This window comes from Pseudokineococcus marinus, assembly GCF_013004605.1.
Lineage (GTDB): Bacteria > Actinomycetota > Actinomycetes > Actinomycetales > Quadrisphaeraceae > Pseudokineococcus > Pseudokineococcus marinus.
Genome location: NZ_JABEMA010000003.1, coordinates 1 through 45,896 on the forward strand (window position 1 = coordinate 1; position 45,896 = coordinate 45,896).

The 45,896-nt window shown below is 75.5% G+C and carries 38 protein-coding genes, 1 rRNA gene and 1 pseudogene; 21 read left to right on the forward strand and 19 right to left on the reverse strand.

Translation table 11 applies throughout. The features are described 5' to 3' along the window. Together HLB09_RS00455 and HLB09_RS00460 are read left to right on the forward strand one after the other, a co-directional pair. A pseudogene (locus HLB09_RS00455) lies at positions 1-504 on the forward strand (hypothetical protein); the annotation flags it as partial. Positions 505-513: 9 nt separating this feature from the next. Further along, positions 514-3,480 carry a sugar-binding domain-containing protein gene (locus tag HLB09_RS00460; protein ID WP_212755648.1) on the forward strand — a complete coding sequence of 989 codons (2,967 nt, stop codon included), beginning with the start codon at positions 514-516 and terminating at the stop codon, positions 3,478-3,480. A gap of 50 nt (positions 3,481-3,530) precedes the next feature. Here HLB09_RS00460 and HLB09_RS00465 read toward each other — a convergent pair whose 3' ends face one another. The 3 genes from HLB09_RS00465 to HLB09_RS00475 form a co-directional block, all read right to left on the reverse strand. Then, positions 3,531-4,703, reverse strand: a complete 1,173-nt coding sequence (locus tag HLB09_RS00465) for an alcohol dehydrogenase catalytic domain-containing protein (RefSeq protein ID WP_171201448.1) — start codon at positions 4,701-4,703, stop codon at positions 3,531-3,533. Between the two features lie 260 nt (positions 4,704-4,963). Then, a complete protein-coding gene (locus tag HLB09_RS00470; RefSeq protein WP_171201449.1) occupies positions 4,964-5,479 on the reverse strand; it encodes a hypothetical protein in 516 nt (171 codons plus the stop codon). Positions 5,480-5,621: 142 nt separating this feature from the next. Further along, positions 5,622-6,491 (reverse strand): MurR/RpiR family transcriptional regulator, encoded by an 870-nt coding sequence (locus HLB09_RS00475; RefSeq protein WP_171201450.1) that lies wholly within the window; start codon positions 6,489-6,491, stop codon positions 5,622-5,624. A 232-nt stretch (positions 6,492-6,723) separates the two neighbouring features. Here HLB09_RS00475 and HLB09_RS00480 point away from each other — a divergent pair, with 232 nt between their 5' ends. From HLB09_RS00480 to HLB09_RS00505, 6 genes are all read left to right on the forward strand, one after another. After that, positions 6,724-7,707: an NAD(P)-dependent oxidoreductase gene (locus HLB09_RS00480; RefSeq protein WP_212755650.1), complete on the forward strand. Its 984-nt coding sequence runs from the start codon at positions 6,724-6,726 to the stop codon at positions 7,705-7,707. Then, positions 7,704-9,299 carry an aldehyde dehydrogenase family protein gene (locus HLB09_RS00485; protein ID WP_171201452.1) on the forward strand — a complete coding sequence of 532 codons (1,596 nt, stop codon included), beginning with the start codon at positions 7,704-7,706 and terminating at the stop codon, positions 9,297-9,299. Before HLB09_RS00480 ends, HLB09_RS00485 begins: the two co-directional genes overlap by 4 nt. Before the next feature lie 44 nt (positions 9,300-9,343). Beyond that, complete coding sequence (locus HLB09_RS00490) at positions 9,344-10,195, forward strand: DUF3100 domain-containing protein (protein ID WP_171201453.1); 852 nt, start codon at positions 9,344-9,346, stop codon at positions 10,193-10,195. Continuing rightward, positions 10,192-10,686 carry a hypothetical protein gene (locus tag HLB09_RS00495; RefSeq protein ID WP_171201454.1) on the forward strand — a complete coding sequence of 165 codons (495 nt, stop codon included), beginning with the start codon at positions 10,192-10,194 and terminating at the stop codon, positions 10,684-10,686. Before HLB09_RS00490 ends, HLB09_RS00495 begins: the two co-directional genes overlap by 4 nt. A gap of 136 nt (positions 10,687-10,822) precedes the next feature. Beyond that, positions 10,823-11,443: a DUF7002 family protein gene (locus HLB09_RS00500; RefSeq protein ID WP_171201455.1), complete on the forward strand. Its 621-nt coding sequence runs from the start codon at positions 10,823-10,825 to the stop codon at positions 11,441-11,443. Positions 11,444-11,503: 60 nt separating this feature from the next. Beyond that, positions 11,504-12,181 (forward strand): 8-oxoguanine DNA glycosylase OGG fold protein, encoded by a 678-nt coding sequence (locus HLB09_RS00505; RefSeq protein ID WP_171201456.1) that lies wholly within the window; start codon positions 11,504-11,506, stop codon positions 12,179-12,181. On the opposite strand, the gene HLB09_RS00510 is transcribed toward HLB09_RS00505, so the two are convergent. The 3 genes from HLB09_RS00510 to HLB09_RS00520 all read right to left on the reverse strand — a co-directional run bounded on the left by HLB09_RS00510 (position 12,170) and on the right by HLB09_RS00520 (position 15,862). Then, positions 12,170-13,993 (reverse strand): DNA/RNA helicase domain-containing protein, encoded by a 1,824-nt coding sequence (locus tag HLB09_RS00510; protein ID WP_171201457.1) that lies wholly within the window; start codon positions 13,991-13,993, stop codon positions 12,170-12,172. The genes HLB09_RS00505 and HLB09_RS00510 overlap by 12 nt on opposite strands. Before the next feature lie 165 nt (positions 13,994-14,158). Further along, on the reverse strand, positions 14,159-15,001 hold the full coding sequence (locus HLB09_RS19625) for an HNH endonuclease (RefSeq protein WP_171201458.1): 843 nt from the start codon (positions 14,999-15,001) through the stop codon (positions 14,159-14,161). Positions 15,002-15,328: 327 nt separating this feature from the next. Beyond that, positions 15,329-15,862 (reverse strand): hypothetical protein, encoded by a 534-nt coding sequence (locus HLB09_RS00520; protein ID WP_171201459.1) that lies wholly within the window; start codon positions 15,860-15,862, stop codon positions 15,329-15,331. Between the two features lie 99 nt (positions 15,863-15,961). Here HLB09_RS00520 and HLB09_RS00525 point away from each other — a divergent pair, with 99 nt between their 5' ends. From HLB09_RS00525 to HLB09_RS00550, 6 genes are all read left to right on the forward strand, one after another. Then, positions 15,962-16,786 carry a hypothetical protein gene (locus tag HLB09_RS00525; RefSeq protein ID WP_171201460.1) on the forward strand — a complete coding sequence of 275 codons (825 nt, stop codon included), beginning with the start codon at positions 15,962-15,964 and terminating at the stop codon, positions 16,784-16,786. Between the two features lie 167 nt (positions 16,787-16,953). After that, positions 16,954-18,696: an ABC transporter substrate-binding protein gene (locus tag HLB09_RS00530; protein WP_322789965.1), complete on the forward strand. Its 1,743-nt coding sequence runs from the start codon at positions 16,954-16,956 to the stop codon at positions 18,694-18,696. A 4-nt stretch (positions 18,697-18,700) separates the two neighbouring features. After that, positions 18,701-19,648, forward strand: a complete 948-nt coding sequence (locus tag HLB09_RS00535; protein WP_171201479.1) for an ABC transporter permease subunit — start codon at positions 18,701-18,703, stop codon at positions 19,646-19,648. Further along, positions 19,648-20,604 carry an ABC transporter permease gene (locus HLB09_RS00540; RefSeq protein WP_171201462.1) on the forward strand — a complete coding sequence of 319 codons (957 nt, stop codon included), beginning with the start codon at positions 19,648-19,650 and terminating at the stop codon, positions 20,602-20,604. The genes HLB09_RS00535 and HLB09_RS00540 overlap by 1 nt, the downstream gene beginning before the upstream one ends. Beyond that, positions 20,601-22,472: a gamma-glutamyltransferase family protein gene (locus tag HLB09_RS00545; RefSeq protein WP_212755657.1), complete on the forward strand. Its 1,872-nt coding sequence runs from the start codon at positions 20,601-20,603 to the stop codon at positions 22,470-22,472. The genes HLB09_RS00540 and HLB09_RS00545 overlap by 4 nt, the downstream gene beginning before the upstream one ends. A 161-nt stretch (positions 22,473-22,633) precedes the next feature. After that, entirely contained in the window at positions 22,634-24,301 is a 1,668-nt protein-coding gene (locus HLB09_RS00550) for a dipeptide ABC transporter ATP-binding protein (protein ID WP_171201481.1), read from the forward strand. Positions 24,302-24,314: 13 nt separating this feature from the next. Here the strand turns inward: HLB09_RS00550 and HLB09_RS00555 are convergent, their stop codons facing one another. Beyond that, entirely contained in the window at positions 24,315-25,277 is a 963-nt protein-coding gene (locus tag HLB09_RS00555; RefSeq protein ID WP_212755659.1) for an NAD-dependent epimerase/dehydratase family protein, read from the reverse strand. Between the two features lie 79 nt (positions 25,278-25,356). Between HLB09_RS00555 and HLB09_RS00560 the strand changes: the two genes are divergently transcribed. Both HLB09_RS00560 and HLB09_RS00565 read left to right on the forward strand, forming a co-directional pair. Then, a complete protein-coding gene (locus tag HLB09_RS00560) occupies positions 25,357-26,046 on the forward strand; it encodes a TetR/AcrR family transcriptional regulator (protein WP_171201463.1) in 690 nt (229 codons plus the stop codon). 23 nt (positions 26,047-26,069) lie between these two features. Further along, a complete protein-coding gene (locus HLB09_RS00565; protein ID WP_171201464.1) occupies positions 26,070-26,261 on the forward strand; it encodes a HepT-like ribonuclease domain-containing protein in 192 nt (63 codons plus the stop codon). A 113-nt stretch (positions 26,262-26,374) separates the two neighbouring features. Here HLB09_RS00565 and HLB09_RS00570 read toward each other — a convergent pair whose 3' ends face one another. The 5 genes from HLB09_RS00570 to HLB09_RS00590 all read right to left on the reverse strand — a co-directional run bounded on the left by HLB09_RS00570 (position 26,375) and on the right by HLB09_RS00590 (position 30,916). Then, positions 26,375-27,082: a nucleoside/nucleotide kinase family protein gene (locus HLB09_RS00570; protein WP_322789967.1), complete on the reverse strand. Its 708-nt coding sequence runs from the start codon at positions 27,080-27,082 to the stop codon at positions 26,375-26,377. After that, the gene (locus tag HLB09_RS00575) at positions 27,079-27,888 is read right to left on the reverse strand and encodes a sugar phosphate isomerase/epimerase family protein (protein WP_171201484.1); all 810 of its coding nucleotides are present in this window, start codon (positions 27,886-27,888) and stop codon (positions 27,079-27,081) included. The genes HLB09_RS00570 and HLB09_RS00575 overlap by 4 nt, the downstream gene beginning before the upstream one ends. A 127-nt stretch (positions 27,889-28,015) precedes the next feature. Further along, positions 28,016-28,813, reverse strand: coding sequence for an ATP-binding cassette domain-containing protein (locus HLB09_RS00580; RefSeq protein WP_171201465.1), 798 nt, complete (start codon positions 28,811-28,813; stop codon positions 28,016-28,018). After that, on the reverse strand, positions 28,810-29,841 hold the full coding sequence (locus HLB09_RS00585; RefSeq protein WP_171201466.1) for an ABC transporter permease: 1,032 nt from the start codon (positions 29,839-29,841) through the stop codon (positions 28,810-28,812). Before HLB09_RS00585 ends, HLB09_RS00580 begins: the two co-directional genes overlap by 4 nt. Positions 29,842-29,884: 43 nt before the next feature. Continuing rightward, positions 29,885-30,916: a sugar ABC transporter substrate-binding protein gene (locus HLB09_RS00590; protein WP_171201467.1), complete on the reverse strand. Its 1,032-nt coding sequence runs from the start codon at positions 30,914-30,916 to the stop codon at positions 29,885-29,887. A gap of 125 nt (positions 30,917-31,041) precedes the next feature. Between HLB09_RS00590 and HLB09_RS00595 the strand changes: the two genes are divergently transcribed. After that, complete coding sequence (locus HLB09_RS00595; RefSeq protein ID WP_171201468.1) at positions 31,042-32,247, forward strand: ROK family transcriptional regulator; 1,206 nt, start codon at positions 31,042-31,044, stop codon at positions 32,245-32,247. Between the two features lie 75 nt (positions 32,248-32,322). Here the strand turns inward: HLB09_RS00595 and HLB09_RS00600 are convergent, their stop codons facing one another. After that, a complete protein-coding gene (locus HLB09_RS00600) occupies positions 32,323-35,154 on the reverse strand; it encodes an alpha-amylase family glycosyl hydrolase (RefSeq protein ID WP_212755663.1) in 2,832 nt (943 codons plus the stop codon). Between the two features lie 259 nt (positions 35,155-35,413). On the opposite strand from HLB09_RS00600, the gene HLB09_RS19630 reads away from it, so the two are divergent. Beyond that, positions 35,414-38,668: an Ig-like domain repeat protein gene (locus HLB09_RS19630; RefSeq protein WP_212755665.1), complete on the forward strand. Its 3,255-nt coding sequence runs from the start codon at positions 35,414-35,416 to the stop codon at positions 38,666-38,668. 83 nt (positions 38,669-38,751) lie between these two features. Here HLB09_RS19630 and HLB09_RS00610 read toward each other — a convergent pair whose 3' ends face one another. From HLB09_RS00610 to HLB09_RS00630, 5 genes are all read right to left on the reverse strand, one after another. Then, positions 38,752-39,669, reverse strand: coding sequence for an NAD-dependent epimerase/dehydratase family protein (locus HLB09_RS00610; protein ID WP_171201470.1), 918 nt, complete (start codon positions 39,667-39,669; stop codon positions 38,752-38,754). A 204-nt stretch (positions 39,670-39,873) separates the two neighbouring features. Next, on the reverse strand, positions 39,874-40,749 hold the full coding sequence (locus HLB09_RS19635; RefSeq protein WP_171201471.1) for a DUF559 domain-containing protein: 876 nt from the start codon (positions 40,747-40,749) through the stop codon (positions 39,874-39,876). 202 nt (positions 40,750-40,951) lie between these two features. Further along, positions 40,952-41,254, reverse strand: coding sequence for an AzlD domain-containing protein (locus HLB09_RS00620; RefSeq protein WP_171201472.1), 303 nt, complete (start codon positions 41,252-41,254; stop codon positions 40,952-40,954). Beyond that, a complete protein-coding gene (locus tag HLB09_RS00625) occupies positions 41,251-42,036 on the reverse strand; it encodes an AzlC family ABC transporter permease (protein WP_171201473.1) in 786 nt (261 codons plus the stop codon). The genes HLB09_RS00620 and HLB09_RS00625 overlap by 4 nt, the downstream gene beginning before the upstream one ends. Positions 42,037-42,148: 112 nt before the next feature. Beyond that, positions 42,149-42,901 carry a hypothetical protein gene (locus HLB09_RS00630; RefSeq protein ID WP_171201474.1) on the reverse strand — a complete coding sequence of 251 codons (753 nt, stop codon included), beginning with the start codon at positions 42,899-42,901 and terminating at the stop codon, positions 42,149-42,151. Between the two features lie 224 nt (positions 42,902-43,125). Between HLB09_RS00630 and HLB09_RS00635 the strand changes: the two genes are divergently transcribed. From HLB09_RS00635 to HLB09_RS00645, 3 genes are read left to right on the forward strand one after another with little or no spacing between them, the layout of a single operon-like run. Continuing rightward, entirely contained in the window at positions 43,126-43,917 is a 792-nt protein-coding gene (locus HLB09_RS00635; RefSeq protein WP_171201475.1) for a hypothetical protein, read from the forward strand. 25 nt (positions 43,918-43,942) lie between these two features. Then, complete coding sequence (locus HLB09_RS00640) at positions 43,943-44,683, forward strand: response regulator transcription factor (protein WP_171201476.1); 741 nt, start codon at positions 43,943-43,945, stop codon at positions 44,681-44,683. After that, positions 44,680-45,645 (forward strand): sensor histidine kinase, encoded by a 966-nt coding sequence (locus tag HLB09_RS00645; RefSeq protein ID WP_171201477.1) that lies wholly within the window; start codon positions 44,680-44,682, stop codon positions 45,643-45,645. Before HLB09_RS00640 ends, HLB09_RS00645 begins: the two co-directional genes overlap by 4 nt. A gap of 149 nt (positions 45,646-45,794) precedes the next feature. On the opposite strand, the gene rrf is transcribed toward HLB09_RS00645, so the two are convergent. Continuing rightward, positions 45,795-45,896, reverse strand: a 5S ribosomal RNA gene (rrf, locus tag HLB09_RS00650); the annotation flags it as partial.

The window sequence follows — 45,896 nt, forward strand, 5'->3', positions numbered from 1 at the left end:
GTGCCGTGCGCCGTCCGCGAGGAGCGCCCCGGGGCACCCGGCCGGCCGCGGCGCTGGTCGGCGCCCTGGCCGCCCCGGGTCGGGGAGCACGACGCCGACCGCCTCGGCCCGGACGACGGCACGGCCGCCGCCGTCCTCGTGCCCGGCTGCGACCGCGCGCTCGTCGTCGACGGAGACGACGCCCTGGAGCTGCGGTGGGGCGCCGACCACGACCAACCGGTCTCGCTCCTGCTGTGGCGCAACCTGCGCGGCTGGCCGGCCGGCGCGCCGTACCGCAGCACCGGCCTGGAGCCGCTCCTCGGCGCCACGTCCGACCTCGCCGCGGCGCAGCAGGTCTCGGCCCGTGGGGGCGCCAGTGGCGACAGGGGCGGCGCCGCCCGGCTCGACGCCTCGGGGCAGGCGTCCTGGTGGCTCGAGGTGCGGACCCGGCGGCGCCCCGGACCGCAGGATCGTCCAGGCCAGGCCGTGGGTGCGTCCTCCCCCGGCGGGCCGTCCGGCCCCTAGCGTCGGGGGGTGCTCACCGCCGAGTCCCCCACCGCCGCAGCCGCGACCGCCGAGGAGGTGGACCTCTCGGGCCCGTGGGCGATGGCCCTCGACCGGGACGACGCCGGCGAGGACCAGCGCTGGTACGCCCGAGACCTGACCTGTGACGGCGGAGCCGACGATGGGGCCGGCGGCGGGACCGTCCACCTGCCGGGGTCGCTGCAGGAGCAGGGCTACGGCGACGAGGTCACCGCGGAGACCGCCTGGAACGGCCAGGTGGTCGACCGCTCGTACTACCTCGACGACCGCTACGCGCCCTACCGCGAGCCCGGGAAGGTCGCCGTCCCCTTCTGGCTGCAGCCGCGCCGCTACTACCGCGGGGCGGCCTGGTACCAGCGCACCGTCCAGGTGCCGGCCGCCTGGGCGGGCCGCCGGGTCGTCCTGGAGCTCGAGCGCGTGCACTGGGAGTCGACGCTGTGGGTCGACGAGCGCCGCGTCGGCTCGGAGCGGAGCCTGTGCGCCCCGCACCGCTACGACCTCGGCGTCCTCGCGCCCGGCGAGCACCGGGTCACGCTGCGCGTCGACAACCGCACGGTCGTCGACGTCGGGCCCAACGCCCACAGCACGACCGACCACACGCAGGGCAGCTGGAACGGCGTCGTCGGCCGGGTCGCGCTGCGCGCCCGGCCGGACGTCGTCGTGCGCCGCGTCCGCGTCGTGCCGCGCGTGGCCGACCGCGCCCTCACCGTGCGGCTCGACCTCGCCGGCGGGCCGTCGGGCGTCGGCGCGGGACGCGTGGTCCTCACCGCCCGGCGCTGCGACGACCTCCCCGGCCCTCGCGGGCCCGAGCCGGAGCCCCTCGTCGTCGACTACGCCTTCGACGCCGGCATGAGCCCGCGGGGCCTGTCCGCCACGACGGCCCACCTCGACGTCGACCTGCCGCTCGGCGACGGCGCCGCCCTCTGGGACGAGCACTCCCCGGCGCTGTACGCCCTCGAGGTGGCCCTCGAGCCCGAGGGGCGCCCGGAGGACCGCACGGTGCGGCGCACCGTCGTCGGGCTGCGCGAGGTCTCGGTCGTCGGCACGCAGATCGCCGTGAACGGCCGCCCCACCTTCGTGCGCGGCACCCTCGAGTGCTGCGTCTTCCCCCTCACCGGGTACCCGCCCACCGACGTGGCGTCGTGGGCGCGGATCGTCGCCGTCTGCCGCGCGCACGGGCTCAACCTCCTGCGCTTCCACTCCTGGTGCCCGCCGGAGGCGGCCTTCCGGGCGGCCGACGAGGCGGGGATGCTCCTGCAGGTCGAGGGCCCGGTGTGGGCCAACCAGGGCGCCTCGCTCGGAGAGGGCGGCTCGCTGGACGCCTTCGTCCACGAGGAGACGCGAGCGGTCCTCGACGAGTTCGGCGACCACCCCTCCTTCGTCGTCATGGCGCACGGCAACGAGCCGTCGGGGCGCGACGCGGAGTTCCTCGGCGACTGGGTCACCACGTGGCGCCGGCGCGACCCGCGGCGCCTCTACACGAGCGGCGCCGGCTGGCCCGCCATCGTCGAGAACGACCTCGACAACGTCTCCGAGCCGCGGCTGCACCGCTGGGACGAGGGGCTCGGCTCGCGGCTCAACGCGACCCCGCCGACGACGGACGCCGACTACAGCGCCTGGGTGGAGGGCGCGGCGCGGCCCGTCGTCAGCCACGAGGTGGGGCAGTGGTGCGCGCACCCGTCCTTCGCCGAGCGCGCCAAGTACACGGGGCTGATGCAGCCGCGGAACCTCGACGTCTTCGCCGACTTCCTCGAGCAGGGCGGGATGGGCGACCAGGCGGAGGACTTCCTCCACGCCTCGGGGCGCCTGCAGCTGCTCTGCTACAAGGAGGAGGTGGAGGCGGCGCTGCGCACGCCCGGCTTCGGCGGCTTCCACCTCCTCGGCCTGTCGGACTTCCCCGGGCAGGGCACGGCGCTCGTCGGCGTCCTCGACGCGTTCTGGGAGGGCAAGGGCTACTGCGAGCCCGAGGAGTTCGCGCGCTTCTGCGGGGTGACGACGCCGCTGGCGCGCCTGCCGCGGCGCGTGCTCGCCGCAGGCGACGACCTGGTCTTCGAGCCGCAGGTCGCCCACTTCGGCGCCGGCCCGCTGCGCGCGAGGACGACGTGGCGGGTGCTCACCACCGACGGCGGAGGCGGCGGGGAGGCCCTCGGCGGAGACGTCGTCGCCGAGGGCGTGGTCCCGGGCGAGGAGGTGCCGGTCGGCAACGCCCGTCGCCACGACGTCGTGCGCGTGCCGCTCGAGGCGGTCGGGCGCGCGGTGGCCGCGAGCGGCACGGGGGTGCGCCTACGGCTCGAGCTGGCGGTGGTCGACCTCGACGGCGGGGCCGAGCACCGCAACGACTGGGACGTGTGGGTCTTCCCCGCCCCGGCCGCCCGCCGGTCGGACGAGGGGGCCGCAGCCGGCGTCGTCGTCACCCGGGCCCCGGACGAGGCCGTCCGGCGCGCCGACGCCGGCGAGCGCGTCGTCCTCGTGCCCCCGGCGGCGAGCCTGCGCGACGACGTCGCCCTCGGCTTCACGCCGGTGTTCTGGAACACGGCGTGGACCAAGGGGCAGGCGCCCCACACCCTCGGGCTGGTGCACGACGCGCAGCACCCGCTCTTCGCGCGCTTCCCCTCCACGGGCCACACGGACTGGCAGTGGTGGGAGGTGCTGCACGGCGCCCGGGCGATGCAGCTCGAGGGCCTGCCCCGTGCGCTGCGGCCGGTGGTCCAGCCCATCGACACGTGGTTCTCCGCGCGCCGCCTCGGGCTCGTCGTCGAGATGGGCGTCGGAGACGGGGCGCTGCTCGTCTGCTCGGCCGACGTCCTCGACGCCCCCGCCGACCGCCCGGCCGCCGCGGCCTTCCGCGACGCGCTGCTCGCGTACGCGGCCGGGCCGGACTTCGCGCCCGGCGTCGCGGTGAGCGCGACCGAGGCGGGGAGGTGGCTGGCGGACGTGTCCGTCGACGTGCCCGAGTGACCCTGGGGTCGCCGTCCGGCCGCCCCGCTGGGCGCCCGGTCGCCGCTCGCCTATCCAGCCCGGCGGGCGGCGTCGTCCTCCTCGTCGAAGACGATGACCTGCCGGATCGCCGCACCGTCGGCGAGCGCGTCCATGGCCTCGTTGACGTCCTCGAGCCGCGTGCGCGCGGAGATGAGCGCCTCGACGGGCAGCCGCCCCTCGCGCCACATCTGCGCGTAGGTCGGGATGTCGCGGGCGGGCACGGCCGAGCCGAGGTAGCTGCCGATGATGGTGCGGGCCTCGGCGGTGAGTCCGAGGGGCTTGATGGCCGCCTCGGCGGTCGGCGCGGGCAGGCCCACGGTCACGGTCGTGCCGCCGACGCCGGTGAGCGCCACCGCGGTCTCGAAGGCGCGCGCGTTGCCGGCGGCCTCCACGACGACGGGCGCTGTGAGCCCGGCCTCGAGGGCCTCGGCGGGCGAGAGCGCCTGCGCCGCCCCCAGCTCGAGCGCGCGGGCCAGCTTCTCCGGCACCGCGTCCACGCCGATCACGGGGCCGCGGCCGAGCGACACGGCGGTGATGAGCGCCGCCATCCCGACCCCGCCGAGCCCCACGACGACGACGGTGTCGCCGTCGCGCGGCCGCCCGGCGTTGAGCACGGCCCCGCCGCCGGTGAGCACCGCGCAGCCGAGCACGGCGGCGACCTCGGCCGGGACGTCGTCGTCGACGGCCACGACGGAGCGGCGGTCGACGACGGCGTGCGTCGCGAAGCCGGAGACGCCGAGGTGGTGGTGGACCTCGTCGCCCGCACCGACCGCGTCGTCACCCTCGCCGAGCGGTGCCGTCGCGTGCAGCCGCCGCCCGCCGGCCAGCAGCTCGCCGGCGTTGTTGGACGCCGAGCCCCGCGTGCACGGCAGCCGGCCGTCGGTCCGGCAGCCGTCGCACTCCCCGCAGCGCGGCAGGAAGGCCATGACGACGCGCTGGCCGACGGCGAGGTCGTCGACCTCGCTGCCGACGCGCTCGACCCGTCCGGCGGCCTCGTGCCCGAGGAGCATCGGCACCGGGCGCACGCGGTTGCCGTCGACGACGGAGAGGTCGGAGTGGCAGACGCCGGCCGCCTCGATCCGCACGAGCACCTCGGTGGGGCCCGGGTCGTCGAGCTCGAGCTCGACGACGGAGATCGGCCGTGTGTCGCGGTAGGGGCGCTCGTCGCCGATGCGCTCGAGCACCGCGCCGCGGATCCTCATGCCGCCTCCTCAGCCGTCCGGAGCGACCGGGCAGAACGACGGCTCCTCCGAGGGGCGGGCAGAGGCATGCGCGCCGCCAGGGCGTCGCCGGTCATCTCGGTCTCCTCGTCGTCGCGGAGCGCGCCAGCTCGTCGGGCGCGGCTCCACACTGCGGCAGGCGCCCGAGCCTCGCCCGAGGAGGTCGCAGACGAGCCGTCAGGCGACGACGAGGACCGCCGCACCCGACGTCGCAAAAGCACCGCCGCGGGTCGTCGTCGCCGTCAGCGCTCGTAGAGCGCCCGGATCCGCCGCAGCCGCTCGACGACGCGCTGGGTGTCGAGCTCAGGGCGCGGATCGGGATGGTCCAGCATCGCCCGGAGCGTGCGCACGAGCTCGACCGCCACCTCCGGCGCGGAGGTCGACCCGGCGTCCGGCACCCCCGTCGCGCCGCTCAGCTCGGCGACCAGGCGCAGCCTCCCGCGAGCCGGCATCGGCCGACCGTCCTCCGAAGGACCCACCTCGAGGCTGGCGTCGTCGTGCCGCAGCCGGAGGTAGACCGCCTCGCCGGTCGGCCTCCACCAGCCGTAGCCCTGCTCCGGGTACATGCCGCCGTACTCGACGAACTCGATCTCCTCCGTGGCGCCGTTGACCGCGGCGAGGAGAGCCGCCTCACGCCGCTCCCGCTCCGCGACCTCTTCCGGCGTGGGAGGCGGAAGTCGCTGCCACAGACGCCGAGAGGCGTCCGAGAGTGGTGCCGCGGCGGCCTCGCCCGGTGCGCCGTCCTCGACGTCGTCCACGACCCCTCCTCAGCCCTCGACGAGCGCCGGGGCGAGCCTCCCGGCCGTGCGCGCTCAGCGGTCGACGCGAGCATGACCGCCTCGCTCACGGCGGTCCAGCACGTATCAGTGGCGCAGCCCCCTGCCCGAGGAGCCGACGCCCTCACCCACCCGACGCCCCGCCCCGCGGCCCGTCGTCGTAGGTGTCCATCGCCCGCCACGCGCGCTGCACGCCCTGGAGGGCCGCGCGTGTCTGCTCGGGACGGCTCGCCTGCATGCCGGCGAGCAGCCCGTAGACCACGGCGGTGATGGCCGTCACCGACTGGAAGAACGAGACGCCCTCGCTCGGCACGATGAGCGGCACGTCGGAGACCTGCGCGACCGGACCCCGATCGAGGTCGCTGATCGACACCACGCGCGCACCGGCCGACCGGGCGGCGCGCGCGGCGGCGAGCAGCTCGCGCATGGGGCGCCACGGGTTGACGAGGAGGACGACGTCGCCCGGCCCCAGCGCCGAGACGGCGGTCGCCAGGTGCGGGCCGCCCCGTGACTCCAGCTGCGCCCGGTAGCCCATCGTCGCGGCGAGGTGGGCGAAGACGGTCGCCGGCCCGGCGAACGAGCCCTGCCCGAGCACGAGCAGGTGCTCGGCCTCCCCCAGCGCCGCGACCGCACGCTCGGCGTCGTCGCGGTCGACCGTCTCGAGCGCGAGCCGCAGGTTCTCCATGTCGTGGCGGACGGCGTCGTGGACGACCCCGTCGGTCTCCCGGTGGTGCTGCTCGAGCGTCTGCTCCGTGGAGATCTCCAGCAGGTAGCGCGCCCGCAGCTCGTGCTGCAGCGTCGGCCACCCGCGGAAGCCGAGGCGCTGGGCGCAGCGGACGACCGTGCTCTTGTCGACGCCGGCGCGCGCGGCGATCGCCGCGACGTCGGAGTAGGACGCGAGCTGCTGGTTGCGCTTCACCGTCTCGAAGACGCGCTCCTGCGCCGGCGAGAGCCCCGCCGACGGGCGCAGGCCGTCGAGCCACGTGCTGATCACGCCGTCACCGCCCCCCTCGCCCCGGCGGACGACGTCGAGCCGAACTGTAGGAGCCGCAGCGGGACCGGGCGGTCCGCGCCGTCCGACCCCCACCGACCGTCCGCGAACTCATGGACGCGATCCTGCAACGGCCATTGCCAGCATGTCGACGTGCACCTACGTTTGCCGACCGTCACGGCCGGGCGCACCACGGCTCCGGCCCGCACCGACGGACGACGCGAGAGCAGGACACGTGGACACCACCCCTCCCGACGGGGCCGCCCCGGCGGACCTCCCCAGCGACGGCGCGGGCGCCGAGCGGCGCGTCGCCGTCGTCGGCCTCGGCGCGATGGGCGGCGCCATGGCGACGACGCTGAACCGGGCCGGCTGGGCGGTCACGGGTTTCGACCCGTCGCCCGAGGCCCGGGCACGCGCGGCCGACGCCGGCGTGGCGACGGCCGACCGGCTCGAGGACGTCGCGGGCACGCCCTTCGTCGTCCTCTCCCTGCCGTCGGCGCGCGTCGTCGAGCAGACGGTCCCCGTGCTGCTGGAGCGCGAGGGCACCCGCGTCGTCCTCGACACCACGACGTCGGAGCCCGCCACCAGCGAGGCCATGGCCGCCGCCGCCCGCGAGCGCGGCGCCGTCTTCGTCGACGCGCCCGTCTCCGGCGGCGCGAGCGGCGCGGCCACCGGGGCGCTGAGCGCCTTCGTCGGCGGCACCCCCGACGACGTCCGCGCCGCCGAGCCGCTGCTCGCCGCGCTGACCGGCGGGCAGTACGCCGTCGTCGGCGGCACGGGCGCCGGCAACGTCGTCAAGCTCCTCAACAACGTGCTGTGCGCGACCAACCTCATCGCCGTCGGCGAGGCGATGGACGTGGCCGCCGCTCACGGGCTCGACCTCGCCACGGTCGCGCAGGCCGTCAGCGGCGCGTCGGGCGGCAGCGCCGTCACGGCGAACGCCCTCCCGCGGTGGGTGCTCTCGGGCACCTTCGACTCCGGCTTCGCCCTCGGCCTCATGGCCCGCGACGTGGGCCTCGCCCTCGACGTCGCCGCCGCCCGCGGGGCGAAGCCCGCGCTGCTCGCCGCGACGCACGACGCCTGGCAGCGCGCCCTCGCCGAGCGCGGCCCCGCTGCGGACTTCACCGAGGCCCCCGCCACCGCCGCGACCGCGACCACTGCCCTCGCGCCGGCGGACGCCACCGCGAGCTCCACGACCAGCAGCGAGGACGACCGATGACGACGACCACCCGCCAGTCCGACGCCCCCGCCCCCGGCGCGCCTCCCGCTCCCCCGGCCGGGCCCGACGACCACCACCGCAGCGGCGCCGCGACGGCGTCCGCCGTGCTGGCCGAGTCGCTGCCCTCGGGCCTCGGCTCCTTCGTCGATGGGCGCGTCGTCCCCGGCACGGGCGACGTCGTCGAGCTCGTCACCCCCGCCACCGGCGAGGTCTTCACCTCCTACCGCGACGCCGGGCCCGACGTCCTCGACCGGCTGCTCGCCTCCTCCACCGAGGGCGCGCGCACGTGGGGGGCCACCGACCCCTTCGCGCGGGCCGCGACGCTGCGCGAGGTCTCCCGCGTCGTGGCCGCGCACGCCGAGGAGCTCGCCGTCCTGGAGTCGGCCACGACGGGCAAGCCGCTGCGCGACGCCCGCGCCGAGACCGGCCGCGTCGCCGAGATGTTCGGCTTCTACGCCGGGTGGGCCGACAAGGTCTCCGGCGACACCCTGCCCGTCCCCGGCGACTGGCTCACCTACACGCGCCGGGTGCCGTGGGGCGTCGTCACCGCGGTCACGCCGTGGAACGCGCCCGTCTTCACGGCGGGCTGGAACTCCTCCGCGCCGCTGGCGGCCGGCAACGCCGTCGTCCTCAAGCCCAGCGAGTTCACGCCGGCCACCACGGTGCGCCTGGCCCAGCTGGCCCACGAGGCCGGGCTGCCGGCCGGGGTGCTCAACGTCGCCGTCGGCCTCGGCGCCACCACCGGCGCCGCCGTGACGACGGACCCGCGCGTCGGCAAGGTGAGCTTCGTCGGCTCGGTGCCCACGGGCCGCGCCGTCGGGACGGCGTGCGCCGCCGCCGGCATCCCCACCGTCCTCGAGCTGGGCGGCAAGAGCGCGACGATCGTGTTTGCCGACGCCGACCTCGACCGGGCCGCCGACGGCGCCGTCGCCGCGATCTTCGCGGCCGCCGGCCAGTCGTGCGTCGCGGGCTCGCGCCTGCTCGTCGAGCGGTCGGTGCACGCCGCGCTGCTGGAGAAGGTCGTCGAGCGCGCCGGGCGCCTGCGCCTCGGCGACCCGCTGGACCCCGCGACCGAGGTCGGGCCCATCGTCACGGCCGGTCAGCACGCCCGCGTGCGCGCGCTGCTCGAGCTCGGGCTCACCGACGGCGCGATCCGCGCGACCCCCCTCGCCGAGACGCCGTCGGGCGACCTCGCCGGCGGCCACTGGGTCGCGCCCACGGTGCTCGACGGCGTCACGCCGGCCAACGCGCTGGAGACCACCGAGGTCTTCGGGCCCGTCCTCGGCGTCGACGCCTTCGACACCGAGGAGGAGGCCGTCGCCCGCGCCAACGCCACCGGCTTCGGCTTGGCCGGCTCGGTGTGGACGAACGACGTCTCGCGGGCGCACCGCGTCGCCGCGGGCGTGCGGGCGGGGACCTTCTGGGTCAACGCCTGCAAGACCATCCACGTCGCCGTGCCGTTCGGCGGCTTCGGCGACTCCGGCCACGGGCGCTCGTCCGGGCCCGGCGTGCTCGACGAGTACACGCAGCTCAAGGCCGTTTGGGTGCCGGTGCAGCCCGTCGGCGCCCCGTTCCCCTCGCTCGGCTACTGACCCGCCCCCATCCCCCGCCCCGCCCACACCCCCGGAGGAACCGCATGGACAGGCCCGCAGACCTCGTGGCGGCGTGGCGGCTCCTGGCCGTCGCGCTGGTCATCGTGGTCCTCTCCCAGCTCCTCGGCATCCGCCGCATCGAGGTGGGGATCGGCACCATCCTGCTGCTGCCGCTGCTCTACGCCTTCCTCGCGGGGCTGGTGCTCAACCCGAGCATCACCGGCCGGGTCGGAAAGGTGTTGGGACGCCGTGAGGTGCGGCTCGCGTCGCCGCTCATCATCGTGGCGATCCTGCCGTTCATCGCCCGCTTCGGGACGACGATCGGCCCCGACATCGAGGCGGTCATCGCCGCCGGGCCGGCGCTGCTGCTGCAAGAGCTCGGCAACCTCGGGACGATCGTCCTGGCCTTCCCCGTCGCCGTGTACCTGCTGAAGCTGCGCCGCGAGGCTGTCGGGGCGACGTTCTCCGTCGCCCGCGAGCCGAGCCTCGCGATCATCGCCGACCGCTACGGCCTGCGCGGCCCCGAGGGCGCCGGCGTCCTGGCCGTCTACGTCGTCGGCACGCTCGTGGGAACCATCGTCTTCTCGGTGATGGCGAGCTTCGTCGCCTCGCTCGACGTCCTCGACCCCCGGGCGCTGGCCATGGCCTGCGGGGTGGGCAGCGGCTCGATGATGGCCGCCTGCAGCGGCGCGCTCGCGGCCACGCTGCCGGAGATGGAGGACACCATCCTGGCCTTCGCCGGCACGAGCAACCTCCTCACCTACGCGACGGGCATGTATGTGACGCTCTTCGTCGCCCTGCCGCTCGTCGAGTGGATGTACCGCAAGGCCCACCCCGAGGACACCCGCGCCGCGGCGACGCCGGCGGCCACGAGCGACGAGGAGGGCGCCCGATGAGCGCCACGCCGGTCGATGACGTCGAGGACACCCAGGACGAGCGGCTGTCCCTGCCGAGCGAGATGACGGCGCTGCTCGCCGTCCTGCCCCTCGGCTGGGCCGCCCAGCTCATCGCCACCGACCTGTCCGCCCTGCGCGCGGCCGCCGGCGTGCTGGCCCTCGGGCTCATCGCTGTGATCGGCATCCTGCTCACCCGCGCCCTGCCGTTCCTGCGGTTGCCGAGCGTCGCCTGGGTCTCGCTCGTCGGCATCGTCGCGAGCCTGCCGATGCTCCCCTGGGGCGAGGCCGTGGTCGGCGTGGTCGGCGAGATCGACTTCCTCGCCCTGTCCGTGCCGTGCCTGGCCTTCGCCGGGCTCGCCATCTCCCGGCGGGAAGTGGCCATCGCCAAGACGTCGGGGTGGAAGCTGCTCGTCGTCGGGGTGCTCGTGCTGATCGGGACGTTCATCGGGTCGGCGCTCATCGCGGACGTGACGCTGCCGTTGCTGGAGTGAGGGCGCTCGGCGCGCGGCGGCGGGTGACGGCCTCGCCGACCTGTCGGCCGCCTCGGCGCACGACGATCCATGGATCCGGACAGGACGCTGTCGAGAAGCGCTGACGACCTGACGGCGCTCGTGATGGGCTCGCCCTGTGCTCGCTGACGAGATCGCCGACCGCTGGCCCCGCCTCTTCCACATGGCCGAGGCGGGGTCGTGGCCGTCGATCCAGCGTCACGGCCTGCTCTCCACGCAGGCGCTGTGCGACCTCTACGACGTCCGGCAGCCGCACCGCGACGACCTCCTCGCGCGCAAGCGCCCGCAGTCGGTGCAACTGGCCCACACGGAACACGGGACGGCGTGGGTCCGAGACAACAAGCCGATCAACGAGACCGTGCTGCGCCGGACGCTCGTCGGCATGGACGAGGCGAGCTGGTACCGAACACTCAACAGCCGCGTCTTCTTCTGGCTCAGCGAGGAGCGGCTCGCCAAGTTGCACGCCGCTTACCGCGGGCGCAGGCACGACCTACTCGTCGTCAGCACCGCGAAGCTGCTCGCCGCGCACGGCGGCGAGGTGGAGCTGTGCCCGCTGAATAGCGGCGCCGTCCACGCCGGCGCTGTCGTGACCCGCGGGGCGGAGACGTTCCGTCGCATCGCCGACTACCCGTGGGAGGAGCGTCGGCGCATCACCCGTCGTGAGCCGGTGGTCGAGCTGACGGTGCCGTACGCCGTCCGGGACATCGCCGACCTCGTCGAGGACGTCCGCGCCCTGTGAGAGACGAGCGACCACTATGAAAGCTGCTCATGGCGGACTGCCACGTGCGAATGTCCCCCGGTGCCCAGCCTGGAGAGCCTCGAAGCACTGCCGACCCGCACCCAGATCGACGCGCACTCCGTGCGGTACCGCCCGCAGTGGTGGAGGACGCGGGTGCCCTCGACGTGCTGGCCGACGTCACTCGACGGCCTTCCCGCTGACGAGCACAAGCCACGCTGGCACCGCATCAGCCGGAGCGACGTCGCGCACCTTGCTGCCGACCACACCGCCCCCGGACGCGTCCGCCTGCTCGTGGCGGCCTACGTCTGGGGCACCGGCTCCAGCGGCTTCCTGTTCGGCCGGAACACCCGCTGGCTCAAGAGCGACCTTGGCGACGTCGGCGGCCGCCTCACGTCCGCCGCGCACGTTCTGCTAACGCAGGGCGCAGGCGCCGCTTACTCCTCGATGCTCCGCGGCGGCGACAACGCCGTCGCCTACGTCGGCCCCGCCTTCTTCACGAAGTACCTCTACTTCACAGCCTCCGGCGTGACCGTCCCTGGCCCTCGCCCGCTCATCCTCGACCGGCGCGTCGCGAGCGCCCTGCGCAGCCACACCGACCTCGGCACCAGCAAGCAGGGGTGGTCCGTCGCGGAGTACGAGGCCTACCTCGCACGGGCCTCGGCCTTCGCCGATCGGCACGGCGTCGGACCGGACGCCGTCGAGCTCGCCCTCTTCCGCGCCGGCGGCTCACGCACCTGAGACGAGCCGCTTGAGCGCCACCTGCAGCTCCGGGTCGACGGCGTAGACGACGGTGCCGGCCATCCCCCGCGTCAGCAGCACCTTGTAGACGTGCCGCACGAGGCGGTCGAAGTCCGCGTCGGTGACGGCCGTCCGCGACCGGAAGTCGGGGTCCTTGTTGGCGGACCGGTCCGTGCGCAGGGCGCCCTCGCGCCAGACGAGGTCGTGGCCGAGGATGACGCCGTTCCAGTCGTACTCGAAGCCCTGCGCGGTGTAGACACAGCCCACTTGGCCGAAGCCGCCCTCTTCGGTGGCCCACAGGGCGGAGGCCGGAGCACTGCCGATCCGGCGGTCGCCCTTGAGGTTCCACGGCCGGGCCCACGAGCCGACCTGCACATCGGGCACCAGCGTCCCGTCACGGCGCGGATCGCTCCAGGGCCAGCAGTAGCCGGCGGTCATCCGCGCGCTGCGTCCCTTCGCGAGCCGCTCGGCGAGGAAGCCCTCCATCTCGGCCGGGGAGTCGGCGACGCGCAGGTCGAAGTCGGTCCCCCGCCACGCCCTCGGACCGGTGTCCGTCAGGCCGAGCAGGTCGCGGACCCACCGGACATAGGTGTCGCTGCCGCCGCAGCGGAACTGGTCGGCGAGGTCGACCTCGACCACCCGGACGGCGTGGGCCCGGGCGTACTCCCGGATCGCCTCGACGGACCCGATCTCTCCCGGCCGCACGACCTGGTTCTCGTCGAGCAGGAGCACCGGGACCCGCGCCGCGGAGACCAGCTCGTCCAGCTGCGGCCGCCCGGTCCGCCGCTCGGCCGGAGTCCAGCGCGACTCCGAGGTCCGCCGAATTCGGTGGGCCTCGTCCATGACGAGCACGTCGAGACCGTCGGGCTCGGCCTCCATGTAGCTGTTGAAGTACGTGAAGAGGCTCTTGGTGCGGGAGCTGCCGCGACCGGCAACCTTGCGCAGCGTCTGCGTGAAGGACCGCGAGCCGGTCGCGTGCAGCGTCCGGTAGCCGCGCCGCGCGAGCTCACCAAGCAGCGACAGCGCGACGACGCTCTTGCCCGACCCCGGACCGCCCGTCACCACGACGACGGTCTTGCCGCGGCCACGGCGAGCCCGCTCCACCTCGTGCAGCACCGTCCGGTAGGCCAACTGCTGGTCGGCGAGGAGGGTGAAGTGCTCCCGCTGCTGGATCTCCTCCGCGGCGACGGCCAGCAGCGTCCGCGACGGGCGAGCCGCACTGGCCGAGAGCTGCTCCGCGGCGGCCTTGCCCGGCGAGGGAGCCAGATGCTCGCGGAGGTAGCCCAGCCACTCGTCACGCTGGTCTCCCCCAAAGATGCGGCTTGCGGGGAGCGTCGGCGAGCTAGCCATGTCGGCCGCCCGCGCGTTGTGGACGTAGGCCGCACCGCGGACGAGGTCGGGAGCCTCGTGGAGCGTTTCGGTGAAGTCGACGAGGTACTCGCGGTAGCCGTCGACCTGCAGCAGCGGGTGAAGCCGCGGCTCGTGGACGTCGGGGACGGTGACGAGCGCTCGGTCCTCCTCGTACGACGCGAAGGACGACCACTGCTTCAGCTCCACGGCTACGTACGACGGGTTGCCCGTCCGCGGATGCGTCCCAGCGAGGACGGCGTCGATGCGGCGGCTCGTCAACGGCAGCCGGTACTCGAGCAGTACCTGGACATCGCCCAGCCCGGCGTCGTGCAAGTCGCGCACGAGAACGGGGATGCTGGCTCGCCACGAGCGCGCCTCAGCAGACGAGGCTCGGTGGCCGGCGTGCCGCTGCAGCTCGCCGTCGAGCTCGACGACGACGTCACCCGAGGTCACGGCGTCCATGAGATCGGACGCCGAACGGCGGAGCAGAGCAGACACCAGACCCGCCCGAGGCAGCACGAAGGGACTCGTGCGGGTGGTGGGCGCCTCGCTGCACCGCTGCCACGGTGCGGCGGTGCCAGTCGGGCCGCTGAAGCAGGCTAGCCAGGCGATGAGCCCGACTCGAGGTCAGGGCTTCGATTGGGCCGCGTGGTAGTCCGCGTTGTGCCGCGCTAACAGGGTCGCCTCCGGCCTGTCCGACGGTGACGCCGGCATCGACATGCAGTGACCCTCGAGCGTGCGGTATTCAGGCGCCACGACCTTCGGCGCGACCATCACCTCGCCGGTTGGCAAGACGGTGAGAAGGTGCGCATCGAAGAGGGCATGAATGTCCCGCCTGAGCAGCATGCCGTTCCACACCTCGTTGCTGTGCGGCCCCCTGTAGCGTTCAATGTGGGCTGCTTCGAGCGCCTCTCGGTCTGATGTACCCGTGATCGCGCATGCCCCCTTGTACGCCAAGTCAAGAGTCGACCGAAAGCGGTCTTGGCCCTCTCGGACAGTCCTCAACATGACGCGGTAGCGCAGTCGCTGCCCCTCCGGGATCTGGCGGTACAGCGACTGCTCCAGAGACGACAACGCCGACTCCGGTTCGGCCGAGAAGTACTGCCGCCACGGCAAGGCCGCCTCGTCGGACATCCGCGGCCATGAGTGCACCGGCTGGGTGATGCCCGATGCGTCCCGCAGTTGGCCGTATGAGGGATTGCCTTTCTGAGGGACGCGCTCAGCCACCACCTGCATGGACCACAACCACTTGTACCTACCGGGTTCCGGCCACGGTACTTCAGACAACGAGCTCGGGTGGCGCGGGCGCTCTTCGGCAACGGTCCAGGCCAGGAGGCCGACGGGCGCCTGCCAGATGAAGACGTCGTCCCCCGGGCGGACGCCACCAGCGTTTCCCCCCGATCCCATCAGGCTGTGGCGCTTGCAGATTTCCCAATTTGTGGGGCCGTAGGTCTCGTTGAAACTGGCCACCCAAGCAGGCACAGGTGCTCCCTGGCGGGATCACCTCGGGTGGTGGCATGCCGGTGCAGGGAGCCAGTCGGGTCGAGGTTCGAAGTGTGCGCGCGCCACTCGGCGCTAGGCGAGGCTCGTCCCGGAAGAGGCCTGTCGATGCCTTCGGGCAGCATAGGCAACCAGTACGTGCTGCGTGCTCCGCCTGTCCGGTAGCGATGTACATCGGAGCGGGAGGCACCCACCGCACCCGCTCGCCCCAGTGGAGGACATCGTCTGGGCGCCGCTGATCAAGGCGACGCCCCGCACACGGGGCTCAATCCACGGCTGCGTCTCTCGCAAGAAGCCCTACGCCAGGACGGCCACTGCAGGAGCGCTCGTGCAGCGAGATGTACGTGACGAACGGTGACCAAGGGGACGCAGGGTGGCGGCGGACAGAACTCCGTTATGGAGCGGCTCCCTCGAGGCCATGCTGGAGTCACTACCCCGGGGGTCAGGGTCCAAGGCTTGGTCCGGGCGCAGCAGATCACGGTCCAGGCTCTCGGGGGCGACGCGGTCCTCCTCCTTGAGGAGGGAGCCCGCAACGTTCTGATCGGTGGCGGGACGACCAGCCAGCAGGGCCGCGAGGACACGATCCGGCGTCTCGGCGCACCGCTCGCGAACAGCGGTGGGGTCGACAGCCAGGTGGAAGGCGTTCGAGCCTTCGCGCGTGCGCACCATCGGCGGTCTGGTGGTGACGACCTGCGTGCGGTCGTCGTCCCGCCAGGTCACCTGCGCCATGACCGTCGACTCCGGGTCCTGCGGCGGCTGCCCGATGACGTCAGCGATCCGCGCGGGTCGACTTCCAGCGCCGGGCTGGATGACGAAGTCCGCTGCAGTCACCACGGAAGGCTAGGGCGGGCAGCCGTGACCGCTAGGCCGTGCAGGCGGCGCTGACCGCGGTGGTCGCGGGCACGTCGCGCCTCCGGCACCGTGGCAGCCGTGCCCCTCCGCCGCCTGAGCACCGAATCCCGCGCCGCCGCCGACGCCTACTTCACCGAGTGGGTCATCGGCGGGGCGCGGACGCTGGAGGCCTTCGCCCGCCGCCTCGCCGACGACGGTGGGCCGGCCGACCACCTCGACGGGACTCCCGCAAGCCTCACGCCCGTCTTCACCTGGGTCGTCGAGCACCTCGTGCTCGTGACCGACGAGGTGGTCGACGACGGCGACCTCCCGCCGTGGTGCGCGCCCGGCCCGGTCACCGGTCCCAGCGGCGAGCTCGACCCGGCGTCGGCACGGCTCGCTGACGGGCTCGCGCGCTACTTCGGGGAGGTCCTCGTCCGGCACGTGCCCGGCGCTCGCTGGCTCATCGGCGACGAGCCACGGCACCGGAAGACCTACATCGACCAGCAGTGGCCGGTCGTCGCCGGCCACCTTCTGGCGATCAACCCCCTCGAGGCCCGAGGGCTCGCACTCAAGCTCGCCGGGCAGCCGGTGGAGCGCCGGCGGTACGGGTGGCTGCAGGAGAACGCCGAGCGCTACATCGAGATCGGCGCTCAGGGCGGTGCACCGGACGAGCCCGCATGGACCGTCGACGCGGTCGACGCCGAGAGGGTGCCCGGCGAGGGATGGCGCTGGGAGGTCGGCCTCGACGACGACCTCGCCGCCGACGACGACCGGACCGCCGCACTGACGACGACCCTCGCGCTGCTGCCCGGCGCCACCGCCGTCGAGGTGGAGGACCGCGGCGCCTGGCTCGTCGCCGGCGACGTCGACCGCGCCGCGCTCGAGGCGGCCGTGCGCGGCTGGGCGGCTGCCCGCCGCTGAGCCACGGGCGGAGCACCGCGCCCCAGGACGCCCGGCGCGCGCCCTCCAGGACCTGCCGGTCACCGCCGTCGCGCTCAACACGACGGATGCGCGCCCGAAGACCCCACACCGGGCGGATCAGTCCTAACGTCGCCGCGAGCCGGGGGGCTCGGCGGCCGGACGCCGTCGTGCAGCAGACCGACGACACGGCGGAGGTCCTCCTGGTGGGAGCCAGCGCACGATCCGGACGGCACGCCCGAGCAGCGCGCAGGGCCGCGGGAGCGTCCGCGGCCCTGGCCGCCGCCCTGGTCCTGTCGTCCTGCTACGCCGTCCAGGACACGATCGCGACCGTCGACCGGACCGACGCCGTCGGCGAGCCGCTGGGCGACACGCCCGTCCGAGAGGGCGGGGACCTGGTCATGGGCCTGTCCGCCGAGCCGGACGCCCTCGACCCGACGACGTCCTCCTCGCTGTACACGCGCTACGTCATGGCGTCGATCTGCGAGAAGCTCTACGACCTCGACGCCGACGGCGAGCTGGTGCCGCAGCTGGCCACCGACCTGCCGACGGTCTCCGAGGACGGGCTGCAGGTCGACATCCCCGTCCGCGAGGACGTCGTCTTCGGCGACGGCACGCCCTTCGACGCCGAGGCCGTCGCGACGACGCTGCAGCGGCACCTCGACCTGCCGTCCTCCTCCCGCGCCAGCGAGATGGGCCCGATCACCGACATCGCGGCGCTCGACGCCACGACCGTCCGCCTCACCTACGAGACGCCGTTCGCGCCCATCACCGCGGCGCTGGCCGACCGCGCCGGGATGATCATGTCGCCGACGGCGCTGGAGGAGCTGGGCGAGGACTTCGGCTCCTCGCCCACGTGCGTCGGCCCCTTCCGCTTCGTCGAGCGGGTGCCGCAGACGGAGATCGTCGTCGAGCGCGACCCGGGCTACTACGCCGCCGACGAGGTGCACCTCGACACGATCACCTACCGGATCATGACCGACGCCTCCATCCGGGCCGCCAACCTCCGCTCGGGCGACGTGCAGGTGGCCGACACCATCTCCACGCAGGACGCCGACGCGATGTCCCGCGAGAGCGGCCTCACGCTCCTGCAGTCCAGCTCGCTGGGCTACCAGGCGGTCACCTTCAACGTCGGCAACGTCGACGGCACCGGGCAGCCGCCCGGGGAGGTCGACACCCCCGAGGCGCAGGACGCCCGCGTCCGCCAGGCGTTCTCGCTGGCCGTCGACCGCGAGGCGCTCGTCGCCACCGTCTTCAACGGGTGGTTCGACGCGGCGTGCTCGCCGATCAGCCCCGACAGCCCCTTCAGCACCCCGGCGAGCGAGGCGTGCCCCGAGCACGACCCCGAGGCGGCGCTCGCGCTGCTGCGCGAGGCCGGCGTCGAGCCGCCGCTGCAGATCGACATGCAGATCTCCAACACGCCCGACTCGCTGCGGCTCGGCCAGGCGCTGCAGGCCTCGGTGCAGGCTGGCGGCTTCGACGTCCGGATCTCCCCCGTCGAGTACTCGACGCTGCTCGACGTCCAGTCCCGCGGCGACTTCCGGATGCTCCAGCTCGGGTGGTCCGGGCGCGTGGACCCCGCCGCCAACACCCAGAACTTCCTGTCCACCGGGGCCGGCAACAACTACTCCGGCTACTCCGACGAGGAGATGGACGCCCTCCTCGCCGAGGCCTCGCAGGGCACCGACCAGGCCGCGCGCGCCGAGGTCTACGGCGAGGTCGTCACCAAGGTCCAGGAGGACGACCCGGTCGTGTACCTGTACCGGCAGCGCAACCTCACCGCCCACACCGACGAGGTCGCCGGCGTGCAGACGTTCGCCGACGGCGTCGTCCGGCTCTCGCGGGCCGCCTTCGTCGGGGACGACGACGGCGCCGATGACGACACAGCCGCCGACACCGCCGGGGAGGGCTGACGCCGTGGGCCGCTACCTCTTCCACCGCGCGTGGCAGTCGCTCGTCACGCTCGTGCTCGCCTCCGTCGTCGTCTTCCTCGGCGTCCGGGCGCTGCCCGGCGACCCCGCGCTCGCGCTGGCCGGTGAGGAGGCGACGCCGGAGCAGCTGGCCGCCGTCCGCGCCGATCTCGGACTCGACCAGTCGCTGCCCGTCCAGTACGGCCGCTACGTCGGGCAGCTGCTCAGCGGCGACCTCGGCGAGTCCACCCGCACCGGCCAGCCCGTCGCCGACCTCGTCGCGACGACGCTGCCCGTCACCGCGTGGCTGTCCCTCTACGCGCTGGTCGTCGCCGTGGCCCTCGGCGTCGGCGCGGGCGTCGTCGCGGCGGTCCGGCGCGGCCGCTGGCAGGAGTGGGCGGTCTCGACGACGTCCGTCGTCCTGCTCTCGGTGCCGAGCTTCTGGATCGGCATCCTCGCCGTCCTCGTCCTCGCCGTGTGGGCGGGCCTGTTCCCCGCGTCCGGCTACGTCTCCCCGCTGGAGGACCCCCTGCGCGCCCTGTGGCACCTCACGATGCCCGCCTTCGTGCTCGGCACGGCGATCGCCGCCGTCGTCATGCGCCAGACGCGGGCGTCGATGCTCGAGACCCTCTCGGCCGACTTCGTGCGCACCGCCCGCGCCAAGGGGCTGTCCCCGCGCCGGGTCCTCGGCCGGTACGCCCTGCGCAACAGCCTCGTCGTCGTCGTGACGGTCGTCGGCCTGCAGCTCGGCGGCCTCATCTCCGGGGCCGTCGTCACCGAGCGGATCTTCGGGCTGCCGGGGCTCGGCCGGCTGACGCTGGACGCCGTCTTCACCCGCGACTACGCGGTGATCCAGGCGGTGGTCATCCTCGTGACGGCCTTCTACGTCGTCATCAACCTCGCCGTCGACGCGCTGTACTCGCTGCTCGACCCGCGCGTGCGGGTGGACGCCTGATGGCCGTCGAGCAGCCGGCCCCTCCCGCAGCCGGTGTCGGGAGCCCGGGCGCCCCGACGCCGGCCGCCGACGACGGGCTGGGCGGCGGCCGCGGGCGGGTCCTGCGGAAGGTCCTCGGCGACGCCAAGGGCGTCGTCGGCATCGCGCTCCTGGCCGTCGTCGTCCTCGGCGCGCTGCTGGCGCCGGTCCTGGCCCCCTACGGGCCGACCGAGGTGAACTTCGAGACGCCGTTCCAGCGCCCGCTCACCGTCGGGTACCTCCTCGGCACCGACGACCTGGGGCGCGACGTGCTCTCGCGCATCCTCTTCGGCCTTCGCGCCTCGCTGCAGGTGGGCCTGCTCGCCGTCGGCCTGGCCGTCGTCGTCGGGGTGCCGCTCGGCCTCGTGGCCGGCTGGTGGAAGGGTGTCGACGCCGTCGTCTCCCGGGTCACCGACCTGCTGCTGGCCTTCCCGTTCCTCATCATCGCCGTGGGCCTGGCCGCCATCGGCGGCGCGAGCCTCGGCAACGCCGCGATCGCGCTGGGCGTCGCCGCGATCCCGACGATGGTCCGCGTCGTCCGCGCGGAGACCCTGCGGGTGCGCTCGCGCCCCTTCGTCGACGCGGCGCGGACGATGGACGCCTCCGGGCCCCGCATCCTCGCGACGCACGTCCTGCCCAACGCCGGCTCGGCGATCATCGTCCAGGCGACGATCATCATGCCGACGGCCGTCATCGGGGAGGCCCTGCTGTCCTTCCTCGGCCTGGGCATCCAGCCGCCCACCCCGAGCCTCGGGATCATGCTGTCCGACGCCCAGCAGTACCTGCTGCGCGCGCCGTCGGCCGCCGTCCTGCCGGGCCTGGCGATCGCCGTCATCTGCCTCGGCTTCAACCTCCTGGGCGACGCGCTGCGCGACGCGCTCGACCCCCTCACCGTCCCCGCCCGGCGTCGTCGCCGGGGCAAGGCAGCCGCCCGATGAGCCCCGCTGGTCCGCCGTCGTCCTCCTCCTCCGCCTTCGTGGTGCCGCCCACCGCGGCCGAGCAGCCCACCCGCCCGACGCTGCAGGGCACCTTCGGCATGGCCGCGACGACGCACTGGATCGCCTCGTCCACCGCCATGTCGGTGCTCGAGCGGGGCGGCACCGCCGTCGACGCCGCGTGCGCCGCGGCCTTCGTCCTCCACGTCGTCGAGCCGCACCTCAACGGCCCCGGCGGCGACGTCACCGGCCTCGTCGCCACCGCCGACGGCGCGCCGCCGCAGGTGCTCATGGGCCAGGGCCCCGCACCGGCCGCCGCGACGACGGAGCACTTCCGCGCCGAGGGCCTCGACCTCGTGCCGGGCGCCGGCGCGCTGGCCGCCGCCGTCCCGGGCGCCGTCGACGCCTGGCTCGTGCTGCTGCGCGACCGGGGCACGTGGGAGCTCGCCGACGTCCTCGCCTACGCCGTCGGGTACGCCCGCCACGGGCACCCGGTGCTCGCCCGGGTCGGCGCGACGATCACCGGCGTCGCGGAGCTCTTCGCCGAGCACTGGCCGACGTCGGCGGCCCTGTGGATGCCCGGCGGGGTGGCCCCCACCGCGGGCGCGAGCATCGAGAACCCCGCCTACGCCGCGGTGCTCGAGCGGCTCGTCGACGCCGGGCGCGGCCGCCCCAGCCGCGAGGCGCGCATCGAGGCGGCGCGCGCGGCGTGGGGCGAGGGCTTCGTCGCCGACGCCGTCGACGCCTTCGTCCGCGCCCCGCACCGGCACGCCAGCGGCACCGACCACGCCGGGGTCCTGCGGGGCGAGGACATGGCCGCGTTCTCCGCCGGCTTCGAGGACGCCGTGACGCTCGACGTCATGGGCGTCACCGTCGCCAAGACGGGCGCCTGGGGGCAGGGCCCCGTGCTGCTGCAGGCGCTCGCGCTGCTCGAGGGCTTCGACCCGGCGGACGTCGACCCCTCGACGCCGGACGGCGCGCACGTCGTCCTCGAGGCGCTCAAGCTCGCGCTGGCCGACCGCGACTGCTGGTACGGCGACCCGGGGCCGGGCGAGGAGCCGGTGCCGCTCGCGACGCTGCTCTCCCCCGCGTACACCGCCGAGCGGCGCGCGCTCATCGGTGACGCCGCCAGCCACGAGCTGCGACCGGGCTCGCCGGACGGTCGTGCGCCCTTCGTCCCACCGCTGCGCGAGACCTACGACGCCGGCGCGGCGGGCGGCGCGGCCGGCGAGCCGACGGTCGCCCGGTCCGGCGACCCGGTGCCGCGCGCCTCCGGCGCGACCCGCGGCGACACGTGCCACCTCGACGTCGTCGACCGCTGGGGCACGGTCGTGACCGCGACGCCGTCGGGCGGGTGGCTGCAGTCCTCGCCGACGATCCCCGAGCTGGGCTTCTGCCTCGGCACGCGGCTGCAGATGACGTGGCTCGAGGAGGGCTCGCCGTCCACGCTCCGGCCCGGCCGGCGCCCCCGGACGACGCTGACGCCCACGATGCTGCTGCGCGACGGCGTCCCCGTCGCCGGCCTCGGCTCCCCCGGCGGCGACCAGCAGGACCAGTGGCAGCTGACGTACCTGATGCGCACGCTGCTCGGCGGGTACACGCCCCAGCAGGCGATCGACGCGCCGGCGCTCCACACGACGTCGATGGCCGGCTCGTTCTGGCCGCGGACGTGGACGCCGGGCGGCGCCGTCGTCGAGGACCGGCTCGGCGAGGCGGTCATCGGCTCGCTCGAGCGGCGCGGCCACGTCGTCACCCGCGCCGGCGACTGGTCGCTCGGGCGGCTGTCCGTCGTCACGCGAGACCCGGCGACGGGCCTGCTCCAGGCCGCGGCCAACCCCCGCGGCGACCAGGGCTACGCGGTGGGGCGGTGAGCGGGGTGACCCGTGCGGCGGACGACGGGAGCGGCGCGACCCTGCGGGGACGGGCCGCGGAGGGCGCCGGCAGCGCCTTCCGCGCGCTCAGGGCCCGGGTCGCGGGCTCGCGCGACGACGACGGCGCCTCCGAGGTCGCGGCGGAGGCGGCGCCCGAGAAGGTGTTCGGCCCGCCGCTGCTCGAGGTCCGCGGGCTGACGGTCACCTACCGCACCGGCGAGGCGGAGGTGCCGGCCGTCGTCGACGTCGACCTCACCGTCCGCGAGGGCGAGCGCGTCGCCGTCGTCGGCGAGTCGGGCTCCGGCAAGTCGACGACGGCGGCGGCGCTCATCGGCCTCCTGCCGGGCAGCGGCCGGGTCGCCGCGGGGACCATCACGTTCGCCGGCGAGGACGTCACCCACGCCTCCGACGCGCGGCTCCTGCGCCTGCGCGGCCGCGAGGTCGGCCTCGTCCCGCAGGACCCGATGAGCAACCTCAACCCCGTCATGCGCGTCGGGGCGCAGGTCGAGGAGGTGCTGCGCGCCCACGGGCTGGCGACGGGCCGCGCGGCGAAGGAGCGCGCCGTCGAGCTGCTCGGCCTCGCCGGCATCCCGGACGCCGCCCGCCGCGCCCGCCAGTACCCGCACGAGTTCTCCGGGGGCATGCGCCAGCGCGTGCTCATCGCGATCGCGCTGGCCTGCGAGCCGCGGCTGCTCGTCGCGGACGAGCCGACGTCGGCGCTCGACGTCACCGTGCAGCGCCAGATCCTCGACCACCTCGAGCACCTCACCGAGGCGGCCGGGACCTCGATGCTCCTCGTCACCCACGACCTCGGCCTCGCCGCCGACCGCGCCGACACCGTCGTCGTCATGTCGAAGGGGCGCGTGGTCGAGAGCGGACCGGCGGCGCGGCTGCTCACCGACCCGCAGCACGCGTACACGCAGCGGCTCGTGGCGGCCGCGCCGAGCGTCAGCGCCGCCCGCGCGCAGGTTCGCCCGGGTACCCGCGCCGTCGACCGCGCCGCCGGCCCGCGCCGCCACGACACCGCGGACGGCGCCCCGGTGCTGAGGGTCGAGGACGTCACGAAGGTCTACCGCGTCCGTGGCCGGGGCGCGGGCGACGTCACGGCCGTCGACGGCGTCTCCTTCGTCGTCCCCGCCGGGACGACGACCGCGGTCGTCGGCGAGTCCGGCTCCGGCAAGACGACCCTCGCCCGGATGGCCCTCGGGCTCGAGGCGCCGACCTCGGGGCGCCTGCTCGTCGGCGACGACGTCGTCGGGGAGGCCACGGGTGCTCGCCGTCGTGCGGTCCGCCGCGCGATGCAGCCGGTCTTCCAGGACCCGTACGCCTCCCTCGACCCGACGATGAGCGTCGAGCGCCTCGTCGACGAGCCCCTGCGCGTCTTCGGCGAGGGCGACCGCGCCTCCCGACGCCGTCGGGTCGGCGAGCTGCTCGACCAGGTCTCCCTGCCGCGCGACGCCGCGCAGCGCCGCCCCGCCGAGCTGTCCGGCGGGCAGCGCCAGCGCGTCGCCATCGCCCGCGCCCTGGCCGTCGAGCCCCGGCTCGTCGTGCTCGACGAGGCGGTCTCGGCGCTCGACGTCCTCGTGCAGGACCAGGTCCTGCAGCTGCTGCACCAGCTGCAGGAGGACCTCGGTGTCGCCTACCTCTTCATCACCCACGACCTCGCGGTGGTCCGCCAGGTGGCGCACGCCGTCGCCGTCATGCGGCACGGGCGGCTGGTCGAGCACGGGTCCGTCGACGCCGTCATGAGCGACCCGCAGGAGGACTACACGCGGGAGCTGCTCGCGGCGATCCCCGGCGCCGAGTTCTACGCCGCCCGGGCGGGCTGACCCCCGCCGGGCGTCACCGGGTGGCGGGCGCGCCGGCGACCGTCGCGGCGACCGTCTCCGCCCACGGCGTCGCCGTGAGCCCGAAGACCTCGGTCGTCTCGGAGGCGTCGAGCACGAAGTCCTGGTCCCACTGGTGGCGGATGGCGACGACCTCGCGCATCTGCCCGCTCGCCAGCCCGATGCCGCGCAGCACCGGCCACGGGATCCCGCTGACCTTCGGCGCCGGCGCCGCCATCGCCGTGGCCAGGTCGGTGAGCGCCTGGCGCTGCGAGCGCGGCTCCCCGCTCGGCACCATCCACGCCCGGCCCCACGCCCGCTCGTCCGCGCCCAGCCGCACGAGGGCCTCGGCGAGGTCGGGCACGTACGTCCAGCTGTGCCGCGCGTCCGGGTCGCCGATCACCCACGCGCGGCCGCCCTTCCGCAGCGTCGTGACCTGCCGCGCGAGGTGCGACTGCGCCGGCGGCACCGCGCCGACGAAGTCCGACGCCCGCACCTCGACGACGCCGCGCACCCGCCCGGCCCCCTGCGCGGCGAGCGCGTCGTGCCACATGCGCGCCCGCAGCCGGCCCTTGCCGTCGGTCGCGGCGAGCGGCGTCGACGCCGTCATCGGGCCGCTCGGGCGGCCGTAGCCGTAGAGGTTGCCGGTGATCGCCAGCACGGCGCCGCTCTCCTGCGCCGCCCGCAGCAGCGCCGCCGCGATCGGCGGCCACTCGGCCGCCCACCGCGTGTAGTCCTTCGGGTTCACGGCGTTGTAGACGACGTCCGCCCCCTGCGCCGCGGCCGCCAGCGCCGCGCCGTCCGCGGCGTCGACCGCGACGTGCCGCACCGGCCCGCTCGACGCGCCGCCGCTGCGCGAGACCACGACGACGTCGCGCCCCTCCCGCACCAGCACCTGCGCGACCGCGGACCCGACCGGCCCCTTGCCCACCACCACGTGACGTCCCACGACGACCTCCTCGACGAGTGCACTGCTCACTGACGAGAGCAGTGCACTCGCTCCGCGCGCCCGTGTCAAGAGCAGCGCTCTCGTCTGCGAGCAGCGCTACGGTGACGGGGTGGTGCAGACGGCGAGGGAGCGCGCCCGCGAGGCGCTGACGGCGGACATCGTCGAGACGGCGCGCGGCCAGCTCGCCGAGGTGGGCGCGGCGGCGCTGTCGCTGCGGGCGGTCGCGCGCGAGCTGGGCCTGGCGTCGTCCGCGGTCTACCGCTACGTGCCGAGCCGCGACGACCTCCTCACGCGGCTGCTCGTCGCCGGCTACGCGTCGCTCGGCGCCGCCGCCGAGGACGCCGACGACCCGGGCCTCGCGCCGCGCGGCCGGTGGGTCGCCGTCAGCCGCGGCGTCCGCGCGTGGGCGCTGGCGCACCCGCACGAGTGGGCGCTGCTCTACGGCTCCCCCGTGCCGGGGTACGCGGCGCCGCAGGACACCGTCGTCGCGGCGATGCGCTCGGCGGGCGTCTTCGGCCGGGTGCTCGGCGACGCGGCGCGCTCCGGCGGTCTGGTCGGGCGGACCCCGGATGCCGACCGCACCCCGCTCGTCGGCCCCGACGTCGGCCCCGTGCTCGGCGGCGAGCACCCCGCGCTCGACGACGACGTCCGCGCCCGCGCCGTCCTCGCGTGGAGCTCGACCCTCGGGCTCGTGAGCGCCGAGCTCTTCGGCCACCTCGTCGGCGTGACGACCGACCAGGACGCGTTCTTCACCGAGCAGGTGGGGCGGCTGGCCGACCTCGTCGGCCTGATGGGCTGACGGCCTCCCGCCGAGCCGCCGCCGTGGAGGCCGGTGCCCTCCCGAAGGAGCTGGGCGAGCGCCTGGCGCCGGCCACGGGACTGCGCGGAGTGATCGTGCACGAGTACGCGGCTCTGGACCTCGAGCGGGTCGCGGCAGCGCGCCCGTTGGCTCTCGACGGTTTCCGCGTCTACGTCAGCGCCGTCGCCGCACACCTCGTCCGGCGCCGGACCTGACCCGTCCAGTCCGACGGCGAGCGCCGAGTCCGACGTCGCACCGGTCGCCGGCGCCGTCCGACCACCCGGGCGTCGGACTCGAGACGCGACGTCGGACTCGGCGGAGCGGCCCGTCAGGCCGTCGGCCCGCCGGGCACCGGCACCGCCGAAGCCGGCACGACGACGTCCGCCCCGGCAGCGCCCGGGGCGACGAGCACGGCGTTCGGCTCGTCCGTCGCGCCGACCCACGCCACTGCGTCGTCGGGCGTCTTGCCGAAGCGCACGTGCCGGGCGACGAGGCGCTCGCGGCGGACGTCGTCGTCGACGGCGACGAACCACACCTCGTCGAGGAGGCCGCGCACCGGCGTCCACGCCACGTCGTCGATCAGCAGGTAGTTGCCCTCGGTCACGACGAGCCGGCAGTCCGGCTCGACGGGCAGCGCACCCGCGAGCGGCTGCTCGAGATCGCGCTCGAAGGCGGGCGCGTAGACCGTCGCGGACGACGGCGCCCGCAGCCGCTCCAGGAGGGCGGCGTAGCCGTGCGCGTCGAAGGTGTCCGGCGCCCCCTTGCGTCCCAGCCGTCCGAGGCGCCGCAGCGCGACGTCGGCGAGGTGGAAGCCGTCCATGGGCACGTGCGCCACCCACGTCGCCGAGCAGCCCTCGGGCGGGTCCGCCGCCAGCGCGGCGACGACCGCCTCGGCGAGCGTGGTCTTGCCGGCTCCCGGCGCACCGCACACCCCGAGGACCGACCGGCCCGGGCGCTCCGCGAGCGCCCGGGCACGGTCGAGCAGGTCGCCGAAGGTCACCTCCGCCGTCGGCGGGGCCGACGTCGAGCTCGTCACGACCGCCGCCGGGCGGCCGCCATCCCGAGCTCCATGACGCCGCGGGCGTGCCGGGCGAGGTCGTCGCCGTCCTCCCAGAGGTCCCGCCAGACGGCGAGGTCGTTGGACAGGCCGCGCGCCACGACGCTGGAGGAGAACGACTCGAAGGTGATGGGACCCGTGTACCCGACATCGACGAGGGCGTGGAAGAACCCCGTGAGGTCGATGGACCCCGAGCCGAGGTAGCCGCGGTGGTTCTCCCCCACGTGGACGTACCCGAGGCGCTCGCCGACCTCCCGCACCGGGCGGACGAGGTCGTCCTCCTCGATGTTCATGTGGTACGTGTCCAGGTGCACGAGCACGTTGTCCGCGCCGATGTCGTCGGCGAGGGCGAGCGCCTGCCGCGCCGTGTTGACGACGTTCGTCTCGTACCGGTTGCACACCTCCAGCCCGAGCGTCATGCCGCGGGAGGCCGCCTCGCCCGCGAGGCCCCGCAGCACCGTCACGACGTTGCGCCGGCCGGCGTCGGTCAGCGGACCGGGGTACTTCCCGAGCGCCGAGTACAGGGCGCCGGTGAGGTGCGTGCCGCCGAGGTCCTGGGTCACCTGCAGCGAGTCGTGCAGGAGCGCCTCGCCACGGGCCACGACGGCCGGGTCGTCGCTGGAGACGTCGGCGTCGAAGGCGAGTCCGCGCGAGCAGGCGACGCCGAGCCCGGCGTCGTCGAGCAGCCGGCGCGCGTGGGCGACGTCGAGGCGGTCGCGGTCGTGCAGCGAGAGCTCGAGCAGGTCGTAGCCCGCGGCGGCGGTGCGGGCGACGGCGTCCTCCATCTCGGCGGGCGTCGTCCCGCCCGTCCAGACGAGGGCGTGGACGCCGAGCGGGTTGCCGGTGCGGGGGGCGGCGCGCCCCGGGGCGGGCGCGTCGGTCGTGGTGGTCACTGGTGGTCTCCTCGACGGCTCAGGCGCTCTTGGCGCCGGTGATGAGGGCGACGATCTCCTCGCCCGTGGTGTCCTCGGTGCGTCGCCCGGCGGCGCAGCGACCGGAGCGCATGACCCACACCTGGTCGGACAGGCGCATGACCTGCTCGAAGTTGTGGCTCACGAGCAGCACGGCCCGGCCGTCGTCCCGCAGGCGCCGGATCAGCGCCTCGACGCGCTCGGTCTCCTGGACGCCCAGCGCGGCCGTCGGCTCGTCCATGATCACCAGGCGCGAGCTGAAGCCGGCGGCGCGGCAGATGGCGACCGCCTGGCGCTGGCCTCCCGAGAGCCGCCGCACGCGCGAGGTCGTCGAGGGCACGTTGACCGACAGCCCCGAGACCATGTCCCGAGCCCCGGCCCTCATGCCGCGCCGGTCGAGCACCCGGAAGGGGCCGACGCCCTTGGTCAGCTCGCGGTTGAGGTAGAGGTTCTGCCAGACGGCGAGGTCCTCCACGAGCGCGAGGCTCTGGTGGACGGTCTCGATGCCCGCCTCCCGCGCCTCCTGCGGGTCGCGGAAGGACACGGCGTCCCCGCCGAGCTCGATCGTGCCGTCGTCGGGCCGGTGCACCCCGGCGACGCACTTGACGAAGGTCGACTTGCCGGCGCCGTTGTCGCCGACGATCGCGGTGATCTCACCCGCCCGCAGGTCGAGGTCGACGTCCTTGAGCGCCCGGACGCTGCCGAAGGACAGCGAGACCCCGCGGGCTCGCAGGAGGACGTCGCCCGTCGGCTCGGACGGCCCGGTGGGGCGGGGGGCGGTGGTGGTGGGGGAGCTCATCGCTGGTACCTCGAGAGGAAGGCGGCGAGGACGACGACCGAGCCGACGGCGACCGGCTGGTAGAACTGCGAGACGCCGAGCAGGGTCAGCCCGTTGGTGAGGGCGGTGAGCAGCAGGGCGCCGAACAGGGGCCCGGCGATGTTGGCCCGCCCTCCCATGAGAGCGACACCGCCGAGGACGACCGACGCGACCGCGTTGAGCAGGAACTGCGTGTTCGCGGCGGGCTCCGCGGCGCCGATGCGAGCGACGAGCAGGACCCCGGCGAGGCCCGCGCAGGTGCCGCTCAGCGTGTAGACCGCGGTCTTGACGCGACGGGTGCTGATGCCGGTGGCCGTCGCGGCCTCCGGGGACCCGCCCGCCGCGAGCACGTGAGTGCCGAAGCGCGTGTGGAAGAGCAGGACGTGCGCCGCCGCGGCGACGACCAGGGCCACGAGCACCGGGTACCCGACGACGCCGACGCCACCGGTCGAGAGCCGGAGCATGAAGGTGCTGATGATCGACTGCGGCTGCCCGCCGGAGACGACGAGCGCGAGCCCCGAGGCGATCGACAGCCCACCGATCGTCACGATGAAGTCGGTGATGCGCCCGTAGCCGATGACGAGGCCCTGGGCGAGGCCGAAGAGCAGGCCGGTCACGACGGACACGACCACGCACACGCCCACGGGGGCGCCGGCGCCGAAGGCGACGCCGAACATGACGGCGCTGAAGGTCATCGTCGAGGCCACGGCGAGGTCGATGCCGCCGGTGGCCACGGTGAAGGTCTGCCCCGTGGCCAGGACGACGAGGATCGCCGCCGCCGCCAGCATCGCCTCGATGTTGCCGAGGGTCAGGAAGGTCGGGTCGAGGACCTGGAAGAGGACCACGAGGACCACCAGCCCCACCGGGGCGGCCAGCTCGGCCCAGGTGCCCGGGTCGGCCAACCGCTCCCGCCACCGCGGACGCGCCGGGGTGGCGGCGCCGTCGCGGTCCGCGCCGTCAGGGCCGCTGCGGCGTGCGCCGTCCCTGCTGGTGCTCGTCGTCGCGCTCACCACGCGCCCCCTCCGGTCGTCCGCGGTGCGCTCACGCCGGCCATCAGCCGGCCGTCGGCGACGCCGCCGCGGCGCCGTCCTCGAACGGCTGGGGGAAGGCCGCGAGCGCCTGCTCGGCGACGTCCGGCGTGACGAGCGCCACCGGCGCGTCGACCTCGGCCTCGACGTCCTCGCCCCGCGCCAGGCTCGCGCAGGCCTCGACGCCGAGCTGGCCCACGGCGTAGGGGTACTGGGCCACCGTCGCGGCGAGGTCGCCGTCGGCGACCGCCTGCAGCGCCTCCTCGTTGCCGTCGACGCTGATGACGCTGATCTGGTCCTCCAGACCGGCGTTGGCCACCGCTCGAGCGATGCCGAGGCCCATGTCGTCGTTCGCGGCGAAGAAGCCCTTGATGTCCGGGTTGGCGGTGATGAGGTCGGTGGCCGCGGTGAGCGCCTGCTGGCGGTTCCAGTCGGCGGAGACGACCGGGAGCAGGTCGAGGTCGCTCGCGGCCGACGAGAAGCCGTCGATCCGCGCGGCGCTGGTGACGTCACCCGCCACCCCGGCGACAAGGCCCACGGTGCCCGAGCCGCCGAGCAGCTCGACCATGTGCTCACCCGCCAGGGCGCCGGCGGCCTCGTTGTCCGTGCCGATGTAGCTGTCGATCTCCAGGCCGGCGGCCTGGGCCGCCTCCTCGTCCACCGGCTGGTCGATGTTGACCACGGGCGTGCCCTCGGGCAGCTGGGCCAGGCCCTGGACGAGGTTGTTGCCGGTGATCGGGTTGACGACGTAGCAGTCGTAGGACTGCTGGGCGAGCGCGGTGAGGCGCTCGGCCTGCCCCGTCGTGTCGGTGATCGACTGCGCGGCCTGCACCTCGACGCCGACGCCGGCGTCGGACGCGCCGGCCTCGATGCCGTCGCGCATCGCCTGGAAGAAGGGGTTGTCGAGCCCCTTGATGACGGCGGCGACGCGGACGTCGCCGCCGTCTCCGCTCGGGGTGTCGGAGCTCGTGGCGTCCTGCTCGCCCCCGCACGCCGAGGCGAGCAGGAGGACGGGCAGGACGGCGAAGGACAGGGGTCGCAGGCTCGGGCGCGTCATCGCGTCTCCTCGGGTGGGCCGCTGGCTTAATGTCTGCGGCTAGACGTTAAGGCGGCCGTTGATGGCTCGTCAAGCACGAAAAGGGTGTTGCCCCGGACACATTGGTGACGTACCGTCCCGCGCTCATGGACACGGCTCTCGGCGACGGCGCGGCCCTCAGCGACGGGGCGGCCGAGCTGCTGCGCCGGCTGCGAGGTGGTCGTCCGGTCACCCGCGCCGGGGTGGGCGCCGAGACGGGCTGGGCGCGGGCGACCGTCAACGCCCGGCTGGACGAGCTCCTCGCGACCGGCCTCGTCGTGGACGCCGGCGTCCGGGGCGGCTCGCGGGGACGACCGGCAGGCCGCTTCGTCTTCAACGCCGCACGCGGGGGGCTGCTCATCGCCGACGTCGGCGCCTCGGCGGCACGGCTGGCGCACTGCGACCTCGGGGGCGGCATCTGCTCGCAGACGACCGTCGACCTCGACATCCGCGACGGTCCGGACCGCGTCCTCGAGCTCGTGACGTCGGGACTCGCGTCGCTGCCCACGCGGGACGAGCTCCCCGCCTGGGCGATGGGCATGAGCCTGCCGGGCCCCGTGGAGCACCCGACAGGGCGCATCGTCTCCCCGCCGATGATGACGGGCTGGGACGGCGTGACGGTGCCCGCCCTGCTCGAGCCTCGGCTCGGGGTGCCCGTGCTCGTCGAGAACGACGTCAACGCGATGGTGTGGGGCGAGCACGTCCTCGCCGAGGAGCCGCTGGACGACCTGCTGCTCGTCAAGGTCGGCACCGGCATCGGCGCGGGCCTCGTCACCCACGGGCAGATCCTGCGCGGAGCCCGCGGCTCCGCCGGCGACCTCGGCCACACCCACACCGCCGGGGACGTCACCGACCGCGAGCCGCCGCTGTGCCGCTGCGGGAAGCTCGGCTGCCTCGAGGCGTACGCGGGAGGCTGGGCGCTCGCCCGGGACCTCGTCGACGACGGGCTCGAGGTGGCCGACGTGCGGGACGTCGTCGCAGCCCTCCAGGCCGGGGACCCCCGCGCCGTGCGCCGCGTCCGCGAGGCGGGCCGCGTCCTGGGCATCGGCATCGCCGACGCCGTGAGCCTGCTCAACCCCTCGGAGGTCGTCGTCTCGGGCGGCCTCGCCGTCGCGGGTGAGCACCTCCTGTCCGGCATCCGCGAGCGCGTCGCCGCGTTCTCCCTGCCCCTGGCGACGACCGGGCTGCGCATCCGCGTGAGCAGCCGCCCCCACGACGTCGGCGTCGTCGGCATGGCCGACCTCGTGGCCCGGTGGGCGCTCGACCCCGCACGGGTGAACGACGTCCTGGCGCGGGTGGGCGCCCCGACCTGACGCCGCAGCGGCGGACGCAGGACCGCCCGCGTCCCGGCGGGGAGCCGGGGACGCGGGCGGTCGGGACGGTGCAGGTCAGCCCTGCTCGACCTCCACCGCCACGCGGTGCGTCGCGTGGTCGTACACGAACGTCACCGGGCCACCGGGGTGGTCGAGGGTGATGTTCGACCCGTTCGGCACGCCGTCGGCGCCGTAGTTCTCCGTCCACGCCCGGTCGACGGCGACCTTGTAGGAGTACTGCCCCGGCGGGAGGTCGACCGTCAGCCGCCAGCGGCCGGTCTCCGCGTCGTAGGTCATCTGCGCGGCGTCGCAGTCGGGCTCCCAGTCGCCGGGGCAGCCCATCTCGCTGTTGAGGTCGCCCGGCACCGAGACGGCGCCCGGCTGCTCGACCGACTCCTCCACCGCGGTGACGAGGTGCGTCGCGGTGCTGTAGGTGAAGGTCACCGCGCCGCCGCTCGTCGTCAGCGGGATGTTGGCGCCGTTCGGCTCACCGCCCGCGCCGTAGTTCTCGTCCCACGACCGGTCGACGGCGATCTTGTACTCGTAGGAGCCCGCGGGCGGCGCCACCGTCAGCGACCAGGTGGCCGTGTCGGCGTCGTAGGTCATCTGCGCCGCGTCGCACGCCGGCTCCCAGTCACCGGGGCAGCCGATCTCGCTGCCGAGGCTGCCCGCGACCGCCACGGTCGTCGGCTCGCCGCCGACCCCGGGGCCGGGCTCGGGGACGACGACGGCGGTCGCGCTCGCGCCCGCGACGTTGCCCGAGTGGTCGCGCACGACGGCGCGGTACTCCAGCGCCGTGCCCTCGGCCGTGTCGGTGACGTCGTGGAAGACGCGGTACGGCGCGTTGTCGTCCGTCCCGAGCACCTGCCACTCGTCCGTCGAGCCGGCCGGGCGGACGGCGAAGGTCACCTGGTCGAAGCCGCCACCGGGGACGTCGACCGACACCTCGGCGCGGCCGCTGACCTCCTCGCCCGTCGTGAAGACCGGCGTCGGGGCGGTGCGCGCCGGGCGCATCGGCTTGCTGGCCTTCCACACCACCGCCGACAGCGGCGGCACCGTGACGCGCGCCGTGCCGTCGTGGTCGGACCACACGGCCCCGGTGCCCGCCGGCCACACGGCCTTGTAGCGGGTGCGGGTCGTGAAGGTGTCGAGGTCGACGGTGCGCGCCGTGTCGCTGTTGTTGGTGGCGACGAGGTACTCGACGTCGTCGTCGTCCGAGATGCGGCTGAAGGCGTAGACGCCCGCGCCGTCCTCGGCGTAGCGCTGCACGAGCGCGCCGTCGGCGAGGGTCGGGTTCTCCTCGCGCAGGGCCGACAGCTCGGCGATCGTCGTGTACAGCGGGTGGCTCGGGTCGAAGTTCTCGCCTCCCGTCGTGGCGTCGGTGCCGACGAGGACGTCGTCGTTGTAGGTCGCCACCTGCGAGGCGAACATGTCCTGGCGCGCGTCCTGGTCGCCGCCGTCGCCCGTGAAGCCCTGCTCGTCGCCGTAGTAGACGACCGGCTGGCCGCGCGTCAGGTACATGAGCGCGTGGGCGAGGCGGTCGCGCTCCAGCAGCTCGTCGCCCTCGGCGCCCGCGTCCTGCAGGAACATGCCGATACGGCCCATGTCGTGGTTGCCGAGGAAGGTCGGCAGCGAGTACGCGTTGCTGTCGGCGTCGGTGTACCAGTCGTCGGCGGCGAAGAGGTCCGCCATCTGCTGCGTGGCCCCGCCGCTGGCGAAGGACTGCGCCCGCGCCTGGAAGCCGAAGTCGATGACCGACTGCAGCTCCGCCTCCGTCGTGTAGTGCGAGAGGAACTCCGGGTCGGAGTTGTAGACCTCGCCGAAGGAGAAGAAGTCGGGGTTGCCGATCTCGGCGGCGTGCTCCTCGATCGTCGGCGCGAAGTCCTTCCAGAACTCGTCGCCGACGTGCTTGACGGTGTCGATCCGGAAGCCGTCGATGCCGAGGTCGACCCAGGTCTTGTAGATCTCCTCCATGCCCGCCACGACCTCGGGCCGCTCGGTGAAGAGGTCGTCGAGGCCGGAGAAGTCGCCGTACTGGTCCGACTCCCCGCCGTCGAACCGGGCGTTCCCGCGGTTGTGGTACATCGTCGGGTCGTTGAGCCAGGCCGGCGTCTTCGCCGTCGCGTCGCCCGGCATCGGGAAGACAGGGGTGTACGGGAAGGACGTCGCCGCGTCGAGCGCCGGGAACTCGCTGGTGCCCGCGTGGTCGCGGTCGTCGAAGACCTCGCCGCTCGCGTCGCGGTAGGGCTCGGCGTCCTTGGTGATGTAGGTCTGCGAGCCCTCGGCGTACTGGATGACGTCGGCGGTGTGGTTGGTGATGATGTCGAAGAAGACCTTCATCCCCCGCTCGTGCGCCTCGTCGATGAGGCCCTCGAGCTCCTCGTTCGTCCCGAGATGCGGGTCGATCTGCGTGAAGTCGGTGATCCAGTAGCCGTGGTACCCGGCCGAGACGGCGTCACCGGCGCCCTGCACCGGGCGGTTGACGAAGGACGGCGTCAGCCAGATCGCCGTGGTGCCGAGGCCCTCGATGTAGTCGAGCCGCTGGCGGATCCCCTCGATGTCACCCCCGTGGTAGAAGCCCTTGGCCGTGGGGTCGAGGCCGCTGACGAGGCGGTCGCCCCCGTAGCCGCCGTCGTCGTTGGTCGGGTCGCCGTTCTCGAAGCGGTCGGCCATGACGAAGTAGAAGCGCTCGCGGGTGAGGTCCTCGCGGAGCGAGCCGCGCGCGAGCGCGCGGTCCTGGGACTGCTGAGCCTTGGCTGCCTGCGCCGCAGCCTTGCGGGCCTGGGCCTCCTGGGCGGGCGCGGGCCGGTCGGACGGTGGAGCGGCGGCGGCGGACGGTCCGAGCAGCAGCGCGGCGGCGACGGCCGCGGCTCCCGCTCCGGACACGAGGGCAGAGGGATGACGCACGTGAGCCTCCTCGACGGTGAGTGACTGGGCGGATCGTAGGCGGGCGCGGGCCCGACGCACAGCGGCCTCCCGCGGTCGACCGAGGGGCCGCCGAGACCGCACCCGGGGAGACTCGGCGGACGGGTCGCCGCACCCCCGCCACCCGTGCGCCGCAGCAGCCGGGTGGCGGCCTCCCGCGCACGGGTGACGCCGCTGCTCCGCCGGCGGCGCGGCACCGACCTCCCTCGGGACGACATCCGATCCGAGGACAGGAGTGCAGGTGAGCCAGAGCAGGACGAGGCGCGCGGCGAGGGTGGGCGCGAGCGCACTGCTCGCCGTCGCGCTGCTGCCGCCGATGACGGCGGGCGCGACGACGGGCGCGACGACGGGCGGCGACGCCGCCACGAGCGCGGACGGGCCCGCGCAGGCGGTGCTCGAGGGCGAGGTGGTGCGGCTCGAGGCCGCGCCGCACGCGCACCCGGACGGCGCCGGCCATGCCGACGCGACGCACGACCACGAGGCGCACGAGCACGAGGCGGCACCGGCGGGCGGGCACGAGCACGTCCACGCTGACGGCTCGGTGCACCACCACGCCGCGGAGCCCGCGCTGGCGCAGGCCGTGCGGGCGGACGCTCCGCCGTCGGAGGGCGCGTTCGACGTCGCCGCGCCCGCGGGGCTGCGGCTCGAGGACGGCACGCTCGTCGGCGTCGAGGGCCTCGAGAGCTCGCGCGCGCGGACCGGCGACGAGGTGCGCCTCGTCGTCGAGGTGCCCGCCGAGCTGGAGGACGCCGTCGCCGACGCCGCGGGCGAGCGTCGCCTCGACGCGGCCCGCGAGCGCCCGGCCGCCGACGGCTCCGCCGTGGCCGAGGCCGTCGTCACGGCCGCGGCCGAGGAGGGCGAGACCCTCGCGGCGACGGTCGGGACGGTCGAGGTCACCACCGCGGCCCCGCCGCCCACCGCCGCCACCACAGCTCCGGCGCGACCGGTGACGGTCGTCGTCGCCGACATGGGCGCCGGCACGGAGCCCGTGCCGACCGACGCCGACCTCACGTCGATGGTCCAGCGCGCCTCCGACTACTGGTCCGAGCAGAGCGCGGGCCGCGTCACCTTCGCCCTGGCGAAGGCGCCCACGTACTACGCGACCACCCGGACCTGCAGCGACCTGTGGAGCCTCTGGAGCGAGGCGGGCCAGCGGGCCGGGTACGTGGACGGAGCGCGCACGCACCTCGTCCTCGTGCTCGTCGACGAGGACGGCAAGGGCTGCGGCTACGGCGTCGGCACCGTGGGGCGCGGGGTCGACGACGGCGGCCTGTCGGCCCTGGCCAACGCCTCCGACCTCTCGCTCGTCACCCACGAGCTGGGCCACAACCTCTCGCTCGAGCACGCCAACGCCGTCGAGTGCACCTCCGACCCGCGCCAGGACTTCGCCGGCGACGCCGCGACGGCGCCCTGCGGCGACCGCGAGTACGGCGACGCGATCGACGTCATGGCGAGCTCGGACGGGACGCCCGGCTCCCTCGCGGCGATGTCCCGCGCGATGCTCGGCTTCCTCGACGCGGGCGAGCGCAGCACCGTGACCGCCGTCGGGACGTCGCTGGTCGAGCTGGCGCCCGTCTCCGGTGGCGCGCGCACGGGCGTGAAGGACCTCACCGTCACCGACCCCCGCACCGGGGTCGCCTACCGCCTCGAGAACCGCCAGGCGACGGGCCGCGACCAGGCGCGCCTGACCCGGTGGCGGGCCACGACGGGTCTGCGGGTGCTGCGCGCGCAGAAGGACAGCCGCGCGAGCCTCGCGCTCGACGCGACGCCCACCGTGCGCTCCACGAGCAGCGTCGACGTCGACCGCGCCCTGCCGTCGGGCCAGGTGTGGCGCAGCGCCTCCGGCGGCGTCGAGGTCCGCACGAGCGCGGCGTCGGACGGGCGCGTGGTCGCCCGCGTGAGCCTCGCCCGCACCGGCGAGGCCCACGGCGCGCTGGCGACGACGACGACCGTCGAGGTCCCCGAGCTCGTCGCCGGGCGGCCCGCCGTCCTGCGCGGCGCGGTCTCGGCGGGCGCCGGCACGGTCGTGCCGCAGGGCGTCGTGACCGTCGACGTCGCCGGCGCGCGCGCCACGGCGACGCTCGCCACCGACGGCTCCTACGCCGTCGAGGTCGTGCCCGCCCGCAGCGGCGCGCAGACGGCGGTCGTCGGCTACACGCCGCAGGACGCGAGCCGGTGGTCGGCGTCCTCGACGAATCGCGACGTCGTCGTGGGTGCGGACCCCGCGACCCAGGACCCCAGCAGCCCGGACCCCGGCACGGGTGAGCCCGGCACCGGGGACCCGGGCACCGACGACCCCTCGACCGAGGGCCCCGGCACGGACGACCCGGGCACCGAGGACCCCGGCACGGACGACCCGGGCACCGACGAGCCCGTCACGCCGACGCTCGTCGTGGGCGTCGGGACGGCCTCCGGCGCACCGGTCGACGCCGCGACGCCCGCGGTGCTCGACGTCCGCCTCGACCCGGCGGGCGCCGGCGCCGACGGCGAGGTCGTCGTCACGGCGGGCTCCACGACGCTGGCGTCCGCCGCGGTCGTCGACGGCGCGGCCCAGGTGTCCCTGCCCGTGCTGCCCGGCGGCCGGCACGAGCTCGTCGTCGCCTACGACGGCGGCAGCGCCGGCAGCGCGGCGAGCACCCCGGTGACCCTGGACGTCGCCCGCGTGACGAGCACGACGTCCGTCACGACGACGACGGCGCCGACGGCCACGCGCAGCGCGGTGCTCGAGGCCCGGGTGACGAGCGCCGTCGCCCCGAGCGGCGCGGTGGAGGCCCGCCTCGGCAGCCGCCTCCTCGCCCGCGGCACGGTGTCCGACGGCGTCGCCCGCGTCGCGCTGCCGGTGCTCCCGGCCGGCACGCACACCGTGGCCGTCACCTACCGCGGCGACGTGTCGAGCGCGCCGTCCACGACGAGCACGCGCCTCGTCGTCGTCAAGGACGCGGCGACGCTCGAGGTGCTGCCGCCGAAGGCGCCCACGACGGGCGGCGGCCAGCCGGTCGTCGTCCGGGTCCGCGCCGGCGGCGTCGCGGCGACGGGGCAGGTGCGCCTCGTCGTCGACGGCCGCACCGCCTCGCGGGCGCCGCTCGTCCGCGGGGAGGCGCGCCTGCCCCTGGCCAAGCTGCCCGCGGGCCGGCGCACGGTGACCGTCGCCTACGACGGCAGCGCCACCGCCCTCGCGGCGTCCACGCCGCTCGTCCTCGACGTCGTCCGGGCCGGCGGCTCGACGAAGGCCTCGCCGAGGACGACGACGCCGGGGCGCGGGAAGACGACGACGGTCGCCGTCACCGTCACCTCCCCGGCCGGGACGGCGACGGGTGACGTCGTGCTGCGCGACGCCGGCGGGCGCGCCCTCGCGAAGGGCGTGCTGCGCGACGGCCGGGTCACGCTGACCCAGCCGGCGCTGGCCCGCGGGACGCACCGGCTCACGGTGCACGCCGCGGGTGACGCGCTGACGGCGCCCAGCCGCTCGGCGACGTGGACGGTGACGGTGCGCTGACGCCCCTCGGGACGACGACGGCCCCGCTCTCCTCGGAGGGCGGGGCCGTCGTCGTGCTGCGCTCGTGGCGCCGGGGGGGGCCGTCAGCCGCGCAGGCCCTGCCGCAGCTCGGAGAGCGCCTCGGACAGGCTGACGCGCGGCGCCCAGCCCCACGCCCGGGCGCGGTCGGTGACGAGCTGGCCGGTCCACTCGGGCTCGTCCGTCCACTCCGGCTCGACGCCGACCGCCTCGCCGACGGTGCCGAGGTAGTCGCGCCAGGTGGCGGGCTCGCCGGCGACGAGGACGGGCGTCGTCGCGCCCTCGAGGGGGCCGCGCCCAGGGTCGTCGGACGTCGCGACCGCGCCGGTGGCGACGTCGGCCACGAGGTCGGCGAGGTCGTGCACGTGGACCCACGACCACGTCTTCGCCGGGTTGGCCGAGCGGTCGCCGCCGTCGCGGACGTCGGCCGGCCGCAGCGTGTTCCACACCGACGACTCACCGGCGCCCATGATCGCCGGCGGGCGCACGAGCACCGTCGTCATCCCGCCGACCTCCGCGAGGGCGCGGTCGGTGGCGTTCTTCGTGTCCGGGTAGTCACCGCTGCCCTCGGGCAGCAGAGGGCCGTCCTCCGCGACGTCGCCGACGCCGGCCGACCGGTCGTAGACCCCGGCCGTCGAGAGGTGGACGAAGCGCGCCACGCCGGCGTCCTTCGCCGCCCGGGCGAGGACGGGCGTGCCCTCGACGGCGACCTCGTGCTGCACCTCCCGCGGCGAGCCCATGGGGTGGACGGTCGTGACGACGGCGTCGGCTCCCCGGACGACGTCGCGGGCGAAGCCCTCGTCGGCGAAGTCGCCCACGTGCTCCTCGACGCCTTCGAGCACCGGCGCGGCGCCCTCTCGACGGACGACGGCGCGCACGAGCGCCGACCGCTCGCGCAGCGCGCGACAGACCGCCTCCCCCACGAGACCGTTGGCGCCGGTCACCACGACGACGGGGGCCTGCGCCCCGGTGCTGTCAGCCATGCGCACCACCCTGCCAGCGCGCCGCGGAGGCGGCGCGGCGTGCTCCGGCACGCCCACCGCCCTTGGTCGTCGAGTCCGACGTCCCGCGCCGAGTCCGACGTCCCACAGGTCGGGGACGGCGGACCACCGGCGCGACGTCGGACTCGAGGCACGACGTCGGACTCGAGGCGAGCGCGCCACCCGCCCGGGCCACGACGGCGACGGTCAGCGGGCGCCGAGCAGCCCGGCCAGCTGCCGCAGCAGCTCCTCCGGCCGGGCCAGGACCCTCGCGTCGACCTGGAGCACCGTCCACCCGAGGGCCCGCAGGCGGTTGTGGCGGGCGAGGTCTCGGCTGTGCTGGCGCGCCTCGCGGTGGTGCCCGCCGTCGTACTCGACGGCCACGCGGGCGGAGGGCCAGGCGAGGTCCAGGCGGGCGACGAAGCGTCCGGCGTCGTCGTGCACCTCGTGCTGCGGCACAGGAGCCGGCAGGCCGGCGTCCTCGAGCACGAGCCGCAGGGCCGTCTCCTGCGGCGACTCGGCCGCGGGCACCAGCCGCTGCGCGCGCCGGCGGGCCAGCGCCACACCGCGGTCGCCGCGCTGGCGGTCCAGCTGGGCGAGCACCTCGTCGACGCCGACGCCGCACCGGTGCGCCAGGGCCTCCGCCGCGCAGAGCGCCCGCGGCATCGGCAGCGTCCGCAGCAGGTCGACGGCGGTGCGCACGGGCGAGGTCGCCGGGCCCCACCGGGTCTCGACGACGTCGCCCGCCGGAAGAGCGCACTGCTGGACGACGACGAGGGGCGGCCGCGAGCGCGGCGCCGGCCGTGCCGCCAGCACGAGGACCGGCTCGTCGTCACGGACCTCCGGGACGCCGTGCGCCCACGCCGCCGACAGCCCGCCGAGCACGCCCCGTCCCCGCAGGGCCCGCAGCGCGCCGAGGACGCGGGTGCCGTGGTCGTCCGGCGTTCCCGCCGTCACGTGGACGCCGCGCACGACCTGCCGGAAGCCGGACCCGGCCAGCTGCGCCGTCGTCACGTGCTCCAGCAGCTCCTGCCTCCGCAGCGGGACGCCGACGAGGCGCTGCGGGACGGCGGGGCGGCTCACGGGAGCACTGTGCGGCAGTCCGGCGGCGTCTCGCCGGGCCCCTGTGGACGACGACCGCCGCCGAGCGCGCGAGTCCGACGTCCTGCCTCGAGTCCGACGCTGCGGGGGTAGAGGGAGGCTCCGGAAGCGTCCGTCGTCGGACTCGGTGTGCGACGTCGGACTCGGCGCGGGAACGGGCCCGGTGCTCCTCGGGCCGTGGCGCTCACACCAGCAGCCGCACCAGCGCCGCCGTCCCGGCCGCGACGGCGACGACGAGCAGGAACGGCGCGCGCAGCAGCGCGGCGACGAGCCCCGCACCCACGCCCGCCACCCGCGGGTCGAGCACGAGGGCGCGGCCGTCACCGACGGTCTGCGTCGCGACGAGCGCCGCCAGCAGCACGACCGGCAGGGCTCCCGTCACGCGCTGCACCCGCGGGGAGGCCAGCACGCTCTCGGGCAGCAGGCCTCCGGCGAGCTTGCACAGGTAGCAGCCGAGGGCGCCGAGGAGGACGGCGAGCCAGGTCATCGCGCGCTCCCCTCGGAGCGTGGCGGACGACGTCGGCCCGGCAGGCACAGCCCGACGACGAGCGCGACGGCCCCGACGCCGAGCACGGGCAGCCCGCCGGGCAGCAGCGGGGTGAGGACGAGCGCCAGCGCGCCGGCGCCGAGGGCGAGCCCCACGTCACCGCGGCCGCGCAGCAGCGGCAGGAGGAGGGCGACGAAGGCCGCCGGGGCCGCGACGTCCAGCCCGAGCGCGGTGGGGTCGCCGAGTGCGTCCGCGCCGAGCGCTCCGGCGAGCGTGGCGGCGTTCCAGAACGTGAAGACGGCGACGCCCGTGGCCCAGAACGCCCAGCGGGCCGTGCCCGGGTCACGGCGGCCGAGCGCCATCGCGGCTGACTCGTCGATCGTCAGGTGCGCGGCGAGGAGCCGCAGCGGGCCGCGCACCCGCAGCAGTGACGCGAGCCGCAGCCCGTAGAGGCCGTTGCGGGTGCCGAGCAGGGTCGCCGTCGCCGCGGCCCCCAGCGCCGAGCCTCCGGCCCCGAGCACGCCGACGAGCGCGAACTGGCTGGCGCCCGTGAACATCAGCGCCGAGAGCGCCACGGCCTGCCCGGCGGACAGGCCCGCCGCTACCGCGAGGGCGCCGAAGGAGACGCCGTAGGCGCCCGTCGCGAGGCCGACACCCAGGGCGTCGCGGACGACGCCGCGGGGTGGGCCGGCCGCCTCGCCGGTGGCCGTGCCCGCACCCCGGGGGACGCCGTCCGCCGGCTCAGGGGCGCCGACCGCTCCGCGCGTCTGCTCGTCGGTCACCCGCGCACCGTAGGGCGGCGCGGCGGTGCCCCGAGGAGGGCTCCGCGCCGGCCCGCGCCGTCCGTGGTCCCCGCCGGTGGGCGCAGGACCACGGACGACGGCGCGGTCGGCGTCAGCGCGCCGGGATGGACAGCGTCAGCGCGTAGCCGGTCGGGCCGGCGTCGCTCTGCACGTCGAGGGAGTACGTGCCCGAGGAGGGCAGCCGGACCGTGGCGCTCGACTGGTCCTGCGTCATCCCCGTGTGCAGCGGGGAGCCGTCGGGCGCGACGAGCGACCACGTGGCCCCACCCGTGTCGCTGGAGAAGCGCACGGTCGCCTCCTGGCCGGCGCGGGCCCCGAAGGAGTAGGCGTCGAGCTCCCCCTGCGAGGGGGAGACAGCGCCCCGGACGGTGCGCGAGGTGCCACCGGGAGCGAAGCGGATCGGCTGGGGGATCGTCAGGTCGAGCTCGTAGCTGCCGGCCGTGGCGCTGTGGACGTCGAGGACGTAGTCGCCCGTGCGCGGCAGGGCGACGGTCGCGTCCTCCTGCTGCTCGGTGGCGCCCGTGTGCAGGGGGCTGCCGTCGGGGCCGACGAGCGTCCAGTAGCTGTCCGCCGGGCCCTCGAAGTGGACGACGGCCGCCTGGCCGGCGCGGGCGCCGAAGACGTGCGCGTCCTCGCCGCCGGCGGCGACCTGGCCCGTCACGGGGGCGCTCGTCGCGCCGGCGGAGAAGGCGACCCGCGACGGCCCGCTCGCGGCCTGGGCCGCGGCGGTGGTGCCGCCGAGGGCGGCGAGGGCGACGGCGACCGCGGCGACGGTGCGACGACCGGCGCGGTGACGGACGGGGGTGGCGGGCTTCTGGGTGGTGGGCTCCTGGGTGGTGCGCATGGGGGTGACCTCCGGTCGAGCACCTCCCCGGCGGGGAGGGAGCCGCTGTCTGCGACCCGCTCTCGACGCTAGGCAGCGCGTGCGGCGGGGCCGTGGCGCCCGCGTCCCCGTCCGGGCACGTGGTGTCACCACTTCGACACACGCGCAGGACGTCTCGGGACGGACGGCGCGGAGCGGGCGCAGCACGGAGGCAGGGCGTCGGGGGCGGTCCTATCGTCCGGAACATGCGCCGCTCCCGCTCCCGCGCCCTGCCGGTCCTCGCCGTGACGGCGGCCCTCGCGCTCGCCGGCTGCTCCTTCCAGGGCGGCGTCGACGAGGACGACTCCGGGCCGACGCCGGCGACGAGCGCGACGACGGCGCCCGCCGACCCCTCGCCCAGCGGGACGCCCAGCACGGCCCCCACGGACGACGCCACCCCGCAGTCCGCGACGACCAGCCCCGACGCGTCCGCCTCGGCGCCGTCCGAGACGACACCCTCCGGCACCGACGAGCCGGCGGCGGGGGGCTCCGGCTCCTCGGACGGCTCCGCCTCGAGCGGGTCCGGCTCGGACGCCGGGTCCGACGGGGCGTCCGGAGGAGCCGCGCCCGCCCCGACGGCCACGAGCGGTGGTGCAGACGCCGGCGCGGGCGCGGGCGGCGGCTCGGCCAGCGGTGACGGCTCGGCGAGCGGAGGTTCCGCTGGGGCGGCCGGTGGCGGCTCGAGCAGCGACGGACTGCAGGAGATCCGCTTCCCGGCCGGGCAGACGTCGACGACCGTCCGCGGCCAGGCGCCGGCCCGCCAGGGACCGCAGTACGTCTTCGCCGCGTCGGCGGGCCAGGAGGCGTCCGTCAGCATCACCTCGGACGGCGACGCGGTGGGCTTCGACCTCGTCGCGCCCGACGGCACCCCGCTGAAGACGACGATGAGCAGCGCCACGAGCGGCTCGTGGACCCTGCCGGCGGACGGCGACTACGTCGTCGGCCTCGCCACTGCCGATGCCGGTATCCCCTACGCGCTGACGCTGACGATCCGGTGAGGGACGATCCGGTGAGGCGGGGGCGATGACGACGGTGCTGCTCGCGGACGACGAGGACGCGATCACCGACAACCTGGCGCCGTTCCTGCGGCGCAGCGGGCTGGAGGTCGTCGTCGCCCGGGACGGCGAGGAAGCGCTGCGGCGGGTGGGGACGTCGTCGCCCGACCTCCTCGTCCTCGACGTGCTCATGCCCGGGCTGGACGGGCGCGAGGTCCTCCGGCGGGTGCGGCGCGAGCACGCGGACCTGCCGATCATCCTGCTGACGCAGGTGGGCGAGTCCGCGGAGCGGGCGATGGCGCTCGAGGAGGGCGCCGACGACTACCTCAACAAGCCCTTCGACCCCCACGAGCTCGTGGCACGCATCCGCGCCGTGCTGCGCCGAGGCGGCTCCGGCGGCGGAGCCCCGCTCGCCGCGGCGCACCGCCTGCGCAGCGGCGACGTCGTCCTCGACCGCGTGTCGGGGCGGGTGACCCGCGCCGGCGCCGAGGTCGTCCTCACCCCCCGCGCGACGTCGCTGCTCTCCTACCTCATGACCCACCCCGACGAGCTGATGACGCGGGAGCGGCTCCTCGAGGCCGTCTGGGGCTGGACGTACCAGACGAGCACGCGCACGGTCGACACCCGCGTGGCCGAGCTCCGTCGCGTGCTCGAAGGGCCGCCCCCGGGCGTCGCGCCCGCGGGGGCGCGCGACGGGGAGGCGGCGTCCCTCATCACGACGGTGCCCGGCATCGGCTACCGCTTCAGCGCCCGCGTGACGACGGCGTGACGCGACGCCGCACCCGGGCGCTCCTCGCCCTCGCGCTGGCGCCCCTCGCGCTGGGTGCCGTCGTCCGACTTCTGACCGCCGTGGGCACGGTGCCCGACGAGCGCCTGGACGTCAGCGCTCTCGCGGGGGACTGGGTCCTGGCTCTGGGCGCTCTGGTGTCGGTGCTGGCCGTCCTCGCCGTCCTGCTCGGGCGCGGCGCCGCGGCCCGTGTGCACCGGGAGGCCGACGCCCGCGTCGCGGCGGCGGAGGAGGCGGCCGCGGAGGGCCGACGCCTGCTGCTGTCCCGGCTGGACCACGAGCTGAAGAACCCGCTGATGGCGATGCGCGCCGCGGTGGCCAACGTGGCCGCCGACGACGCCGTCACCGCCGACCCGGGGACGGGCGCGGGGCTGCGGAGCATCGACCAGCAGGTCGTGCGCCTGAGCCGCCTCACCGCGGACCTGCGGAAGATCGCCGACGTCGAGCTCCGGGGCGTCGACCGACGACCCGTCGACCTCGCGGCCGTCCTGCTCGACGCCGTCGAGGCGGTGCGCGACCAGGGCGGCGCCGAAGGGCGTGACGTGCGCGTGAGCCTCCCCCGGGCGCCGTGGCCGCTGCCGGCGGTGGACGGCGACGAGGACCTCCTCGGGCTCGCCGTGGCGAACCTCGTCGACAACGCGGTGAAGTACACGCCGGCGGGCGGGACGATCGAGGTCCGCGCGCGCGACCAGGCGGGGCGCGTGCTCGTCGAGGTGGCCGACACGGGTCCCGGGATCGCCGCAGAGGACCTGCCCCACGTGTGGGAGGAGCTGTTCCGCAGCCCCGCCGTGCGCGGGGTGCCGGGGAGCGGGCTCGGACTGCCCCTGGTCCGCGCCGTCGCGGAGGCCCACGGAGGGACGGCGACCGCCGAGAGCCGCGTCGGTCGCGGCACCGTGGTGCGGCTCGACCTCCCGAGCAGCCGGGCCGAGACGACGGCGTCCTGACCCAGCGGGGTCCTCAGTCGGCAGGCGCCTGAGCCGACGGCACCCTCGCCTCCACTGACACCAGGCCCCGCCGAGCACTGCCGGTCGATCTGGATCTGGACATGCGAAAGGGCCACCCCCCACAAGGGGGGTGGCCCTTCCTAAGTGAAGTCCGGCGGCGACCTACTCTCCCACGCAGTCCCCCACGCAGTACCATCGGCGCGAACGGGCTTAGCTTCCGGGTTCGGAATGGGACCGGGCGTTTCCCCGAC

Coding starts and splice junctions, on each gene's coding strand:
- HLB09_RS00465 (WP_171201448.1), bottom strand. CDS start 4,703: ATGAGGATCCGCGGCGCGGTGCTCGAGCGCATCGGCGACGAGCGCCCC.
- HLB09_RS00485 (WP_171201452.1), top strand. CDS start 7,704: ATGACGACGACCACCCGCCAGTCCGACGCCCCCGCCCCCGGCGCGCCT.
- HLB09_RS00490 (WP_171201453.1), top strand. CDS start 9,344: ATGGACAGGCCCGCAGACCTCGTGGCGGCGTGGCGGCTCCTGGCCGTC.
- HLB09_RS00495 (WP_171201454.1), top strand. CDS start 10,192: ATGAGCGCCACGCCGGTCGATGACGTCGAGGACACCCAGGACGAGCGG.
- HLB09_RS00510 (WP_171201457.1), bottom strand. CDS start 13,993: ATGGACGCCGTGACCTCGGGTGACGTCGTCGTCGAGCTCGACGGCGAG.
- HLB09_RS00540 (WP_171201462.1), top strand. CDS start 19,648: ATGGCCGTCGAGCAGCCGGCCCCTCCCGCAGCCGGTGTCGGGAGCCCG.
- HLB09_RS00545 (WP_212755657.1), top strand. CDS start 20,601: ATGAGCCCCGCTGGTCCGCCGTCGTCCTCCTCCTCCGCCTTCGTGGTG.
- HLB09_RS00575 (WP_171201484.1), bottom strand. CDS start 27,888: ATGGAGGACGCCGTCGCCCGCACCGCCGCCGCGGGCTACGACCTGCTC.
- HLB09_RS00580 (WP_171201465.1), bottom strand. CDS start 28,813: ATGAGCTCCCCCACCACCACCGCCCCCCGCCCCACCGGGCCGTCCGAG.
- HLB09_RS00590 (WP_171201467.1), bottom strand. CDS start 30,916: ATGACGCGCCCGAGCCTGCGACCCCTGTCCTTCGCCGTCCTGCCCGTC.
- HLB09_RS00595 (WP_171201468.1), top strand. CDS start 31,042: ATGGACACGGCTCTCGGCGACGGCGCGGCCCTCAGCGACGGGGCGGCC.
- HLB09_RS00610 (WP_171201470.1), bottom strand. CDS start 39,669: ATGGCTGACAGCACCGGGGCGCAGGCCCCCGTCGTCGTGGTGACCGGC.
- HLB09_RS00620 (WP_171201472.1), bottom strand. CDS start 41,254: ATGACCTGGCTCGCCGTCCTCCTCGGCGCCCTCGGCTGCTACCTGTGC.
- HLB09_RS00630 (WP_171201474.1), bottom strand. CDS start 42,901: ATGCGCACCACCCAGGAGCCCACCACCCAGAAGCCCGCCACCCCCGTC.
- HLB09_RS00635 (WP_171201475.1), top strand. CDS start 43,126: ATGCGCCGCTCCCGCTCCCGCGCCCTGCCGGTCCTCGCCGTGACGGCG.
- HLB09_RS00640 (WP_171201476.1), top strand. CDS start 43,943: ATGACGACGGTGCTGCTCGCGGACGACGAGGACGCGATCACCGACAAC.